Annotated in this window: 34 protein-coding genes and 2 pseudogenes (1 of these 36 running past the window's edge); 22 read left to right on the top strand and 14 right to left on the bottom strand. The window is 71.1% G+C overall.

The window, feature by feature from the left end; all coding sequences use genetic code 11:
* Nucleotides 1–803, bottom strand: the 5' portion of a protein-coding gene (locus tag AC5Y43_RS06200; RefSeq protein ID WP_499970326.1) for a TIGR01777 family oxidoreductase. It extends 553 nt beyond the left edge of the window; the window shows 803 of its 1,356 coding nt (coding positions 1–803); its start codon is at nucleotides 801–803; the stop codon falls past the left edge of the window.
* Between the two features lie 77 nt (nucleotides 804–880).
* Here AC5Y43_RS06200 and AC5Y43_RS06205 point away from each other — a divergent pair, with 77 nt between their 5' ends.
* Complete coding sequence (locus tag AC5Y43_RS06205; protein ID WP_499970328.1) at nucleotides 881–2,203, top strand: PE family protein; 1,323 nt, start codon at nucleotides 881–883, stop codon at nucleotides 2,201–2,203.
* On the opposite strand, the gene AC5Y43_RS06210 is transcribed toward AC5Y43_RS06205, so the two are convergent.
* The 3 genes from AC5Y43_RS06210 to AC5Y43_RS06220 form a co-directional block, all read right to left on the bottom strand.
* Nucleotides 2,204–3,427: a glycosyltransferase family 4 protein gene (locus AC5Y43_RS06210; RefSeq protein ID WP_499970500.1), complete on the bottom strand. Its 1,224-nt coding sequence runs from the start codon at nucleotides 3,425–3,427 to the stop codon at nucleotides 2,204–2,206.
* A gap of 97 nt (nucleotides 3,428–3,524) precedes the next feature.
* The gene (locus AC5Y43_RS06215; protein WP_499970502.1) at nucleotides 3,525–5,114 is read right to left on the bottom strand and encodes a 1,4-alpha-glucan branching protein domain-containing protein; all 1,590 of its coding nucleotides are present in this window, start codon (nucleotides 5,112–5,114) and stop codon (nucleotides 3,525–3,527) included.
* A gap of 8 nt (nucleotides 5,115–5,122) precedes the next feature.
* Nucleotides 5,123–5,914, bottom strand: a complete 792-nt coding sequence (locus AC5Y43_RS06220; protein WP_499970329.1) for a class I SAM-dependent methyltransferase — start codon at nucleotides 5,912–5,914, stop codon at nucleotides 5,123–5,125.
* 227 nt (nucleotides 5,915–6,141) lie between these two features.
* On the opposite strand from AC5Y43_RS06220, the gene AC5Y43_RS06225 reads away from it, so the two are divergent.
* From AC5Y43_RS06225 to AC5Y43_RS06245, 5 genes are all read left to right on the top strand, one after another.
* Nucleotides 6,142–6,942, top strand: coding sequence for an electron transfer flavoprotein subunit beta/FixA family protein (locus tag AC5Y43_RS06225; RefSeq protein WP_499970331.1), 801 nt, complete (start codon nucleotides 6,142–6,144; stop codon nucleotides 6,940–6,942).
* Nucleotides 6,943–6,979: 37 nt separating this feature from the next.
* Nucleotides 6,980–7,936: an electron transfer flavoprotein subunit alpha/FixB family protein gene (locus AC5Y43_RS06230; protein ID WP_499970332.1), complete on the top strand. Its 957-nt coding sequence runs from the start codon at nucleotides 6,980–6,982 to the stop codon at nucleotides 7,934–7,936.
* A gap of 303 nt (nucleotides 7,937–8,239) precedes the next feature.
* A complete protein-coding gene (locus AC5Y43_RS06235) occupies nucleotides 8,240–9,442 on the top strand; it encodes a cysteine desulfurase family protein (RefSeq protein ID WP_499970333.1) in 1,203 nt (400 codons plus the stop codon).
* Entirely contained in the window at nucleotides 9,443–10,519 is a 1,077-nt protein-coding gene (mnmA, locus tag AC5Y43_RS06240) for a tRNA 2-thiouridine(34) synthase MnmA (RefSeq protein ID WP_499970335.1), read from the top strand.
* Nucleotides 10,520–10,573: 54 nt separating this feature from the next.
* Entirely contained in the window at nucleotides 10,574–10,858 is a 285-nt protein-coding gene (locus tag AC5Y43_RS06245) for a hypothetical protein (RefSeq protein ID WP_499970337.1), read from the top strand.
* Between the two features lie 4 nt (nucleotides 10,859–10,862).
* Here AC5Y43_RS06245 and AC5Y43_RS06250 read toward each other — a convergent pair whose 3' ends face one another.
* Nucleotides 10,863–11,507 carry a sensor domain-containing protein gene (locus AC5Y43_RS06250; protein WP_499970339.1) on the bottom strand — a complete coding sequence of 215 codons (645 nt, stop codon included), beginning with the start codon at nucleotides 11,505–11,507 and terminating at the stop codon, nucleotides 10,863–10,865.
* 96 nt (nucleotides 11,508–11,603) lie between these two features.
* Here AC5Y43_RS06250 and AC5Y43_RS06255 point away from each other — a divergent pair, with 96 nt between their 5' ends.
* Nucleotides 11,604–12,617: a uroporphyrinogen decarboxylase/cobalamine-independent methonine synthase family protein gene (locus AC5Y43_RS06255; RefSeq protein ID WP_499970341.1), complete on the top strand. Its 1,014-nt coding sequence runs from the start codon at nucleotides 11,604–11,606 to the stop codon at nucleotides 12,615–12,617.
* A gap of 50 nt (nucleotides 12,618–12,667) precedes the next feature.
* A complete protein-coding gene (gene ligA / locus AC5Y43_RS06260; protein WP_499970343.1) occupies nucleotides 12,668–14,746 on the top strand; it encodes an NAD-dependent DNA ligase LigA in 2,079 nt (692 codons plus the stop codon).
* Nucleotides 14,747–14,757: 11 nt separating this feature from the next.
* Here the strand turns inward: ligA and AC5Y43_RS06265 are convergent, their stop codons facing one another.
* A complete protein-coding gene (locus AC5Y43_RS06265) occupies nucleotides 14,758–15,411 on the bottom strand; it encodes an ACT domain-containing protein (protein WP_499970345.1) in 654 nt (217 codons plus the stop codon).
* 90 nt (nucleotides 15,412–15,501) lie between these two features.
* Between AC5Y43_RS06265 and gatC the strand changes: the two genes are divergently transcribed.
* Both gatC and gatA read left to right on the top strand, forming a co-directional pair.
* Nucleotides 15,502–15,801: an Asp-tRNA(Asn)/Glu-tRNA(Gln) amidotransferase subunit GatC gene (gene gatC / locus AC5Y43_RS06270; RefSeq protein WP_499970347.1), complete on the top strand. Its 300-nt coding sequence runs from the start codon at nucleotides 15,502–15,504 to the stop codon at nucleotides 15,799–15,801.
* A complete protein-coding gene (gene gatA, locus AC5Y43_RS06275; RefSeq protein WP_499970349.1) occupies nucleotides 15,798–17,279 on the top strand; it encodes an Asp-tRNA(Asn)/Glu-tRNA(Gln) amidotransferase subunit GatA in 1,482 nt (493 codons plus the stop codon). The genes gatC and gatA overlap by 4 nt, the downstream gene beginning before the upstream one ends.
* A 12-nt stretch (nucleotides 17,280–17,291) precedes the next feature.
* On the opposite strand, the gene AC5Y43_RS06280 is transcribed toward gatA, so the two are convergent.
* Nucleotides 17,292–18,854 carry an alkaline phosphatase family protein gene (locus AC5Y43_RS06280; RefSeq protein ID WP_499970504.1) on the bottom strand — a complete coding sequence of 521 codons (1,563 nt, stop codon included), beginning with the start codon at nucleotides 18,852–18,854 and terminating at the stop codon, nucleotides 17,292–17,294.
* A 9-nt stretch (nucleotides 18,855–18,863) separates the two neighbouring features.
* Nucleotides 18,864–21,431, bottom strand: a pseudogene (locus tag AC5Y43_RS06285) (PE family protein); the annotation flags it as partial.
* 121 nt (nucleotides 21,432–21,552) lie between these two features.
* On the opposite strand from AC5Y43_RS06285, the gene AC5Y43_RS06290 reads away from it, so the two are divergent.
* The 4 genes from AC5Y43_RS06290 (at nucleotide 21,553) to AC5Y43_RS06305 (ending at nucleotide 25,962) form a co-directional block, all read left to right on the top strand.
* On the top strand, nucleotides 21,553–22,584 hold the full coding sequence (locus tag AC5Y43_RS06290) for an ATP-dependent 6-phosphofructokinase (protein ID WP_499970351.1): 1,032 nt from the start codon (nucleotides 21,553–21,555) through the stop codon (nucleotides 22,582–22,584).
* 304 nt (nucleotides 22,585–22,888) lie between these two features.
* The gene (locus AC5Y43_RS06295; RefSeq protein ID WP_499970506.1) at nucleotides 22,889–23,818 is read left to right on the top strand and encodes a MinD/ParA family ATP-binding protein; all 930 of its coding nucleotides are present in this window, start codon (nucleotides 22,889–22,891) and stop codon (nucleotides 23,816–23,818) included.
* A 10-nt stretch (nucleotides 23,819–23,828) separates the two neighbouring features.
* Nucleotides 23,829–25,340, top strand: coding sequence for an Asp-tRNA(Asn)/Glu-tRNA(Gln) amidotransferase subunit GatB (gene gatB, locus AC5Y43_RS06300; protein ID WP_499970353.1), 1,512 nt, complete (start codon nucleotides 23,829–23,831; stop codon nucleotides 25,338–25,340).
* A gap of 34 nt (nucleotides 25,341–25,374) precedes the next feature.
* Nucleotides 25,375–25,962, top strand: coding sequence for a flavin reductase family protein (locus tag AC5Y43_RS06305; protein WP_499970508.1), 588 nt, complete (start codon nucleotides 25,375–25,377; stop codon nucleotides 25,960–25,962).
* Here the strand turns inward: AC5Y43_RS06305 and AC5Y43_RS06310 are convergent, their stop codons facing one another.
* A complete protein-coding gene (locus tag AC5Y43_RS06310; protein ID WP_499970355.1) occupies nucleotides 25,963–27,084 on the bottom strand; it encodes a PQQ-dependent sugar dehydrogenase in 1,122 nt (373 codons plus the stop codon).
* Between the two features lie 160 nt (nucleotides 27,085–27,244).
* Between AC5Y43_RS06310 and AC5Y43_RS06315 the strand changes: the two genes are divergently transcribed.
* The 3 genes from AC5Y43_RS06315 (at nucleotide 27,245) to AC5Y43_RS06325 (ending at nucleotide 32,759) form a co-directional block, all read left to right on the top strand.
* Nucleotides 27,245–28,933, top strand: a complete 1,689-nt coding sequence (locus AC5Y43_RS06315) for a PE family protein (protein ID WP_499970357.1) — start codon at nucleotides 27,245–27,247, stop codon at nucleotides 28,931–28,933.
* Between the two features lie 76 nt (nucleotides 28,934–29,009).
* Entirely contained in the window at nucleotides 29,010–31,610 is a 2,601-nt protein-coding gene (locus tag AC5Y43_RS06320) for a helix-turn-helix transcriptional regulator (RefSeq protein ID WP_499970359.1), read from the top strand.
* A 297-nt stretch (nucleotides 31,611–31,907) separates the two neighbouring features.
* Nucleotides 31,908–32,759: a DoxX family protein gene (locus AC5Y43_RS06325; protein ID WP_499970361.1), complete on the top strand. Its 852-nt coding sequence runs from the start codon at nucleotides 31,908–31,910 to the stop codon at nucleotides 32,757–32,759.
* On the opposite strand, the gene AC5Y43_RS06330 is transcribed toward AC5Y43_RS06325, so the two are convergent.
* Nucleotides 32,760–33,137, bottom strand: a complete 378-nt coding sequence (locus AC5Y43_RS06330; RefSeq protein WP_499970363.1) for a PH domain-containing protein — start codon at nucleotides 33,135–33,137, stop codon at nucleotides 32,760–32,762. It lies immediately after the preceding gene.
* Between the two features lie 262 nt (nucleotides 33,138–33,399).
* Between AC5Y43_RS06330 and AC5Y43_RS06335 the strand changes: the two genes are divergently transcribed.
* From AC5Y43_RS06335 to ilvC, 3 genes are read left to right on the top strand one after another with little or no spacing between them, the layout of a single operon-like run.
* Nucleotides 33,400–35,253 (top strand): acetolactate synthase large subunit, encoded by a 1,854-nt coding sequence (locus AC5Y43_RS06335; RefSeq protein ID WP_499970365.1) that lies wholly within the window; start codon nucleotides 33,400–33,402, stop codon nucleotides 35,251–35,253.
* A complete protein-coding gene (gene ilvN, locus AC5Y43_RS06340) occupies nucleotides 35,253–35,759 on the top strand; it encodes an acetolactate synthase small subunit (RefSeq protein ID WP_499970367.1) in 507 nt (168 codons plus the stop codon). The genes AC5Y43_RS06335 and ilvN overlap by 1 nt, the downstream gene beginning before the upstream one ends.
* 29 nt (nucleotides 35,760–35,788) lie before the next feature.
* On the top strand, nucleotides 35,789–36,790 hold the full coding sequence (ilvC, locus tag AC5Y43_RS06345; RefSeq protein ID WP_499970510.1) for a ketol-acid reductoisomerase: 1,002 nt from the start codon (nucleotides 35,789–35,791) through the stop codon (nucleotides 36,788–36,790).
* 70 nt (nucleotides 36,791–36,860) lie between these two features.
* Here ilvC and wrbA read toward each other — a convergent pair whose 3' ends face one another.
* Nucleotides 36,861–37,460 carry an NAD(P)H:quinone oxidoreductase gene (gene wrbA, locus AC5Y43_RS06350; RefSeq protein WP_499970369.1) on the bottom strand — a complete coding sequence of 200 codons (600 nt, stop codon included), beginning with the start codon at nucleotides 37,458–37,460 and terminating at the stop codon, nucleotides 36,861–36,863.
* Nucleotides 37,457–38,887 (bottom strand): phytoene desaturase family protein, encoded by a 1,431-nt coding sequence (locus tag AC5Y43_RS06355; RefSeq protein WP_499970371.1) that lies wholly within the window; start codon nucleotides 38,885–38,887, stop codon nucleotides 37,457–37,459. The genes wrbA and AC5Y43_RS06355 overlap by 4 nt, the downstream gene beginning before the upstream one ends.
* A 29-nt stretch (nucleotides 38,888–38,916) precedes the next feature.
* Here AC5Y43_RS06355 and serA point away from each other — a divergent pair, with 29 nt between their 5' ends.
* Together serA and AC5Y43_RS06365 are read left to right on the top strand one after the other, a co-directional pair.
* Complete coding sequence (gene serA / locus AC5Y43_RS06360) at nucleotides 38,917–40,503, top strand: phosphoglycerate dehydrogenase (RefSeq protein WP_499970374.1); 1,587 nt, start codon at nucleotides 38,917–38,919, stop codon at nucleotides 40,501–40,503.
* The gene (locus AC5Y43_RS06365; RefSeq protein ID WP_499970376.1) at nucleotides 40,500–41,510 is read left to right on the top strand and encodes a 3-isopropylmalate dehydrogenase; all 1,011 of its coding nucleotides are present in this window, start codon (nucleotides 40,500–40,502) and stop codon (nucleotides 41,508–41,510) included. The genes serA and AC5Y43_RS06365 overlap by 4 nt, the downstream gene beginning before the upstream one ends.
* Before the next feature lie 133 nt (nucleotides 41,511–41,643).
* Here AC5Y43_RS06365 and AC5Y43_RS06370 read toward each other — a convergent pair.
* Nucleotides 41,644–42,729, bottom strand: a pseudogene (locus AC5Y43_RS06370) (MFS transporter); the annotation flags it as partial.
* Between the two features lie 47 nt (nucleotides 42,730–42,776).
* The gene (locus AC5Y43_RS06375) at nucleotides 42,777–44,033 is read right to left on the bottom strand and encodes an MFS transporter (protein ID WP_499970378.1); all 1,257 of its coding nucleotides are present in this window, start codon (nucleotides 44,031–44,033) and stop codon (nucleotides 42,777–42,779) included.
* Between the last annotated feature and the right edge of the window lie 117 nt (nucleotides 44,034–44,150).

A 44,150-nucleotide genomic window follows, 5' to 3' on the forward strand; every position in this document is an offset into this window, starting at 1 on the left:
TCGTAGCCGTAGTAGCCGATTGCCGACGCCGCAACGAACACCGAGGGTCTGGGATCGGTGCGGCCCAGCAGCTCGGCCAGTCGGCGAGTCGGCTCAATCCTGCTGTCGCGAACCGCGTCTCGGTGTGCGTCGGTGAACCGGCCCGCGATCGAGGCGCCGGCCAGATGGATCACCGCGTCGACTCCCGCGAGCAGCCCCGGGTCGGGGTCGTCGGGATTCCAGTACCGTTCGTCGGCGCCGTCGGCGAAGCGCCGTACGAGCCGGATGACGCGGTGACCGCCGGTGCGCAAGAACGCCGTCAACGCCGAACCGACCAGTCCCGACGATCCCGTCACCGCGATGGTCACGGGGCCCAGGCCGCGTTCGGCGGCCAGCCGGTGGGCGGCCAGGTCGTCGGCCAGCTGACGGTGACGGTAGGCGAACATGGGGCGCAGCAACGACCCGGGAACCGGGGTGTCGACCCGGTCGACGACCCGGGTCCGGGTGCCGCCGACATCCTCGAACTCGTGGGTGTGCCGCCAGCGCACCGCAATTCGTGCCGGCAGTGCGGCCGGCCCGCCGCCACCGATCGTATCGACGAAACGCCTCGGCGGATCGTAGGAATCCGCTTGGTGCTGGGCGACCCAGCGCAAACCACCCGGGAGCGCGAGGACTGCGCGCCCGTCCTCCAGCGAGCCGGCCTCGCTGACCAGCCGCATGGGTTGCCACGGCGGCGACAGCCGGTCGAACGCTCCCGGCCTGGCATGCCAGGCGAAGACGTCGGCGCGCGGCGCGTCGACCACGCTCGAATATTCCAGCCCCACGTCCCCGACATTAGCCCGCACCAAACAACGCGGCTGGCTACCATCTGTAGCTGTCCCTGAGGCCGTGGGAGTCGCCGATGCCGTCGTATGTGATCGCCGTGTCCGAGTCCATCGCCACCGCGTCGCAGGACGCGACCGGGATCGGCGAGGAACTCAAGGGGGCGCTCGCGGTGGCGGCGCCGTCGACGACCCGGATCGTCGTGGCGGCCGAAGACCAGGTGTCGGCGGCGATCGCGAGCGTGTTCGGCGGTGTTGCCCGGGAGTTTCAGGCGCTGAGCGCGCAGGCGGCGGCGTTTCATGCCGAGTTCGTGGCGACGTTGCGCGCGGCCGGGACGGCGTATTTGACGGCCGAGGCGAGGAATGTGTCGTCGCTGGAGCTGCTCGTCGAGCAGCTGACCGGGATTCCGCTGTTCGACAACGTGACCGTCGCGGTGGCGAGCCCGACCGCCAACGGGGTGACCGGTGTCAGGGAGGGTTTTTCCATCCTGAGCATCCCGGTCGGCCCGTTTTCGATCCTGGGACATCAGATCGGTCCGTTCGGCTTCCCCGCTTTTGCGCGGTGGTACTTCCCGACGCAGGCCGACGGTTCCGTGCACGCCAACGGCGTGGTCTATCTGCAGCACGGCTTCGGCGTGACGGCGTGGTTTTACGATCCGCTGGCCCTGCAGCTGGCGCAGCAGACCGACAGCGTCGTGGTCGCCCCCACCCTGCCGTTCATTCCATTGCCGTTCGGCCTCTGGCTCGGCGGCGCGGCGATGCAGCAGGGCGTGGCGTCGCTGTTCCTCGGCAGCGAGCCGGCGCTGAACCTCAGCGCGCAGCATGCCGGCTTCCAGGGCACGCTGCCGCTGAATTTCCTCCTGACTGGACACTCCGCCGGCGGCGGCCTGGCCACCATCGCCGCCGGCGATTACATCGCGGACCTCGGCGGGCACACCGCGGACAACCACCTGCTGGGCGTGGTGATGTTCGACGGGGTGGCGTCGGATTCCTCGGCCTTCGCGACGTCGATCGCCAACCTGAAGTCGTTGAACATTCCCGACTATGTGGTGGCCGCGGCGCCGCAGATGTGGAACGCCTTCGGCGCCACCACGAATCAGCTTGCCAGCCTGTATCCGGGGCAATTCGTCGGGGTGCAGCTCGCGGGCGGCTCACACGTCGACTCGATGCTGGGCAGAAACCCCGTCACCGACTTCGTCCTGCAATTGGTGACCCAGTTCTCCCCGCCGGGCAACACCGCGGCGGTGTACACCCTGTCCACGGGCTGGATCAACGACATCTACGCCGGGGCGGGCCCTACCGACCCGATCTACGGCATTTACGGGCCGACCGGCGGCTATGTGCCGCCCGGCGGGCAGCAGATCGCGCTGGGGCCGGCCACCGGAATCGTGCTACCGGTGTAGTTAGCGGTCCGGCAGCGCGTGCTCGACGATCGGTAGCCGGGGCCGCGGCTGGCGCTCGCCGCGCTTGGCCGCGAGATAGACCTGCGCGGTCTCGGCGGCCACGGTGTGCCAATCGAAGGCGGAGGTGAGCCGCTCGCGCGCGGCGTTGGCGCGCCGCTGCGCGGCGCCCGGGTCGTCGAGCACGCCGCGCACCGCCGACGCCAGCGCCGCCACGTCGCGCGGCGGGCACGAGACGCCGGTCTGCCCGTCGATCACCGCCTCGCCCAGCCCGCCGATGTTCGAGGTCACCAGCGGCGTACCCGCCGCGGCGGCCTCCAGGGCAGCGAGCCCGAACGGCTCGTAGTGACTGGGCAGCACCGCCGCGTCGGCGCGGTGCAACACCTCGAGTAGGCCGTCGTGGCCGAGATGCCCGACGAACCGAATTGCCTTGAGCACCCGGTGTTTACGGGCCTGTCTAATGAGCCAGTCGGTCTGGGTGCCCTCCCCGGCGATGGTCAGGGTGGTGCCAGGGTGGGTGCGCCGGATGCGGGGCAGCGCGGCGATGACGTCGTGCACACCCTTTTCGTATTCGAGGCGTCCGAGGTAGAGCAGCTCGGCGGGCCCGGTGCGCGGGCGGCGGGCCGCGAACGGCCAGCGCGCGGCGTCGATGCCGTTGCGGATCACGGTGGTCTCGGCCAGGCCGGGGCCGAACAGCTCGGTGACCTCGTCGGCCATCGACGCCGAACACGTGATCAGCGAATCGGATTCGCGCACCAGCCACGACTCCACGGCGTGCACCTGACGGCTGACCGCGCCGCTGACCCAGCCGGAATGCCGGCCGGCCTCGGTCGCGTGGATCGTGGAAATCATTGGCACGTCGTAGAACTGGGCCAGCGCGATGGCCGGGTGGGCCACCAGCCAGTCGTGCGCGTGCACGACGTCGGGGGTGAAATCCAGCGACAGCCCGGCGCGGACCATCGCGTGCCCCATCGCCAGCGTCCAGGCCATCATGTCGTTGCTGAAGGTGAATTCGTGCGGATCCTGCGCGGCCGCGATCACCCGGACGCCCTCGCTGACCTCGTCGGACGACGGGTGCGTGCTGGGATCGGTGCCCGTCGGCCGGCGCGACAGGACGACGACCTCGTGGCCCTCGGCGGCCAAAGCCGTCGACAGGTGGTGCACGTGGCGTCCCAGCCCGCCGATGACCACCGGCGGGTATTCCCACGACACCATCAGGATTTTCACGCGCTCGCCCGCCGTCGCGAGGGTCCCCAAAATGCCGGCCGCAGCGGCGTGTCGCCGTACAGACACGCGCGCTCGCGGGAAAAGGGAGGGGCGGAACTCACCGGGGCAGCCTACGCGCATCCAGGGCGCCGAACAGATCGTCGGCCCGATTCCAGCCGTCGGCCAGCCGCTGCGCGGCGTCGCGCCGGCCCGACGCGAGCGCCCCGGCGATCTCGCGGGTGGCGTGCGCGTGCAGATGGGCGCGGTAGCGGGCGTAGTCGGCGGCGGAGTCCTTGCTCACCATGAACGGCCAGTCGCTGGAGACGGTGAGCAGCGTCTCGCGCAGGATCTGGTCGGCGACGTGATCGCGGGGGACCGGCCCGTCCAGCGACGCGTTCTGCGACAGCGCCTTGTCGACCGTGCCGAGCGCGGTGTCGACCACCTCGGTGTTGAGCTGGACCAGGTCGGCCACCTGCTCGCCGGCCCACACCTGCCAGTCCTTGCCCGACCCCCACGAGCTGGGCGGCAGCGCGACGGCGTCGCCGACGAAGCCGGCGTCGATCGCGTCGCGCAGCGTGCCCACCCGCACCCCGGCGGCGGGCAGCGCGCGCAGCACCCGCGCCAGCCACGTCGGACCCTCGTACCACCAGTGGCCGAACAGCTCGGTGTCGAAGGCCGCGACGACGTGGGCGGGCCGCCCGATGCGCTCGGACTCGCTGGTCAGCCGGTCGCGGACGACGTCGACGAAGTCGGCGACGTGGGCGTCGACGGCGCGGTCGGCGCGCTCGGGATCGTAGGGCGCCTTGGCTTCCGAGGGCACGTTGCGGCCGGTGACGCGGGCGGGCTTGAGGCCGGTGAGGTGGTCGTAGGTGTGGAAGTCGCGGTAGGCGGCGTGGCCGGGGTAGCCGGATTTCGGCGACCACACCCGGTAGCTGACCTGCAGGTCGCGCCCGAACGCGACCACGCCGGTGTCGCCGACCGGTCGGCCCAGGGCGGTGTCGCCGTGCAGCGAGGGGCCGTCGACCATGAAGTGGGAAATGCCGGCAGCCGTGTACTCGGTTTCCAAGCCAGGGGCGTAAGCGCACTCGGGCGCCCAGATCCCCGTCGGGCGGTGTGCGAGGCGCTGGTGAGCGTCGGCCAGGCCCTCGCGCAGCGCGAAGTCGCGCAGCCGCGGATTCAACAGGGGCTGGAACGGGTGGGCCAGCGGCCCGCCGAGCAACTCCACCGTCCCGGCGTCGACCAGGGTGCGCAGCAGCGGGCTGCCGCCGTGCCGCCACAGCGTGCCGAAGTCCTCGAGCGCGCCCTCTGCTTCGGCTTCCTCGCGAATCCCGAAGGCCCGCAACGCTTCCGACGTACAGGACTGGTAGTCGGCCGACTTCGAGCGGGGCGCCGAGCGCACGCTGGCGGCCGCAGAGGCTTCCGTCGCGCGCAGCCGCCAGTTGGCCAGCCAGTGGTGCATGCCGTCGAGGCAGTACGGGTCGTCGAGCTGGGCGTTGACCACCGGGGTGACGCCGAGCGTCAGCAGGCTGTGCCGGTCCTCGCCGGCCAGCGTGCGCAGCACCCGCAGCAGCGGCAGGTAGGCCGCCGCCCAGGATTGATAGAGCCATTCCTCGCCGACCGGCCAGCGGCCGTGGTGGGCCAGCCACGGCAGGTGGGTGTGCAGCACGAGCGTGAACAGGCCGGGCACTCGGGCGGGGGAACCCCGCAACGACGTCCTCACGGCCGCACCGCGATTGCGATGAGGTCCAGGCTCGCGTCGATGTCACCGGCGTCGGTCATGTCGAAGTCGTCGCACGTGATGGCGGCGACGTCGGCCGCCAGTTGCGGCGGCCACGGCGTGCCGGCCACCGCGTGGGCGATCTGCGCGTCGATGATGGATCCGTCGTGGCGGGCGTCCAGCTCGCGCAGCCGCGGGCCGTGAAACAGCCCGTACATCGCCACCTCGGCGAAGCCCGCGCCGACCAGCAGCTCGGTGAGCTCACCGGCGTTCAGCTCGCGGGTGTGGAACGGGTTGACGGGGGTGTCGCGGCCAGGGGAGAAGGTGATCCGGTTGGGGGTGGACACCATCAGCAGCCCCGACGGGCGCAGCACCCGGGCGCACTCGGCGACGAACTGTGGCTGATCCCACAGATGCTCGATGACCTGGAAGTTCACCACAACGTCCACCGCGGCGTCGGGCAGCGGTAGCTCCGCCAGGTTGGCCTGCGTGACCTCGACGCGGGGGTAGCGGACGCGGACGTGGGCCACCGCGGTGGCGTCGTAGTCCACGGCGACGACCCGGCGCGCGACGCCGGCGATGAGGTCGGCGCCGTACCCCTCGCCGCAGCCGGCCTCGAGCACGTCGCGGCCCACGCAGCGCGGGGCAAGGCGCTGGTAGACGACCTGATGGCGGCGAAACCAGTAGTTCTCGATGTCCAGATCCGGGATGGTGCGCTCGCCCGTCAGCGTCAGCGCCGCCGCGGCCTCGGGGGCGGCGTGCGGGGGGACGTCGGGCAGGGATGCGCTCATGGCATAGGCAGGCTAACGCGAAGTGTCCGATTCGCGAACCGGGAAGCGGGCACCCCTGCCGGGAGGGCCGGACAGGGCGAAAGAACCTGCACTACTACCCGCTATGGTGTGAGAGCAGACCGCACAAAGTTACCCGTCAGTAACACGGGTGTGCAGTTTAAGAAGTGCGTGACCGAGGTCCGCAGTCGACCGCTGTGGGACCCCTTCGAGGAGGACGAACCAGACTCATGACGAACATCGTGGTCCTGATCAAGCAGGTCCCAGACACCTGGTCGGAGCGCAAGCTCACCGACGGCGATTACACGCTGGACCGCGAGGCCGCCGACGCGGTGCTGGACGAGATCAACGAGCGCGCCGTCGAAGAGGCGCTGCAGATTCGGGAGAAGGAAGCCGCCGACGGCGTCGAGGGGTCGGTGACGGTCCTGACCGCCGGTCCCGAGCGGGCCACCGAGGCGATCCGCAAGGCCCTGTCGATGGGCGCCGACAAGGCCGTCCACCTCAAGGACGACGGCATGCACGGATCCGACGTCATCCAGACCGGCTGGGCGCTGGCCCGCGCGCTGGGCACCATCGAGGGCACCGAGCTGGTCATCGCCGGCAACGAGGCCACCGACGGCGTCGGCGGCGCGGTGCCGGCCATCATCGCCGAGTACCTGGGCCTGCCGCAGCTGACGCACCTGCGCAAGCTGTCGGTCGAGGGCGGCAAAATCACCGGCGAGCGCGAGACCGACGACGGCGTCTTCACCCTCGAGGCCAGCCTGCCCGCGGTGGTGAGCGTGACCGAGAAGATCAACGAGCCGCGCTTCCCGTCGTTCAAGGGCATCATGGCCGCCAAGAAGAAAGAGGTCACGGTGCTGACCCTGGGCGAGATCGGGGTCGAGGCCGACGAGGTCGGGCTGGGCAATGCCGGGTCGTCCGTGCTGTCGTCGACGCCCAAGCCGCCCAAGACCGCGGGCGAGAAGGTCACCGACGAAGGCGAGGGCGGCAACCAGGTCGCCCAGTACCTGGTCGCCCAGAAAATCATCTAGCCCCCAGACCCTCAGACACGAGAAGAGCGAATAACCCATGGCTGAAGTTTTGGTGCTCGTCGAGCACGCCGACGGCGCGTTGAAGAAGGTCACCGCCGAACTGATCACCGCCGCCCGCGCCCTGGGCGAGCCGGCCGCCGTCGTGGTCGGCGCGCCCGGCACCGCCGGGCCGCTGGCCGACGGACTCAAGGAGGCCGGCGCCGCCAAGATCTACGTCGCCGAGTCCGACGACGTCGACAAGTACCTCATCACCCCGGTGGTCGACGTGCTGGCGTCGCTGGCCGAATCCGCTTCTCCGGCAGCGGTTTTGCTGGCCGCCAGCGCCGACGGCAAGGAGATCGCGGGCCGGCTGGCGGCCCGGATCGGGTCCGGCCTGCTGGTCGACGTGGTGGAAGTCAAGGAGGGTGCCAAGGGAGTGCACTCCATCTTCGGTGGCGCGTTCACCGTCGAGGCGCAGGCCACCGGCGACACCCCGGTGATCACGGTGCGCGCCGGTGCGGTCGACGCCGAGCCGCAGGCCGGCGCGGGCGAGCAGGTCACCGTGGAGGTGCCCGCCCCCGCCGAGAACGCGACCAAGGTCACCGCTCGCGAGCCCGCGGTGGCCGGTGACCGCCCGGAGCTGACCGAGGCCAGCATCGTGGTCTCCGGTGGCCGCGGTGTGGGAAGTGCGGAGAACTTCTCCGTGGTCGAGGCGCTGGCCGATTCGCTGGGTGCCGCCGTCGGCGCCTCGCGTGCCGCGGTCGACTCCGGCTACTACCCGGGCCAGTTCCAGGTCGGCCAGACGGGCAAGACCGTGTCGCCGCAGCTCTACATCGCGCTGGGTATCTCCGGGGCGATCCAGCACCGTGCGGGCATGCAGACCTCCAAGACGATCGTCGCGGTCAACAAGGACGAAGAGGCGCCGATCTTCGAGATCGCCGACTACGGCGTGGTGGGCGACCTGTTCAAGGTCGCCCCGCAGCTGACCGACGCGATCAAGGCCCGCAAGGGTTAGACGTCGACGGGAAGCCCCCTTGGCCATTCGGCCAGGGGGGCTTCTTGCGTCACGCATGCCGCGTGATTCACAGCGGGGGAGGCGACCGGGGATGTGCCCGCGTGCTCGCCTCGCAGCGACAACTGCTGTGCGACACGACTTGTCGCTGTGAGGCGGGCAAATGCCCCACCCCGGCCTTCCGGTGGCCGGAGTGACAGTTGGGACGCCGAGAGCAAGCTGCGGCGCTGATGCACCCTGGTGGTGAGAGAACGCATACCGGCGCGATCGGGCCCTGCCCGGCCCACAGGTATCGTGGGGCGGGTCATGGCCTACCTGGATCACGCCGCCACCACCCCGATGCACCCCGCCGCCGTCGAGGCGATGACGGCCGCGCTCGGCACCGTGGGCAACGCGTCGTCGCTGCACACCAGCGGGCGCGCGGCGCGGCGGCGGATCGAGGAATCCCGGGAGGTGATCGCGGAGCAGCTGGGTGCGCGCCCGTCCGAGGTGATCTTCACCGCCGGCGGCACCGAGAGCGACAACCTGGCAATCAAGGGGATCTACTGGGCCCGCCACGACACCGAGCCGCGCCACCGCCGCATCATCACCAGCGCCGTCGAACATCACGCGGTGCTGGATTCGGTGAACTGGCTCGTCGAACACGAAGGCGCCCAGGTGACCTGGCTGCCCACCACCGCCGACGGTTCGGTGTCGGCGGCCGCGCTGCGCGAGGCGCTGCAAAGCCATGACGATGTCGCGCTGGTGTCGGTGATGTGGGCCAACAACGAGGTCGGCACGATCATGCCGGTCGCCGAACTCGCCGCCGTTGCCGCCGAATTCGGCGTCCCGATGCACAGCGACGCCATCCAGGCGGTGGGACAGTTGCCGGTCGACTTCGCGGCCAGCGGGCTGTCGGCGATGAGCGTGGCCGCGCACAAGTTCGGCGGGCCGCCGGCGGTGGGCGCCCTGTTGCTGCGCCGCGACGTGTCCTGCGTGCCGCTGTCGCACGGTGGCGGGCAGGAGCGCGACATCCGTTCGGGCACACCGGATGTCGCAGGCGCGGTCGGGATGGCGGCGGCGGCCCGCATCGCGGTCGAGGGACTCGAACCCAACGCCGCGCGGCTGCGGGCGCTGCGCGATCGGCTGATCGAGGGCGTGCTGGCCGGCATCGACGACGTCAGCCTCAACGGCGCCCGCGACCCGTCCCCCGCAAGCGGGAGGTACCCCCAGCGGCTACCGGGCAACGCTCACTTCACGTTCCGCGGCTGCGAAGGCGACGCGCTGCTGATGCTGTTGGACGCCAACGGGATCGAGTGTTCGACCGGATCGGCCTGCACCGCCGGCGTCGCGCAGCCGTCGCACGTGCTGATCGCGATGGGGGTGGACGCGGCCAGCGCCCGCGGCTCGTTGCGACTCTCGTTGGGGCACACCAGCGTCGACGCCGACGTCGACGCCGTGCTGCGGGTGCTGCCCGGGTCGGTGGATCGCGCCCGACGGGCCGCGCTGGCCGCCGCGGGGGCGCCGTAAGTGAAGGTCCTCGCCGCGATGAGCGGCGGCGTCGACTCGTCGGTCGCCGCCGCCCGCATGGTCGACGCCGGGCACGACGTGGTCGGGGTGCACCTGGCGCTGTCGACGGCGCCGGGCACGTTGCGCACCGGGTCGCGCGGCTGCTGCTCCAAGGAAGACGCCTCCGATGCGCGCCGCGTCGCCGATGTGCTCGGAATCCCGTTCTACGTCTGGGATTTCGCGGAGCGGTTCGAAGCGGACGTCATCGACGATTTCGTCTCGTCCTATGCCCGCGGGGAGACGCCGAACCCCTGTGTGCGATGCAACCAGCGGATCAAGTTCTCGGCGCTGGCCGCCAAAGCCCTTGCGCTGGGCTTCGATTCGGTGGCCACCGGCCACTACGCCCGGTTGTCCGGGGGGCGGCTGCGCCGCGCCGTCGACCGGGACAAGGATCAGTCCTACGTGCTGGCCGTGTTGACCGCCGAACAGCTGCGGCATTCGGTGTTCCCGATCGGCGACACCCCCAAGCCGGCGATCCGCGCCGAGGCGGCCCGCCGCGGCCTGGCCGTCGCCGACAAACCGGACAGCCACGACATCTGCTTCATCCCGTCCGGCAACACCCGGGCCTTCCTCGGCGAGCGGATCGGGGTTCGCCGCGGCAACGTCGTCACCACCGACGGCGCCGTGCTGGCCACCCATGACGGGGTGCACGGCTTCACCGTCGGGCAGCGCAAGGGCCTTGGCATCGCCGGGCCGGGACCCGAAGGGCGCCCACGCTACGTGACGTCCATCGACGCCGAGACCGGCACGGTCCGGGTGGGCGGGGCGGCCGACCTCGACGTGCGCGGGCTGACCGGGCGGTCCCCGGTGTTCACCGCGGGGGTCGCGCCGGCGGCTCCGGTCGAGTGCGCGGTCCAGGTGCGCGCGCACGGCGAAACGGTGGGCGCGGTGGCCGAAGCGGTCGGCGACGAGCTCGTCGTGCGGTTGCGGGCCCCGCTGCGCGGGGTGGCGCGCGGCCAGACGCTGGTGTTGTACCGCCCGGACCCCGACGGCGACGAGGTGCTCGGCAGCGCCACCATCGCCGACACCTCGCGCTGACGTTCCAAGCATTTCTGGAGAATCCATCAAGCGCGCTCGCCGAACCTTTCGGTCATGAGCAGCAACCCCGTCGTTACCCGGGCGGCACCGCCCGCCCAGACCAACGCCCTGGTCGTCGCGGCCTTCGTGCTGAGCCTGATGGGCATGTACGCCAGCCCCGTCCTGAGCGCCGCCCTCGCCCTCCTCGGGCTGCGCCAGGCCGCGCGCCGCGAGGAGCGGGGCGCCGGCCTGGCGATCGCCGCCCTGGCGGTCTCCGCGGCCGTCACTGCCCTGCACGTCGCCGTGTGGATCCACTGCGGCCGGCCCAACTTCGAGCTGATGACCACCGCGCACTGGTGAACGGCTACCGCGGGATGTTGGCGGCGATGTTCGTCATCACGATGTCGGACACCGACTGCGGAAAGCCGCAGAACGTGACCTCCAGCAGGGCCACCGACAGCACCCGGTAGTCGCGGCCGCAGCCGCCGGGTCCCAGATGCAGCGAGTCGGGTCTGGCGGTCCAGTCGCCGACCAGCAGCCGGCCATCCGAGCCGCTCGCGCAGGTGCCGACGGTGTTCACCAGTGCGCCGAAGGCGCGCCGCGCGGTGTCGGTGTCGGGATAGGCGGCGGCGCCCTCGGAGATCAGGGCGCCGTCGGGCGGGTCCTGGAACGTGGTCTTGTGGAACTCCGCGACGTCGGGCCCGAACGTGGCCGTCACCGCGTAGAGGAACCGGCATTCGGCCGGTGTGCTCTCGGCGAGGGCGTCGATGTCCACCGGGCGGCTGCCGTCCATCGACGGGATGATCGTCAGGTGCTCGCCGGCGCCGGTGATCGCGCGCATCCGCGGCTGGTCCAGCAGGATGGCGTCGACGTTGACGCCCTGGACGGCCCTGGTGGCGGGGGCGAATCCCGCGACCGCGGTGCCGCCCACCACCCGGGTGCACGCCGCCGTCAGCAGCACCGCGCCGCACGCCCACAACAGCAGCGGCCGCCCCGTCTGTCGCGCCATGTGCCCCACCGTTTTCGCACCCTTCCCGGTTGAACCTACTCGCGTCCCACACCCCTGGCGACCGGCGTGCGGGGCTTCGTCGAATACGGTTGCCCGATGAGTGTTTTCGCCACCGCGAGCGGCGTCGGATCCTGGCCCGGCACGACCGCGCGGTCGGCCGCCGAGGTCGTCGTCGGCGAGCTCGGCGGCGCGCTGGCCCACCTCGTCGAGCTGCCCGCCCGCGGGGTGGGCGCCGACCTGCTCGGGCGGGCCGGCGCGCTGCTGGTCGACGTGGCCATCGACACGGTGCCGCGCGGCTACCGCATCGCCGCCCGGCCCGGCGCGGTGACACGGCGGGCCGTCAGCCTCCTCGACGAGGACATGGACGCGCTGGAGGAGGCCTGGGAGACGGCGGGGTTGCGCGGCGGCGGGCGGGCGGTCAAGGTGCAGGCGCCCGGCCCGATCACGCTGGCCGCCGGGCTGGAGCTGGCCAACGGGCACCGCGCCATCACCGACGCGGGAGCCGTGCGCGACTTGGCGGCGTCGCTGGCCGAAGGCGTCGCCGCCCATCGCGCGGCGCTGGCGCGCCGCCTCGACGCACCGGTCGTCGTGCAGTTCGACGAGCCGTCGCTGCCGGTGGCGCTGGGCGGGCAGCTGGTCGGCGTGACGGCGCTGACGCCGGTTGCCGCGCTCGACGAGGCGGTGGCCGGCGCGCTGCTCGACACCTGCGCCGAGGCCGTGGACGGGGATGCGGTGTTGCATTGCTGCGCCGCTGGTCTTCCGTGGGATCTGTTGCAGCGCAGTATGATTGGGGCCGTATCTGTGGACGCGGGCACGCTGCGGGCCGCCGACCTGGACGGCATCGCCGCGTTCGTGGAATCGGGTCGCGCCGTCATGCTCGGCGTGGTCGACGCGGGTGCACCGCCGCGGCGCCCGTCGGCCGAAGAGGTGGCCGCCGCGGTGGTCGCGGTGACCGACCGGCTCGGCTTCGCCCGCTCGGCGCTGGTCGATCGCATCGGGGTCACCCCGCGGTGCGGCCTGGCGGGGGCGACGCCGGAGTGGGCCCGCGCCGCGATCGGCCTCGCGCGCACGGCCGCCGAGGCGTTCGCGGAGGACCCGGACGCGATCTAGCGCATGATCGCGACACTGAACTCGTCGGCGTCCTTCGATAGCCTGCGGAGGTGACTTCACCGGAAGCCGACCCCGTTCCGCCCGAGGTGCGGCGGCAATGGCGGGAACTCGCCGACGAGGTCCGCGAACACCAGTTCCGCTACTACGTGCGCGACGCGCCGATCATCTCCGACGCGGAGTTCGACCGACTGCTGCGCAACCTCGACGCGCTCGAGCAGGAGCATCCCGAGCTGCGCACCCCCGATTCGCCCACCCAACTCGTCGGCGGCGCAGGCTTCGCCACCGACTTCACCGAGGCCGAGCACCTCGAGCGGATGCTGTCGCTCGACAACGTGTTCAGCGCCGAGGAATTCGAGCTGTGGGCCGCACGGGTGCGCGCCGAGGTCGGTGCCGAGGTGCCCTATCTGTGTGAGCTCAAGATCGACGGCGTCGCGCTGTCGCTGGTGTATCGCGGCGGCCGGCTGGTGCGGGCCGCGACCCGCGGCGACGGCCGCACCGGCGAGGACGTCACGCTGAATGCCCGCACCATCGACGACGTCCCCGAGCGGCTGACGGCCGGCGGCGACTACCCCATTCCCGACGTCCTCGAGGTGCGCGGCGAGGTGTTCTTCCGGCTCGCCGACTTCGAAGCGCTCAACGCGGCACTCGTGGAGGACGGCAAGAACCCGTTCGCCAACCCGCGCAACAGCGCCGCGGGATCGCTGCGGCAGAAGGATCCCGCGGTCACCGCGCGGCGCAAGCTGCGGATGATCTGCCACGGCATCGGACGCGCCGAGGGCTTTCGGCCGCCCACCCTGCACGACGCCTACCTGGCGCTGGGAGCGTGGGGCCTGCCCGTCTCCGAACACACCACCCGGGTGGAGAACGTGGCGGGCGCGCTCGAGCGCATTACCTACTGGGGCGAGCACCGCCACGACGTCGATCACGAAATCGACGGCGTGGTAGTCAAAGTCGACGATGTCGCGTTGCAGCGCCGGCTGGGATCCACCTCGCGGGCGCCGCGCTGGGCGATCGCCTACAAGTACCCGCCCCAGGAGGTGCAGACCAAGCTCCTCGACATCCGCGTCAACGTCGGCCGCACCGGGCGCGTCACCCCGTTCGCGTTCATGACCCCCGTCAAGGTCGCCGGGTCGACGGTGGGTTTGGCCACCCTGCACAACGCCGCCGAGGTCAAGCGCAAGGGCGTGCTGATCGGCGACACCGTGGTGATCCGCAAGGCCGGCGACGTCATTCCCGAGGTGCTGGGCCCGATCGTCGACCTGCGCGACGGCTCGGAGCGCGAATTCGTCATGCCCACAACGTGTCCCGAATGCGGCACCAAGCTCGCCCCCGCCAAGGAGGGCGACGCCGACATCCGGTGCCCCAACGCCCGCTCGTGCCCGGCGCAGTTGCGGGAGCGGGTGTTCCACGTCGCCGGCCGCGGCGCGCTGGACATCGAGGGGCTGGGCTACGAGGCCGGCATCGCCCTGCTGCAGGCCGGGGTGATCGCCGACGAGGGCGACCTGTTCACCCTCACCGAGGACGACCTGCTGCGCACCGAGCTGTTCACGACGAAGGCCGGCACGCTGTCGGCCAACGGCAACCGGCTGCTGGCCAATCTCGGTGCGGCCAAGGCGAAGCCGCTGTGGCGGGTGCTGGTGGCGTTGTCGATCCGGCACGTCGGCCCGACCGCGGCCCGGGCGCTGGCCACCGCGTTCGGCGACCTACGGGCGATCGAGGACGCCTCCACCGAGCAGCTCGCCGCGGTCGAGGGCGTCGGCCCGACGATCGCCGCCGCGGTCACCGAATGGTTCACCGTGGACTGGCACCGCGCGATCGTCGAGAAGTGGCGCGTGGCCGGGGTGCGCATGGCCGACGAACGCGACGCCAGCGTGGCGCGCACGCTGGAGGGCCTGACCATCGTGGTCACCGGCTCGCTGGCCGGCTTTTCGCGCGACGACGCCAAGGAGGCGATCGTGTCGCGCGGCGGCAAGGCGTCGGGCTCGGTGTCGAAGAAGACCGATTACGTCGTCGCCGGCGACGCGCCGGGCTCCAAATACGACAAGGCCGTCGAGCTGGGGGTGCCGATCCTCGACGAGGACGGGTTCCGAAAGTTGTTGGCCGACGGGCCTTCTGAAGCTGCGGAGTAAAGGCCGGGCGCTCAACGCAGCATGGTGGCCACGATGCCGGCCAGGTAGCCCAGGCGGGCCACCTCCGAGGGCCGGAACTCCGGGCCCGGACGGCCGAGCACCACGGCCGTGTGCGGGTCGCCCAGCGGCGCCGCGACCATCGTGGTGTCCATGTCGCGCCACGCCGGGGGAACCCACTCGGCCGTGCTGTCCAGCGTCGCCGGCCGTTCGATCGGCAGCCAGGGGGCGTCCGCCATGGTTTCCGGCGCGCCCCGGCTCGCGGCGAGGCGCTCCAGCTTGCCGTTCGAGTCGCGCAGCACCGTGCACCAGCTGACCCGCAGCACCTTGGGCGCCTCGTTGGCCAGGACCTGCAACTTGGCCGTGTTGCCGGAGGCCGCCGCGACGTGGTCGAGCAGCTCCAGCTCGCGGTGGGCCTCCAGCAGCCCGGTGTGCGGGCGCACGCTGTCCACGCGGACGCCGGGCAGCGACTCGGCCGCGGTGATCAGCCGGTCCGGCATCGCCCCCGGCGGCAGCTCGATGACCAGGTCGTCGATCGCGGAGCCCGAGCTGCGTTCCACGACGTCGAGCGACAGTATGTCGGCGCCCACCGAACCGAGCGCCACCGCCAGCGAGCCCAGGCTGCCCGGGCGGTCGGCGAGCTCGATGCGCAACAGATACGACGGCACGGCCAACACTGTTGCACAACCAGGTATCCGCGGCATTTCGCCGAGGCTGCGTTCGGGGCGCCCCCGGGCGCCCCACTAGGCTTTCTTGTCGTGTCTCAGATCTCCCGCGACGACGTGGCGCACCTGGCCCGGCTGGCCCGGCTGGCGCTGACCGAGGCCGAGCTGGACAGCTACGCCGGCCAGCTCGACGCCATCCTGACCCACGTCGGCCAGATCCAGGCCGTCGACGTCACCGGCGTCGAAGCCACCGACAACCCGCTGAAGGACGTCAACGTCACCCGCGCCGACGAGACGACGCCGTGCCTGACGCAGGCCGACGCGCTGGCGCAGGCACCCGAGGCCGTCGACGGCCGCTTCGCCGTGCCCCAGATCCTGGGGGACAGCCAGTGAACGAGATCGTCCGGTCCGACGCCGCGACGCTGGCCGCCCGGGTCGCCGCGGGGGAACTGTCGTCGACGGAGATCACCCGGGCCTGCCTGGACCAGATCGAGGCGACCGACGACCGCTACCACGCGTTTTTGCACGTGGCCGCCGACGAGGCGCTGGCGGCCGCGGGCGCCGTCGACAAGGCCGTCGCCGCCGGCGAGGTGCTGCCGTCGGGGCTGGCCGGGGTCCCGCTGGCGCTCAAGGACGTCTTCACCACGGTCGACATGCCCACCACCTGCGGGTCGAAGATCCTCGAGGGCTGGCGGTCGCCGTACGACGCGACCGTCACCGCGCGGCTGCGCGCCGCCGGCATCCCGATCCTGGGCAAGACCAACATGGACGAGTTCGCGATGGGCTCGTCGACGGAGAACTCGGCCTACGGCCCGACCCGCAACCCGTGGGACGTGGAGCGGGTGCCCGGCGGTTCCGGCGGCGGCAGCGCGGCGGCGCTGGCCGCGTTCCAGGCGCCGCTGGCCATCGGCACCGACACCGGTGGTTCCATCCGCCAGCCGGCCGCGCTGACCGCGACCGTCGGCGTCAAGCCCACCTACGGCACGGTGTCCCGCTACGGGCTGGTGGCCTGCGCGTCATCGCTGGACCAGGGCGGCCCCTGCGCGCGCACGGTGCTGGACACCGCCCTGCTGCACCAGGTGATCGCCGGGCACGACGGCCGCGACTCGACATCGGTGGACGCCGGGGTGCCCGACGTCGTCGGCGCCGCACGCGCCGGGGCGGCCGGCGACCTGAAAGGCGTGCGCGTCGGGGTGGTGCGCCAGCTTCGCGGCGAGGGCTACCAGCCCGGCGTGCTCGCGTCCTTCCAGGGCGCCGTCGAGCAGCTGACGGCGCTCGGCGCCGAGGTCAGCGAAGTCGACTGCCCCCACTTCGATCACGCGCTGGCCGCCTACTACCTGATCCTGCCGTCGGAGGTGTCGAGCAACCTGGCCCGCTTCGACGCCATGCGCTACGGGCTGCGCGTCGGCGACGACGGCAGCCACAGCGCCGAGGAGGTCATGGCGCTGACCCGCGCCGCCGGATTCGGCCCGGAAGTCAAGCGGCGCATCATGATTGGCACCTATGCGCTGTCAGCCGGTTATTACGACGCCTACTACAACCAGGCCCAGAAGGTGCGCACACTGATCGCCCGCGACCTCGACGAGGCCTACCAGTCGGTCGACGTGCTGGTGTCGCCGGCGACCCCGACCACCGCGTTCCGGCTGGGGGAGAAGGTCGACGATCCGCTGGCCATGTACCTGTTCGACCTGTGCACGCTGCCGCTGAACCTGGCCGGCCACTGCGGCATGTCGGTGCCGTCGGGGCTGTCGCCGGACGACAACCTGCCGGTGGGCCTGCAGATCATGGCGCCGGCGCTGGCCGACGATCGGCTCTACCGGGTGGGCGCGGCCTACGAGGCGGCCCGCGGGGAACTGCCGAGCGCGATCTGACTCGCGCGGTCGCTACGTCCAGAAATCGTTGAGCGGTGAGGCGTACATGTCGTTATCGGTGAGCGGAGGCAGCGCGAGCGGGTTCGGGCGCAAGGCGTCTTCGATGGTGGCCGTCAGGCTGTACTCGTTGTAGTACGAGTCGGTGACGAAGTGGCCGGATTGCATCCCGCCCGTCACGGCACCCTGGTTCGGGATGACGATCATCGGAACGTTGTTGCCCTGGTTGCCGAAGCCCAGTGACAAATTGTTGTTGTCCTCGTCCCACGTGATGATGATCGCGTCCTTCTGCGTCGGATCGGTCCACGTCGGCGAGTTCTGAATCGTCGATATCTGTTGCTGCAGAAATTGGTCGCCGGCCGCGACGTTGTACTGGTGGTTGGTGATCTGGGTGGCGAAGAACTTGGCGTAGTCGAGAGGCGAGCTGACGGGGCCTTCCATGTTGTTGTCTTCGTTGGCGGCGATCCACGTGAAATTCGCGAAACTGTTGGGGTGCTGCAGATCCGCGCTCAACTGCGTCAGCGGAAGCAGGTGTGCCTGCAGGTAGGCCGGGCTGTTGTTGTAGACGTAGCCGAACTGGGCGAACGGCAACTCGTCGACGGCGTAGTCACCCGACGACACGATGGCCCCAGGATAGGGCATGCTCTGCGCGTAGCCGGCCCACGTCACCCCTGAGGCATCCATTTCCTGCATCAGGCTGTTGGCGTTGATCGAGTTCGACACGGGGTTGTAGTCGATGCCGAAGTCCGATCCGCCCACCACCCGGATGTAATTGGGGTCGCTGGGATGGCCCAGCGCGAAGTAGTTGTTCGCGGACCCGTACGTGTTGATCAGCGCGTTGATGTAGGGCGCGTTGGGGCTGCCGACGATGTCGCCGAAGCCCTTGTTCTCCATGTAGATCAGGAATACGTGGTCCAGATGGCCGACGTTCGACACCGGCGGGGTGAGCGGCGCCGGTGTGAGGCCGGGATCGCCGACGGTGAACGACAGGTTGTCGGCGAAGGCGTTGTTGTAGTTGCCGAGGACCGGGTTGTGGTCGGCGAACGTCGCGGTCACCACGGCGGACCTGGTGCCCGCCGGGATCGTCCCGGAGACGTCTCGAGCCTGAAAACCGGTGATTCCCAGGCGATCCAGCGCCGTGACCGGCCCGATCGAGCCGGTCCCCAAAGCGACCCCGTTGCCGTTGAGGAAGGTGACGTTCACCGAGGCCGACGACGGGTCGATGAGATAACCGCCGAGCAGGCCACTCAGCGTGTACGGGACGGTGCCGGTGTCGATTCTCCCGGACGCGGTGGCGAGGTTGACGGTTTGGCTGAGCGTCGACGTGCCCACGGGTCCGCCGCCGGCGAAATTCTGCCCGCCGCCCGCGGATGTGCTGCCGGGGAAGCCCAAGCCAAGGACGTTCGGCAGCCTCGGGAGCTGAAGCGCGAACGGGAAGGGGTAGCCCCGCGCGGTGTTGTAGGAGATCACGGTCGGCGTGCCGGAGACCGTCCAGCCCGGAACGGTGACCGAGCTGTACCCCGAACCCGACGGGTCGGCCACTTCGAAGCCGGGGTTGACCAACAGGTTTTGGCTCATGGGCAACCCGGGGATGCCGGTTCGGCCCAGCAGGAGTCCGCCGGTCCCGACGGTACCGGGACCGCCCATCAGCCCGGGGGTCGCGGCGTTGCCGCCGTTGGCGCCGTTGCCGCCGTTGCCGATCAGGCCGGCGTTGCCGCCGCTCCCGGCGGTTCCGCCGGTGTAGGTCGAGGTTGCATCGGCGCCCGCCCCGCCGGGACCGCCGTTGCCCACCAGCGATCCGCCGCCGCCACCCTGGCCGCCCGGCCCGCCGGGGCCGGCTTGGGCGAATCCGCCGGGCCCGCCGGCCCCGCCGCCGCCGATGAAGACCGCGCTGCCGCCGGCCCCGCCCGGGCCGCCGGGGACCGGCCCCGCGGTTGTTGCCGCGCTGCCGCCGGGACCACCGGCTCCGCCGGAGCCCACCCACCCGGCGGCGCCCCCGATGCCGCCGGCGCCGCCACCGCCACCGGTGGCGCCCAGAACCGAGCCGCCGGCTCCACCGTTTCCGCCCGTGCCCTCGACCGCGCCGCCGACACCGCCGGGGCCGCCGGGGCCGCCGAAGCCGGAATAGCCGGACCCGCCGTCGCCGCCGGCCCCGGCCTGACCGAACAGCGGGCCGCCGCTGCCGCCGGCTCCGCCAGCACCTCCGGTCCCCCCGGTAGCTGCGGCTCCGCCGACCCCGCCGGTGCCGCCGCCGGCGCCGACCAGCCCGCTGAAAGGCCCGCCGGCGCCGCCGGTTCCGCCGGCGCCGGGGCGCAACCCGGCGACCGCCTGGCCGGGCAACCCCCCGGGCCCGCCCACCCCGCCGGAGCCGAATAACCCGCCGGCCCCGCCGGACCCGCCGCTACCGCCGGCGCCGTCGGGTCCCGCGGAGGTGCCGGAGCCGACCCCGCCGGCCCCGCCGGGGCCGCCACTGCCGAACACCGAGCCGCCGGCCCCGCCCATGCCGCCGGCCCTGCCGGGACCGGTCGCCCCGAACCCGCCGGCACCGCCGGCCCCGCCGGTGCCCAACAGCCCGGCGGCGCCGCCGGCCCCGCCGGGCACGCCGTTCGCGCCGGAACCCCCGGCCCCGCCGTCGCCGAGCAGCCACCCGCCGGGCGTCCCGGCGGCGCCGCTGCCCGCGGCGCCGGCGACGCCGTTGCCGATCAGCGGCCGCCCGGTCAGCGCGACGCTGGGCGTGTTGACCACGTCGAGCAGCGAAGCCGGCAACAACCCCCCGTTGACGCCGCTGGTGCCGGTGCCGCCGGCCGGCGCACCGAGACCGCCGATACCGCCGTTGCCCCCGATGCCGAGCAGCACGGCCCGGCCGCCGGCGCCGCCGGCGCCGCCGGCGAAGCCGGGAGCCCCCTGCGCGCCCGACCCGCCGGCCCCGCCGTCACCCGCCAGCAGGCCGCCGCTGCCGCCGGCCGCGCCGGCCCCGCCGGCCCCGGCCGCCGCGAACCCGCCGGCGCCCCCGACGCCGCCGAAACCGATCAGGAAAGCGTCGCCGCCGGCGCCACCCTGGCCGCCGGGGTTGATGCCGAAGGTGTCGCCGCCGGCTCCGCCGGCCCCGCCGGAGCCCAGGACGCCCGCGTGGCCGCCGGCCCCGCCGGGCCCGCCGGTCCCGAAAAAGCTGCTGCCGCCGGTGCCGCCGGTGCCGCCGTTACCGAGCAGCGCGCCGGCGGCGCCGCCGACTCCGCCGTGACCACCGCCGCCGGTGTAGCCTGCGCCGCCGGTGCCACCGGCCCCACCCGCCCCGGCCAGCGGGCCGCCGGCGCCGCCGGTTCCGCCCGCGCCGCCGGTGTTTCCGGCGCCGCCTGCCCCGCCGGTGCCACCACCGGCGCCGACCAGCCCGCCGAACAAGCCACCCGTCCCGCCGGTGCCGCCTGCCCCGCCGGTGCCGGTCGCCGAGATTCCGCCGGCGCCGCCGACCCCGCCGGCACCCAACAACCCGCCGTCGCCGCCGGCCCCACCGGCCCCGCCGGTTCCGGACGCGGCCCCCCCGCCGGGCCCGCCGGCCCCGCCGGTGCCCAGGAGCAATCCGCCGTGGCCGCCCGCACCGCCGACCGCGCCGGTTCCGCCGGACCCGCCGGCTCCGCCGGTGCCGATCAGTCCCGCCGGGCCGCCGGCTCCGCCGGGCATGCCCGCGGCGCCGGACCCGCCGGACCCGCCGTCACCGAGCAGCCAGCCGCCGGCCGTGCCCGGCGCCCCGGTGCCGGGGGCCCCGTTGGCGCCGTTGCCGATTAACGGGCGCCCGGTCGACGCCAGCACGGGACCGTTGATCGCGCCCAGCACGTCCTGTTCCCACAGCTGCAGCTGTTGCAGCAGCGGTACGTTCGCGGTCTCGGCGGACACGTACGCGGCCGCACTTCCGCTCAGCGCTTGGACGAACTGTTCGTGAAACAGCGACGCCTGGCCACTCAACGCCTGGAAAGCCTGCCCCTGGCTGCCGAACAACTGCGTGATCGCCGCCGATACCTCGTCGGCGGCCGGCGACGCGATGCTCGTGGTGGCCGGTCCCGCCGACGCCATGGCGGCTTTGATCGCCACTTCGATCCCGCTGAGGTCCGCCGACGCTGCGGCCAGAGCGTCAGGTGCTGCGATCAGGGCATTCGACATCCTCGACCCCCGACAAGTTCACGGCGGAAAGGTTCGGACCGGCTAACCATATTCCACTGGCCGCGAAAACGGTGCGCGATCCGTGGGTTGAAGACGGCGTTCCGCCCGGCAAGATAGAGCCATGCGGATCGGAGTTCTCACGGGAGGTGGCGACTGCCCCGGGCTCAACGCCGTCATCCGCGCGGTCGTGCGCACCTGCGACGCGCGGTACGGCTCCTCGGTGGTCGGGTTCCAGGACGGCTGGCGCGGGTTGCTGGAGAACCGACGCATCCAGCTGCACAACGACGACCGCAACGACCGCCTGCTGGCCAAGGGCGGAACGATGCTGGGCACCGCGCGCGTGCACCCCGACAAGCTGCGGGCCGGGCTGAACCAGATCATGCAGACCCTCGACGACAACGGCATCGACGTGCTGATCCCGATCGGCGGCGAGGGCACGCTGACGGCAGCACACTGGCTGTCCGAGGAAAACGTCCCCGTGGTCGGCGTGCCGAAGACCATTGACAACGACATCGATTGCACCGACGTCACTTTCGGCCACGACACTGCGCTGACGGTGGCCACCGACGCCATCGACCGGCTGCACAGCACGGCCGAATCCCACCAGCGGGTGATGCTCGTGGAGGTGATGGGCCGGCACGCGGGGTGGATCGCGCTGAACGCCGGGCTGGCGTCCGGCGCGCACATGACGCTGATCCCCGAACAGCCCTTCGACGTCGAGGAGGTGTGCCGGCTGGTCAAAAGGCGCTTCCAGCGCGGAGATTCGCATTTCATCTGCGTGGTCGCCGAGGGGGCGAAGCCCGTCGCCGGTTCAATCACGTTGCGCGAGGGCGGAATTGACGAGTTCGGGCACGAGCGGTTCACCGGCGTTGCCGCGCAGCTGGGCGCCGATGTCGAAAAGCGGATCAACAAGGAGGTCCGGGTGACCGTGCTGGGCCACGTCCAGCGGGGTGGCACCCCGACGGCCTACGACCGGGTGCTGGCCACCCGGTTCGGCGTCAACGCGGCCGACGCGGCGCACGCGGGGGAGTACGGCCAGATGGTGTCGCTGCGCGGCCAGGACATCGGCCGGGTGCCGCTGGCGGACGCGACGCGCCAACTCAAGCTGGTGCCAGAAAGCCGCTACGACGACGCGGCCGCCTTCTTCGGCTGAGCCGGCCGAGTCGGCCGAGTGGGCGAACGGCCGGTAGCGCCGACGTGACGATTGCCTGAACGCCGCCATTTTCGTGGTTTTCTGCCAGTTCGCAGCGGTTATACCGGAAGGCATGAGCCACCGCGGTTCGCCTCGCGGAATCGTTCAGCAGCCGACCGAACCGGCGGCCCCAGCGGGCCCGCCGGGCCGGCGACGGCCCCCGTATCCACGCCCGGCCGACTGGGACTCCGCCACGGTGCCGCAGCCGTCGCGCACCGCGCCGGCGCCCGCGCGGCAGGTCCCGCCCGCGGTTCGCCGCGAGCTGATGGTGGGCGGGACGGCTCTCGACGGCCTCGACGAGAACGACGCCCCCGAGTCCGGTGGCTTCAGCTGGCGGAGCCTGGTGCGCCGCCTCACCGGAATCGACGTCGGCCCCGGCAAGGGCTCGGCGTACGAGCAGGAGCTGCGCGAACGCATCCGCACGCCGGTCGGTGGTGCGTTTCCCATCGCCGTCCTCAACCTCAAGGGCGGGGTGGGCAAGACGGTGGTGGTCGAGGCGCTCGGCTCGACGTTCGCCGCCGTGCGCGACGACCGGGTGATCGCCGTGGACATCGACGCCGGGGACCTCGCGGAGCGGCACGGCCGCCGCAACCCGCTGAACATGGCCGACCTCCTGCTCAACAACGCGGTCACGCAGTACTCGGAGGTCCGGGCGCACACGCATATGAACAGCTTCGGGCTGGAGGTGCTCGGGCTGCCCGACTACGCGTGCACCGACTGGCGGCTGGAGCGCCACGACATCGTCAGGGCGTTTTCGGTTCTGCGCAAGCATTATTCGGTGGTGCTGGTGGACTGCGTCAAGGCGGTGAATTCGGCCGTGATGGATGCGGTGCTGCCGGAGGCGCGGGCCCTGGTGGTGGTCACCAGCACCTCGATCGACGCGATCCGCAAGACCCGCACCACCCTGGAGTTGTTGCGCAACAACGGTTATCAGCGGTTGCTGAAGTCGGCGGTGCTGGCCATCAACCACGTCGAGCCGGGCAGGGTTGGCGTGGTGGCCGCCAAGGAACTCGATCAATTGTCCGCCCGCGTCGCGGCCACCGTGGTGCTGCCGTTCGATCGTCATGTGCATGACGGCAAAGAGATTGGGCTGGATCGCCTGAGCCGGGACAGCAGGCGGAGCTATCTGGAGATGGCCGCGGTGCTGGCCGGCATGTTCGGAGGCAGGGGCGGGGAGCGCTCGGTGCGTCGTTAGGATCGACCGCATGAGTGTTGCTGCCGGGGCCGACCTGCTGGACTTCGACGAGGTCATCGAGCGGTTTGACCCCGTGCTCGGTCTCGAGGTGCACGTCGAGCTGTCCACGGTGACCAAGATGTTCTGCGGCTGCGCCACCGCGTTCGGTGCCGAACCCAACACCCAGGTCTGCCCGGTGTGCCTCGGGCTGCCCGGGTCGCTGCCGGTGCTCAACCAGGCCGCGGTCGAGTCGGCGATCCGGATCGGGCTGGCCCTCAATTGCGAGATCGTGCCGTGGTGCCGCTTCGCGCGGAAGAACTACTTCTACCCGGACATGCCGAAGAACTACCAGATTTCGCAGTACGACGAGCCCATCGCCGTCAACGGCTACCTGGATGCGCCGTTGGAGGACGGCACCACCTGGCGGGTGGACATCGAGCGCGCCCACATGGAGGAGGACACGGGCAAGCTCACCCACCTGGGCAGCGAGACCGGCCGCATCCACGGCGCCACCACGTCGCTGATCGACTACAACCGGGCCGGTGTGCCCCTGATCGAGATCGTCACCAAGCCGATTGTGGGGGCCGGCGCCCGGGCCCCCCAGATCGCCCGCGCCTACGTCACCGCGCTGCGAGACCTGTTGCGCGCCTTGGGTGTATCCGATGTCCGAATGGATCAGGGCTCGATGCGCTGCGACGCCAACGTGTCGCTCAAGCCCGCCGGCGCCGCCGAGTTCGGCACCCGCACCGAGACCAAGAACGTCAACTCGCTGCGCAGCGTCGAGGTCGCCGTGCGCTACGAGATGCAGCGCCAGGCCGCCGTCCTCGTGTCGGGTGGCCGGATCACCCAGGAGACCCGGCACTTCCACGAGTCCGGGTACACCAGCCCGGGGCGCACCAAGGAGACCGCCGAGGACTACCGCTATTTCCCCGAGCCCGATCTCGAGCCCGTCGCGCCCGACCGCGACTGGGTCGAGCAACTGCGCCTGACCATTCCCGAGCTCCCGTGGTTGAGCCGCAAGCGGATTCAGGACGAGTGGGGCGTGTCCGACGAGGTGATGCGGGACCTCGTCAACGCCGGCGCCGTCGAGTTGGTCATCGAGACGGTCAAGCACGGCGCCTCGAGCGAGCCCGCCCGCGCCTGGTGGGGCAACTTCCTGGTGCAAAAGGCCAACGAGGCCGGCATCGAACTGGACGAGCTGGCCATCACCCCGGCCCAGGTCGCCGGGGTCATCGCGCTGGTGGAGGACGGCAAGCTGTCCAACAAGCTGGCCCGCCAGGTGGTCGAGGGCGTGCTGGCCGGCGAAGGCGAGCCCGAACAGGTGATGACCGCCCGCGGTCTGGCGCTGGTGCGCGACGATTCGGTGACGCAGGCCGCGGTCGACGAGGCCCTGGCCGCCAATCCCGATGTCGCCGAGAAGATCCGCGGCGGCAAGGTCGCCGCGGCCGGCGCGATCGTCGGCGCGGTGATGAAGGCCACGCGGGGGCAGGCCGACGCAGCGCGGGTGCGTGAGCTCGTGCTGGCCGCCTGCGGTCAGGGCTGAGGCGGATTCACAGCCGACTGGTCGCTTCCGAAGGATTCCGGAAGTCGGTTCGCGCGGTCATGATGGTCATGTGGTCGACGAGTCATTCGAAGATTTCATGGCGATGCTCGACGGCCCGGTGTTCGTGGCGACGACGCAGTGCGACGGTCAACCGTCGGGTTGCCTGGTCACTTTCGCCACCCAGACCAGCGTGCGGCCACCGAGTTTCCTGGTGGTCGTGCCCCGTGACGACGACACCCACGAGGCGGTGACCCGATCCGGGCACGTGGCGGTGCACGCCCTGGCGCAAAGCCAGGTCGGCCTCGCAGAACTGTTCGACGGCGAGGCCGACAAATTCGATCGCTGCTCGTGGCGCGCCGGCCCGCAGGGCATGCCGATCCTCGACGAGGCGATCGCGTGGTTCGTCGGGCGGACCGCGCACTGGATCGAGATCGGGGACCACGTCGCCCACGTGCTCGAGCCCGTCGCGACGTGGGCCCCCGAGATCGACGACGAACTGCTCTACCTGTCCGATCTGGACGAGGCGGAGCCGGGCCACGAGGCGCCGCACCGATTGTTCGAGCGCGCCCCGAAGGACACCTCGCGCCGCTACGGGTTGAGGTTCACCCTCGACGGCTTCTGACTAGGTCTTGTCGTCGTTGTTGCGGGGGAAGCCGCCGCCCTGCGGGAACAGCGGGAACACCACGTCGTCGAGCTTTTCGGCGTCCCCGGCCGTCTTGTTAACCGTTGCGCCCCAGACGTTTCCGTCCGGTGACATCCGCAGCGCCCAGGCGTGGGCGTGGGTGTCCTTGCGGACGACGTCGGGTTCGCCGGTGACCGCGCCCGTCGCCGGCGCGAGGCGCACCGCCACCGTCAGCTTGGTGTTGATCAGGTTGACCAGCACGGTCCCGTCCATCGCCGCGCACCCGGCCACGCCGGGCTTGTCCGGCCACGTCCACACCGTGGAGACCTCCGAGGTCTTGGTGATGCGCTGCAGGCGGTCGGCGGTGGGTGTGCGGTCGGCGACGTAGAGCGAACCGTCGACGGGGTCGGTGCACAGGCCGCCGCCGGCGCCGACGCCGGACAGCGCGGTCGTGGGTGGCGCCTGCCCGATGGTGGTCGGCTGCTCGATGCGCAGCACCTTGCCGGCCAGGGATCTGGGGTCGGCGGCCATCGCCGGGTTGCCCGCATCGCCGGTCATCACGACCAGCGTGGTGGGGCTGGTGAAGATCAACGCCCCGGTGTTGCCGGTGGCGCCCTTGGGGATCCCGGTCAGGATGTCCTTGGGGATGTCGCCGTCGGCCACCCGGATGACCCGGTTGTCGCTGGGCGTGCTGATGTAGGCGTACATCAGGCGGTCCTGCTGGTAGGTGGGCGACAGCACGATGTCCATCAGGCCGCCGTCACCGGACGGATCGACCGGGATGACCATCTTGACCTTCGGCTCGGCGCTCACCGAGATGTCCTTGACGGCGCCGGTGGTGCGTTCGGCGACCAGCGCGGTTTTGCTGTCGGGGCCCATGATCAGGCCGCTGGTGCTCTCCAGGCAGCCCTGCATGACGCCCGGGGCCGGGCAGGCCTTCGGGAAGGGCGTGGGCGGCAGCGGCGGGGGTGGGGGCGGCGTCGAGCTCGGCGGGGGCTTGAGTTCGGGGTTGGTGGTGAACGGCTGCGACTGAGCGTCGTTGAACCGCGCGCACCCGCTCGCCACCAGCACCAGAGCGGACAACGCGGCCAGCCCGCACCGCACCGAGCGCCGTATCCGCATGACCGACAGGCTACGGACTGCGCGGGCGGGGCCGCCACACGCGTGCCGGTGCGCGCGGGATTGAAGTCATCAACCGCGGCGGAAAACAGGCGATTTGTACGAAATGTCCGGTTTCTCAGGGATTTCAGGAATACGCTTCCGGGGTCGATCGGAGGCCGCCATGTCGGTTGTGTTCGCAAGCCCGGAAGCGATGGCGGCCGCCGCAACGGACTTGACCGGTCTCCGGTCGGCGATCGGCGCCGCAAGCGCGGCGGCCCTGGCCCCGACGACGCAGCTGCAGGCGGCCGCCGCCGACGAGGTGTCGGCGGCGATCTCGGCCCTGTTCGGCGAATACGGCCAGGCATACCAGGCGATCAGCGCGCAGGCGGCGTCGTTTCACGACCAGTTTGCGCAGGCGCTGAACGGCGCCGGCTTCTCGTATGCCGCCGCCGAGGCCGCGAACGCGGGGCCTTTAGGGCCCCTGCAGACCCTCCAGCAGGATCTCCTCGGCGCGGTCAATACCCCGACCCAGTTGTTGTTGGGGCGCCCGCTGATCGGCAACGGCGCCGACGGAACCGCGGCCAGCCCCAATGGCGGCGCCGGTGGAATTCTCTACGGCAACGGCGGCAACGGCTACTCCGAACCGGCCGGTTCCGGCCTGGCCGGGGGCAACGGCGGGGTGGCCGGGTTGATCGGCAACGGCGGGGCGGGCGGCGCGGGTGGGGCGGCGTCGGCCGCCGGTGCGTCGGGCGGGGCCGGCGGGGCCGGCGGTAGCGCCGGCCTGGTCGGCAACGGCGGGTCCGGCGGTCATGGCGGGGATGGCGTGGCGGGCACCCCGGGCGCCTCTCCGACGACGCCCGGTGCGCCCGGCGTCGCCGGCCAAGACGGCGGCAGCGGCGGGAACGGTGGCAGCGGCGGAGCCGGCGGGCTGCTGTCGGGCAACGGCGGCAACGGCGGGATCGGCGGTGCCGGCGCCGACGGAGGCAGCGGCGGCAGCGGGGCCACCGGGTCCGACGCCACCGTGGCCGGGGCCGGCGGCAACGGCGGCGGCAACGGCGCCAATGGCGGGGTGGGCGGCAAGGGCGGCGACGGCGGGTCCGGCGGCGCCGCGGCGCACGGTGGCCAGGGCGTCGGCGGGGCCGGCGGAAACGGCGGTGGCGGCGGAACACCCGGCAATGGCGGCAACGGGGGAGCCGGCGCCACGGGGGCCGACGCCGGACAGTCCGGGCAGTCCGGCCAGGCCGGCGGGAACGGTGGGGCCGGCGGCAACGGCGGAAACCCGGGAGCGGGCGGCGCCGGCGGGACCGGCGGCAGCGGCGCCCTCCCGGGCGCGAACGGCACGGCCGGCAGCGCACCCACCAGCGGCGGCGACGGTGGCATGGGCGGCGGCGGTGGCAGCGGCGGTACCGCGGGGACCGGCAGCACGTTCCTGGGTGCGGTCACCCTGGCCGGCACTGGCGGCGCCGGCGGGAGCGGCGGCGCCGGCGGCAGCGGCGGGGCGGTGGGCACCGGTGGCCTCGGTGGCGACGGCGGTACCGGCGGTACTGGCGGCAAGGGCATCTTGGCGCCCGGCACCGATGCCCAGAATGGCGGCCCCGGCGGAGCCGGCGGCGGCGGCGGCCATGGGGGCACCGGTGTGAGCGGCGGCGCCGGCGGCGAGGGTGGTGGCGGTGGTGACGGCGGCCGCGGCAATGGCTCCCTCACCCTCGGCGGATTCGGTGGCGGCGGCGGTACCGGCGGGGGTGGCGGCACGGGCCAGGCCGGCGCCGGCCAGGGTGGCAGCGCGGGGGCCGCCGGCGGTCCCGCCTTCGACTTCATCGGCGGCGCCGGCGGCGCCGGCGGCGATGGCGGTGCCGGCGGGCCCAGCTAGGTCGATGCCGGGTTCAGACAAACAGCCGCAGCCGATTTCGCGGCGGAGATCAAAGCGCCTGGCTAACATTTCCCGTGTGCCCGACCAGTGGCCCATGATCGGCCGAGATCACGAGATCGACGAGCTCATGCGCTCATTCGCCGATGAAGCGGTGCGCGGAGTTGCGTTGGCGGGCAAGGCCGGAGTCGGCAAGTCGCGCTTGGCTCGTGAGACCGTGCTGGCGGCCGCGGCAGCGGGGTGGACCGTCCGAAGCGTCGCCGCGACCGCGACGAGCAGTCCCATCCCGCTCGGCGCGTTCTCGCAGTGGACCGACGATGTGGAAAGCGCGCCGTTTGCGCTGGCGCGCAGGGTCATCGAAAAATTGACCGACGGCACGCAGCCGGACCGCCTGGTGGTCTTCGTCGACGACGCCCATCTCCTGGACGATCTGTCGGCGCTCGTCGTGCACCAACTGGTGCACTCGCAGGCGGCCGCCGTGCTGCTCACGATCCGTACCGGCGAGGCGGCCCCGGCCGCGGTCACGGCGCTGTGGAAGGACGGCCTGCTGCGCCGGCGCGAGCTGGAACCGTTGACCCGCAGCGAGATTGACGACCTGCTGGCGGCGACCTTGGGGGCCGTCCCGGATCGGCAGTGCGCCGACAAACTGTGGCATCTCACGCGCGGCAACGTGTTGTTCCTTCGTCAGCTCGTCGAGCAGGAGCGCCGGGCGGAACGGATGGTCGCCGAGCAGGGCGTCGTGCGCTGGCCCGGCAACGCCCCGATCTCGGGGTCGCTTGCCGAGTTGGTGGACGCGCAGATCGGCGCCATCCCCGCCGACGTGCGCGACGTCGTCGATCTGGTGGCGATATCCGAACCCGTTGACTGGCATTGCTTGCGGTTGATCGCCGACCAGAGCGCCATCGAAGATGCCGAACAGCGCGACCTGATCCGGACGTCCGGCGGCGAGGTGTACGTCGGTCACCCGCTGTATGCCGAGGTGCGCCTGAATCGTTGCGGCGCTTCGCGGTTGCGCCGCCTTCGTGGCCAAATCGCCGCCGCGATGAAGGACGGCGGCGGCGCCGCCAGGGTCGTCAAGCGGGGGCTGCTGTGGCTGGAATCCGATCTGCCGCCCGAGCCGGAGGTGTTGCTGGCGGCGGCGACGGCGGCCAGCTCGTTGCTGGACTTCGAAACGGCCGAGCGGCTTTTCAGCGCCGCCGCCGCCACCGGGATCGGCGCGCAGGCACGCATTCCCCTGGCCTACTCGCTGTTCATGATGGAAAAGGGCGAGCTCGCGCTGGAGGTCCTCGACGGCGTTGAGGTCGACGAAGAGACGGAAACCGCATTCATCAACGACGTGGTGATGCGCGCGTCAAACCTGTTGTGGGGCATGCGATCGCCCGAGCGGTCCTGGCGGCTCATCGACGATGCGCTCAAGACCGCGCGCGGACCGCGCCGCCAGCAGCTGCTGGTGTTCCGCGCCAACCAGCTCGCGCTGGCGGCCAGGCCGGTCGAGGTCCTGGCGACCATGGCCGATGTCAATTACGAGGACCTCGACCAGTACGGCGCGACGATGGCTTACGGCGCCGAGAGCATGGCCCTCGGCGAGCTCGGTCAGCCCGATGACGCAGCGGCAAAGGCCATGTCGGCCGACGAGGCGCTCATGCTGAGCGACCAGGGCAAATTCCTGCGTCAGACGTTCACGGAATTTCACACCTTCGCCCTGGTGGTGGCGGGATGCATCCCCGAAGCCCTCGAGGTTGCCGAACACAACCTCCGCGCCCAGCGCGAAGAACCGGCGGCCGCACGAGCGCAGGCCGCGCAGATCCTCGGCATGGTGGCGTTGGCCGCCGGTGACCTCGATGCCGCGGCACGCCACCTGCTCGCTGAATTGGATGCCGAGATGGCCAACAGCTTCCATGTGGCGAACAGCTTTCACCGGTTCCAGTTGCTGCGTGCACAGGCGCTGGCCCGGCGCGGCGATATCGGCGCGGCCGATCGTGCGCTGGACGCCGCCAGGGCCCATCGCCACCCGGCCTACGTGTACATCACCTCGACCGAGCTGCTGACCGAAGCGTGGCTGGCCGCGGCCCGCTCGCGGCCCAGCGAGGCCCGCCGGCTGGCCCGCCGGGCGGCGCAGTTCGCGCGCGATCACGATCAACAAGCCCGCGAGGTGTGGTGCCTGCAGACCGCGGTGCAATTCGACGACACCGACGCGGCCGAGCGGCTGGCGGAGTTGACGACCCGCGTGAGAGGGCCGCGCGCCGCGCTCGCGGCGCGCTACGCCGCCGCACTGAGGGCCGACGATGCCGGCGAACTCGACCGGGCCTCAACCGATTTCGAGGCCATGGGTGACTTGTTGGCCGCCGCCGACGCCGCCGGGCAGGCCGCGACGTCCCACCGGCGGGCCGGCCGGTCAGGGAGCGCGATGACCGCGGCGGCGCGCGCGCACCGGCTGGCCACCGACTGCGGGGGCGCGACCAGCCCGGCGATCGACGCGGCGTCGTTCGCGCTCCCGTTCACCAACCGGGAACGCGAGATCGCGGTGCTGGTGGCCCAGGGGCTGACGAACCGGGAGATCGCCGAGGCCGTCTCGCTGTCGGTGCGCACCGTCGAAAGCCACATCTACCGCGCCAGCAGCAAAGCCGGGGTCAGCGGCCGCTCCGTGCTCGCAGAGATGATGCGCAGCGTCGGTAACTGAGGCCGCGCCGGGCCGCAGCGGCCGTGAATCCTGCGATCTGAGTGTGAATTCAGGGCGCGGGTTGAGCCCCGCACGGCACCCCACGTTCACCACCGGAGCCATGGGCTCACACTCGACGCCATCAGCGCACATCCGACGCGTCGATAGGAATAAAGGCCACGGATTCCCCCCTTTCGGGCGTCCCGGACGGACGGAAAAGGCGATTTTGGGCCGATCCGGCCCGTTTTGGCGGACTAACTGCGCGAAAGCGCCGCTCAAATCCCCGCTTCGGGCGGATTTGCCCTTACCCTGACACCCGTGACCAGTCAATCGAATGACGCACATTGGAGCCGGCCCGACGAACCGGCCGAGCCGGCGCCGGGGCGCCCCGCCTCGGCGCGCCTGGTCGACCCCGAAGATGACCTGACCCCGGTCGGGTACCCGGGTGACTTCGGCACCACCACCGTCATCCCGTACCAGGATCCCGGCCCCGGCGGCCCCGGGTCCGGGGGATATCACCTGCTCGACCAGCAGGAGCCCCTGCCGTACGTGCAGCCGCAGTCGGTGGCGGCGGCGCCGATCTCCGCCACGGAACCGGCCCAGATCGACGCGGATGCGGACAGAGATCGCGACCACGCCGTCGGCCGGCGCGGCACCCAGCACCTGGGTCTGCTGGTGATGCGGGTCGGCCTGGGCGTGGTGCTCGGCGCCCATGGCCTGCAGAAGCTGTTCGGCTGGTGGGGCGGCTCGGGGGTGACCAGTTTCCGGAACTCACTGTCGGACGTCGGCTACCAGCACGCCGACATCCTGGCCTATGTCAGCGCCGGCGGCGAGATCGTGTCCGCCGTGCTGCTGGTGCTCGGATTGTTCACACCGATCGCCGCCGCGGGGGCGCTGGCCTTCCTGATCAATGGCCTGCTGGCCACCGTCTCGGCGCGCCCGCACACGCACACGTTCTCCTACTTCCTGCCCGACGGGCACGAATACCAGATCACCCTGATCGCGCTGGCCGTCGCGGTGATCCTGTGCGGGCCGGGCCGCTACGGCCTCGACGCCGGCCGGGGCTGGGCCCACCGCCCGTTCATCGGATCGTTCGTGGCCCTGCTGGCCGGCGTCGCCGCCGGCGTCGCGGTGTGGGTGCTGCTCAACGGCGTCAACCCGATCGCCTGATCACTGGTAGGGGTTGGGCACCCGCCCCGAGCTGGCCTCGGTCAGCTGCGGCAGCGTCGCGAAGGTCACCGCGGGCAGCCGCAGCTCGCCGCCGCCCTTGAGGCGGGCACGCGCCCACGAGCCGCGGTGAAAGCGCAGCCCGTCGATGTCGTCCCAGCCCACCGTCCGGCTCCCGAACAGGTTCCGGACCGTCACGCCCCGCGCGTCGGCGACTGTGCGCAGCCGGATGATCAACGCCGACAACACCACCGGGATTATCAGCAGCGGCACGGACGGCGGCCAGGCCAGCACCGGAATCAGCAGGCCCAGCGCCAGGAACCCGACGGCGAGATGCGCCATCGGCGACACTTTGATCACCACGCGGGAGTCGGCTGCCATCCGAACATCATTTCACCGTCGCGCCCGGGCCCCGGATTTGACTCCTGAGCTGTGCGAAGGCTACCGTCGGACGCTATGGATACCGGAAAGCCCGGAATGCTCGTAGTACTTAGTCAGCGCGTTGGTGGCTGACTAGTCCTTCGGCATTTGAAGCGATCCAGCACCAACGCGCAACCCTCGTCCAGCAGCTGAGCTGACGGGGGTTTTTTCTTGCGCGGCAACGAGACCGACCCAGGCGAATGAGGATGAAGAGGCGAGGACAGTGAGTGCACCCACAAAGCCACAGCCGCCCGACGCGGCCGCCGTCGCCACGGACGCGGTGAAGCCCGCCGCGAAAACCCCTGCGGCCCAACCGAAGCGCGTCGCCCCCGAGCAGCTGACCGGCGCCCAGTCGGTGATCCGGTCGCTGGAGGAGCTCGACGTCGAGGTCATCTTCGGCATCCCCGGCGGTGCCGTGCTGCCGGTCTACGACCCGCTGTTCGACTCGAAGAAGCTGCGCCACGTGCTGGTTCGCCATGAGCAGGGCGCCGGTCACGCCGCCAGCGGCTACGCGCACGCCACGGGCAAGGTCGGGGTGTGCATGGCGACGTCGGGTCCCGGCGCCACCAACCTGGTCACCCCGCTGGCCGACGCACAGATGGACTCGATTCCCGTCGTCGCCATCACCGGGCAGGTCGGGCGCGGGCTGATCGGCACCGACGCCTTCCAGGAGGCCGACATCTCGGGCATCACGATGCCGATCACGAAGCACAACTTCCTGGTCCGCTCCGGCGACGACATCCCCCGGGTGATGGCCGAGGCGTTCCACATCGCCGCCTCGGGACGCCCGGGCGCAGTGCTCGTCGACATCCCCAAGGACGTGCTGCAGGGCCAGTGCACCTTCAGCTGGCCGCCGCGGATGGACCTGCCCGGCTACAAGCCGAACACCAAGCCGCACAACCGCCAGATCCGCGAGGCCGCCAAGCTGATCGCCGCCGCGCGCAAGCCGGTGCTGTACGTGGGCGGCGGGGTGATCCGCGGCGAGGCGACCGAGCAGCTGCGCGAGCTGGCCGACCTGACCGGCATCCCGGTGGTCACCACGCTGATGGCGCGCGGCGCCTTCCCGGACAGCCATCCGCAGAACCTCGGCATGCCCGGCATGCACGGCACCGTCGCCGCGGTGGCCGGGCTGCAGCGCAGCGACCTGCTGATCGCGCTGGGCACCCGGTTCGACGACCGGGTGACCGGCCAGCTCGACTCCTTCGCGCCGGAGGCCAAGGTCGTCCACGCCGACATCGACCCGGCCGAGATCGGCAAGAACCGTCACGCCGACGTGCCGATCGTCGGCGACGTCAAGGCCGTCATCACCGACCTCATCGCGATGCTCAAACACCACGGCATCGACCCCGAGCTCACCGACTGGTGGGAGTATCTGCGCGGGGTCCGGGCCACCTACCCGCTGAGCTATGGCCCGCAGAGCGACGGCAGCCTGAGCCCGGAGTACGTGATCGAGAAGCTGGGTGAGATCGCCGGCCCGGACGCGGTATACGTGGCCGGCGTCGGGCAGCACCAGATGTGGGCGGCGCAGTTCATCTCCTACGAAAACCCACGCACCTGGCTGAATTCCGGCGGGCTGGGCACCATGGGCTTCGCGATTCCGGCGGCCATGGGCGCCAAGATGGCCCGCCCGGACGCCGAGGTGTGGGCGATCGACGGCGACGGCTGTTTCCAGATGACCAACCAGGAGCTGGCCACCTGCGCGATCGAGGGTGCGCCGATCAAGGTGGCGCTGATCAACAACGGCAACCTGGGCATGGTGCGCCAGTGGCAGACGCTGTTCTACGAGGAGCGCTACTCGCAGACCGACCTGGCCACGCACTCACACCGCATCCCCGACTTCGTCAAGCTCGCCGAGGCGCTGGGCTGCGTCGGATTGCGTTGCGAGCGCGCCGAAGACGTCGTCGACGTCATCAACCAGGCGCGCGCGATCAACGACCGGCCGGTGGTGATCGACTTCATCGTCGGCGCCGACGCGCAGGTCTGGCCGATGGTCGCCGCCGGCACCAGCAACGACGAGATCCAGGCCGCGCGCGGCATCCGCCCGCTGTTCGACGACGAAACCGAGGGGCACGCCTGATGCACACGAAAACGCACACGCTCTCGGTGCTGGTCGAGGACAAACCCGGCGTGCTCGCGCGGGTGGCGGCGCTGTTCTCCCGTCGCGGCTTCAACATCGAGTCGCTGGCGGTCGGCGCGACCGAGCAGAAAGACATGTCGCGGATGACGATCGTGGTCTCCGCCGAGGAGACGCCGCTCGAGCAGATCACCAAGCAGCTGAACAAGCTGATCAACGTCATCAAGATCATCGAGCAGGACGACGACGAGTCGGTGTCGCGCGAGCTGTCGCTGATCAAGGTGCGTGCCGACGCAGGCACCCGCAGCCAGGTGATCGAGGCGGTAAACCTGTTCCGCGCCAAGGTGATCGACGTGTCCCCGGAATCGCTGACCATCGAGGCCACCGGTGACCGCGGCAAGATCGAGGCCTTCCTGCGCGTGCTGGAGCCGTTCGGCATCCGCGAAATCGCCCAATCCGGAATGGTGTCGCTGTCGCGCGGTCCGCGCGCCATCGGTACCGCCAAATAACAAGGAGAAACGCAGAAGTGGCATTGGAAATGTTCTACGACGACGACGCGGACCTGACGATCATCCAGGGCCGCAAGGTCGGTGTGATCGGGTACGGAAGCCAGGGGCACGCGCACTCGCTGAGCCTGCGCGACTCCGGTGTGCAGGTGCGCGTCGGCCTGAAGGAGGGTTCGAAGTCCCGGCCCAAGGTCGAGGAGCAGGGCCTGGACGTCGACACCCCCGCCGAGGTGGCCAAGTGGGCCGACGTGATCATGCTGCTCGCCCCCGACACCGCGCAGGCCGACATCTTCGCCAACGACATCGAGCCCAACCTGAACGCCGGCGACGCCTTGTTTTTCGGGCACGGGCTCAACATCCACTTCGACCTGATCAAGCCGCCCGCCGACGTCACCGTCGCGATGGTCGCCCCCAAGGGGCCCGGGCATCTGGTGCGCCGCCAGTTCGTCGACGGCAAGGGCGTGCCGTGTCTGATCGCCGTCGACCAGGACCCGACCGGCAGGGGCGAGGCGCTGGCGCTGTCGTACGCCAAGGCCATCGGCGGCACCCGGGCCGGGGTCATCAAGACGACCTTCAAGGACGAGACCGAGACCGACCTGTTCGGGGAGCAGGCCGTGTTGTGTGGCGGCACAGAGGAATTGGTGAAGACCGGTTTCGACGTGATGGTCGAGGCGGGCTACCCGCCGGAGATGGCGTACTTCGAGGTGCTGCACGAGCTCAAGCTGATCGTGGACCTGATGTACGAGGGCGGCATCGCCCGGATGAACTACTCGGTCTCCGACACCGCGGAGTTCGGTGGTTACCTGTCGGGCCCGCGCGTCATCGACGCCGACACCAAGCAGCGGATGCGCGACATTCTGCGCGACATCCAGAACGGCGACTTCACCAAGAAGCTGGTGGCCAACGTCGAGGGCGGCAACAAGCAGCTCGAGGCGCTGCGCAAGGAGAACGCCGAGCACCCCATCGAGGTCACCGGCAAGAAGCTGCGCGACCTGATGAGCTGGGTGGACCGCCCGATCACCGAGACGGCGTAGCCACCTTCGCCGAGCAGACGCAAATGTCCCGTTTTCCTCGGCGTGTCGGGGGCTTTTGCGTCTGCTCGCGCTAAGAGGTGAGGCGCCCGGCGACCTCGACGACCCGACGGGCCAGGTGGTGCAACGCGTCGACGGTGGGCTCGTCGAACTCGTGGATGTTGTCGTGGGTGGACACCAGGCTCACCCCGTACGGATTGCCGTCGACGAACTTGACCGGATCGGTGTAACCCGGCGGCACGATGATGCCGCCGAAGTGCATCAGCGTGATGTACAGCGACAGCAGGGTGGTCTCCTGGCCGCCGTGCACCGTGTTGGACGACGTGAACGCCGCGTACACCTTGTCCGCGAGCTTGCCTTGCGCCCACAGCCCGCCAAGCGAGTCCAGAAACGAACGCAGTTGCGCTGCGGGCGAACCGAACCGGGTCGGCGAGCCGAAGATCACCGCGTCGGCCCACACGATGTCGTCGCCGGTGGCCGCGGGCAGGTCATTGGTGGCTTCGTAGTTCGCGGTCCACGCCGGGTTGTGCGCGAACGATTGCGGGTCGTGGGTTTCGGCGACGTGGCGCAGGCGCACCTCGGCGCCGGCTGACTCGGCCGTCGCCGCGACGCGCTGCGCCATCGCGGTGCCGTGCCCGGTGGCCGAGTAGTAGATGATCGCGAGTTTGGTCACGGGGCCAGCTTAGGCATCTCCGCGATCCCGAATTCGCGGCGCAACAGCGTGCGCGCGGCAAAGTAACCCGACATGCCGTGCACGCCGCCGCCGGGCGGGGTCGCCGCCGAGCACAGGTACGCCTTGGGAACCGGTGTGCTCCAAGGGTTTACCCGCGGCACGGGCCCCGCGATCGCGCGCCAGGCGTTGTTGCCACCCATCCCGATATCGCCGCCGACGTAGTTGGCGTTGTGGTCGGCCATCCGCGCGGCGGGCACGGCCCGGGCGGCCACCACGATGTCGCGGAAGCCGGGGGCGAACCCCTCGACGACCCCGGTGACGGCCTCGGTCGCGTCGAGGGCGGAACCCGCCGGCACATGGGCGTACGTCCAGAACGGCCGGCGGCCCACGATGTCGATGCGGCCGGGGTCGGCGATGTGCGGCGAGGCGGCCAACACCATCGGCCACTGCGCGTGCCGCCCGGCGGCGATGTCGGCCTCGGCCCGCGCCATCTGCTCGCGGGTGCCGCCCAGATGCAGCGTCGGAGCCCGCGCCAGCCGCGGGTCCGACCACGGGATGTCCTCGCTGAGCACGAAATCGACCTTGGCGACGCCGGGACCAAACGTGTAGCGGCGCAACGCCTTCGCATAGCCGGACGGAAGGGCGTCACCGTAGATCCGCAGCAGCGCGGTCGGGGCCGTATCGAAAGCGACGACTCCGCTTGGCGGGGAAGTGACTTCGGTGCCGGCCGTGAGTTCGCCGCCGTGCGCGCGCAGGTCGGCGATCAGGGCGTCGGTGATCGCCTGGCTGCCCCCCACCGGGATCGGCCAGCCGACCGAATGCGCGAGGGTGGCAAGCATCAACCCCGCACCGGCCGCCGTCAGCGACGGCATCCGCGAAATCACGTGGGCCGCAACGCCGGTGAACAGGGCGCGGGCGTCGTCTCCGGCCAGTAACCCCCACGCGGGTGTCCCCTGCGCCAGCATGCGCAAGCCCAGGTGCAGCGCCGCCGGCAACGATCCGGGCACCGAGCGCTTGTCGCCCAGTAGCAGCCCCACCACGTCCTCGGAATGCTCGACCAGCGGCCCCAGCAGGCGCCGCCACGACGCGCCGCGCTCCAGTTCGGCGCAGGTGCGGTCGAGGTCGCGGTAGGCGATCACCGCCGGGCGGCCGGGCAGCGGGTTGGCGTAGGAAATCTCCGGGACCGCCAGCCGCACGCCGCGCGCGGGCAGGTCGAACTCGGCGAAAAACGGCGACGCCAGCGCCAACGGGTGCACCGCCGAACAGATGTCGTGCGAGACGCCGACGGAGTCCGGGTCGGCCGCGGTACGCGCGCCGCCGCCAAACGTCGGCTGGGCCTCGATGACCTGCACTTTCAGGCCGGCACGGGCGCAGATGACGGCCGCGGTCAGCCCGTTCGGCCCGCTGCCGATGATGGTGACGTCCACGCCTTTATTACAGCCGATAGTCTGGCCGGGTGAATCTGCCAGTAGTACTTATTGCCGACAAACTCGCCGAATCCACCGTCGCCGCCCTGGGAGACCAGGTCGAGGTGCGCTGGGTGGACGGCCCCGACCGGGAGAAGCTGCTGGCCGCCGTGCCCGAGGCCGATGCGCTGCTGGTGCGGTCGGCCACCACCGTCGACGCCGAGGTGCTGGCCGCCGCCACCAAGCTGAAGATCGTCGCGCGCGCGGGCGTCGGCCTGGACAACGTCGACGTGGATGCCGCGACCGCGCGCGGGGTGCTGGTGGTCAACGCCCCCACGTCGAACATTCACAGCGCCGCCGAGCACGCGATCGCGCTGCTGCTGGCCACGGCCCGCCAGATCACCGTGGCCGATGCCTCACTGCATGCCCACGAATGGAAGCGGTCGTCGTTCTCCGGCACGGAGATCTTCGGGCACACCGTCGGGGTGGTGGGTCTGGGCCGGATCGGGCAGCTGGTCGCCCAGCGGCTGGCCGCCTTCGGCGCCCACATCGTGGCCTACGACCCGTACGTGGCGCCGCCGCGGGCCGCTCAGTTGGGTATCGAGCTGCTGAGCCTCGACGAGCTGCTGGGCCGCGCCGATTTCATCTCAGTGCATCTGCCCAAGACGCCCGAGACGGCGGGTCTGATCGGCAAGGAGGCGCTGGCCAAAACCAAACCGGGCGTCATCATCGTCAACGCCGCCCGCGGCGGGCTGGTGGACGAGGCGGCGCTGGCCGAGGCGATCGTCAGCGGCCACGTGCGGGGCGCCGGCATCGACGTGTTCGCCAGTGAGCCGTGCACCGACAGCCCGTTGTTCGACCTTCCGCAAGTGGTGGTCACCCCGCACCTCGGCGCGTCCACCGATGAGGCCCAGGACAGGGCCGGCACCGACGTGGCGGCCAGTGTGAAGCTGGCGCTGGCGGGGGAGTTCGTCCCCGACGCCGTCAACGTCGGCGGGGGCGTGGTCAGCGAGGAGGTGGCGCCCTGGCTCGACCTGGTGCGCAAGCTCGGGGTGCTGGCCGCCGCGCTGTCGGGCGAGCTGCCGGTGTCGCTGTCGGTCCAGGTGCGCGGCGAACTGGCCGCCGAAGAGGTTGAGGTGCTGAAGCTTTCGGCGCTGCGCGGACTGTTTTCGGCGGTCATCGAGGACGCGGTCACGTTCGTCAACGCGCCGGCGCTGGCCGCCGAGCGCGGCGTCACCGCCGAGATCACCAAGGCCACCGAGAGCCCCAACCACCGCAGCGTGGTCGACGTGCGTGCCGTCGGCGCGGACGGCTCGTGCGTGAACGTCGCGGGCACGCTGTCCGGCCCGCAGCTGGTGGAAAAGATCGTGCAGATCAACGGGCGCAACTTCGATTTGCGCGCGACGGGAACGAACCTGGTGATCAACTACGCCGACCAGCCGGGCGCGCTGGGCAAGATCGGCACGCTGTTGGGTGGCGCCGGGGTGAACATCCAGGCCGCGCAGCTGTCCGAGGATGCCGAGGGCCCGAGCGCGACGATCCTGCTGCGGCTCGACCAGGAGGTGCCCGACGACGTGCGTTCGGCGATCGCGGCGGCGGTGGGTGCCAATGTGCTTGAGGTGGTTGATCTTTCGTGAAGCTGGCGGTGATTGCCGGGGACGGCATCGGTCCCGAGGTGACGGCCGAGGCGGTCAAGGTCCTCGACGCGGTGCTGCCCGGCGTGCACAAGACCGACTACGACCTGGGCGCGCGGCGCTTTCATGCCACCGGTGAGGTGCTACCCGAGTCGGTGGTTCCCGAGCTGCGCGAGCACGACGCGATTCTGCTGGGGGCGATCGGCGACCCGTCGGTGCCCAGCGGCGTGCTGGAGCGGGGCTTGTTGCTACGGCTGCGATTCGAGCTGGATCACCACGTCAACCTGCGCCCGGGCCGGCTCTACCCGGGCGTGCAAAGCCCGCTGGCGGGTAACCCGGACATCGACTTCGTGGTGGTGCGCGAGGGCACCGAGGGGCCGTACACCGGAAACGGCGGCGCCATCCGCGTCGGCACGGAGAACGAGGTGGCCACCGAGGTCAGCGTCAACACCGCGTTCGGCGTGCGGCGGGTGGTGCGCTACGCCTTCGAGCGCGCGATGCAGCGCCGCAAGCACCTGACGCTGGTGCACAAGAACAACGTGCTCGCGTTCGCCGGGGCGTTGTGGTCGCGCACCGTGCAGGGGATCGCGCGCGACTATCCCGATGTCGAGGTGGCCTACCAACACGTCGACGCCGCCACCATCCACCTGGTCACCGACCCGGCCCGCTTCGACGTGATCGTCACCGACAACCTGTTCGGCGACATCATCACCGATTTGGCCGCGGCGGTGTGCGGCGGAATTGGCTTGGCGGCCAGTGGGAATATCGACGCCACCGGGGCAAATCCATCGATGTTCGAACCGGTGCACGGCAGCGCGCCCGACATTGCCGGGCAGGGCATCGCGGACCCGACCGCGGCGATCATGTCGGTGGCGCTGCTGCTTGCCCATCTCGGTGAGGACGACGCCGCGGCGCGGGTGGACCGCGCCGTCGAGAGCCATCTGGCGACCCGTGGGATCGAACGGCTCGCCACCACCGAAGTCGGCGCACGGATCGCCGCCGCGCTCTAGTCTCCAGGCCGGGCGGCAGCAACCGGACCGGCACGAACGGTATCGCCAGTAACGGAAACACCCCGCACAACGCCCACGCCGTCGGGTATTTGGCGGCCGAGATCAACGCACCGAACAATGGCGGGCCGCCGGCGGCCATCAACCGCTGGGTGGTGTTCTGGATGCCGAGCGCGCGCCCGCTCCAGAACGGTCCGGCGAATTCGGTGATGGCCGTCGCCTCCAATCCGTTGTCCAGCACCGCGATCACCGCGATCGCGACCATCAGGGGCACGTCGTACGGCGAGCCGTCGATGCTGTCGGAGAGGGACAGCAGGAACAGGGTCAGCGCGGCGGCGACGGCGATCACCGCGACCGGTTGCATGCGCGAGCCGATGCGATCTGACCAGCGGCCGACCGCGACGCGGCCCACCGCGCCCAGCAACTGCGACAGGGTGACCAGGCCGCCGGCCGCGGCGATCGACCAGTGATGGTGGTTGATCAGCCACACCAGCATGAACGTCACGGTCACCGTCTGCGGCATCATCAGCAGGCCGGCCACCGCGTGGATGCGCCACAGCATCGACGAACCGTGGTAGGGACTGGCCAGTTCCTCCAGGGTGGCCGTCTTGCGCGATTTGCGCGCCGGGTCGACGACCCCGATGACGCTGGCCACCGCCGCCACCGTGCAAACCACCGCGAGAAACATCAGCCCACGGTGCGGTCCGTGTTCGGCCAGTTCGGGTATCACCAACGCGCCCACCGCGATTCCCAGCGGTTGGGCGGTCTGGCGAATGCCCATCGCCAGGCCGCGCTGCTGCGGCGGGAACCAGCCGGACACCAGCCGGCCCCCGGCGGCGTTGCAACTCGCGGCGGCCATTCCCCCGAGGAACAGGAACAGTCCGATCAGCACCATCGCGTGCACGGACGCCGCGGCGTAGGCCGCGGCCGCCGTCAGCGCCGAGCCCGCGGTCAGCACGATCCGCTCGCCGACGCGGTCGAGCACGTAGCCCCACAGGACCAGCGTGGCAACCATGCCCCAGCTGGGCATCGACGACAACAGGCTGGCCTCGGTCAGTCGCACGCCGCGCTGATCCTCAAGCGAGGGGATCAGGAAGGCGATGCCGTTGATGAAGAGGAAGGAACTCGCCGTCACGAACAGCGAAACGACCATGACCGCCCAGCGCCCGCCCGTGCTGATCCCCGTGGGACGGCCCGAGGACATCGGCGGCGTCGGCGACATCAATCCATGTTTCCACAGGGGCGGCTGACCCAAGAGCGATCGTGCGGCTACTCGCGGGGACGAACGTCGGTCTTTCGCCGCAACCGACGGGCGGTGTGCTGGCGGGCCCGGTCCTCCAATCCCGGTGGGAGCAAGCCGATCGGCACAATCGGCACCGCCGCGAGCGGGATTAGTGCGCACAGCGCGAACGTCGGCGGATATCCGATCGCCGGGACCAGCACACCGAACACCGGCGGTCCGGCCAGCGTCATCAGACGCTGCGCGGTGTTCTGGATCCCCAGCGCGCGCCCGCTCCAGAATTCGCCCGCGAATTCCGTGATCGCGGTGGCCTCCAATCCGTTGTCCATCACCGCGACGACCGACACGGCAACCATCGATGGCACGGCCAGCGATGAACTCAGGTGATCGGTGGCGGCCAAGATCAACATGGTCGCGCTGGTGCCGAGCGCGATCAGCCGGACGGGTCGCATCCGGGAGCCGACGCGGTCCGACCACCTGCCGGCAGCCAAACGGCTCGCCGCGCCGAGCAACTGAGTGGTGACGACCAGCGCGCCGGCGGCGTCGTCCGACCAGCCTTGGTGCGTGTCCAACCACACGAACATGAACGTCACGGTCACCGACTGTGGCACCACCATCAGCCCGGAAATCGCGTGGATTCGCCACAGCACGGCGCTATGGCGGTACGGGCTGGCCAGCTCGCTGTGACTAGCGCGCTCTCGCGGCTTGTGCGGTGGGTCATGCGCGACGAGGGTGCCGACCGCCGCCGACGCCGCGCACGCCAATGCCGGAAACAGCAAGCCGACGGACGGCGGACCGTGTCGTGCGACCGGGGGAATCACCAAGGCGCCCATAACGATCCCCAGCGGTTGTGCGGTCTGGCGGACGCTCATCGCCAAACCGCGCTGCTCCGGCGGAAACCAGCCGGCTACCAGCCGGCCGGCGGCGGGATTGCAGCCGGCCGCGGCCATTCCGCCCAGAAACAGGAAGGCCCCCATGGTCATCAAGGAGTCGGTTGACGCCGCGGCAAACGCCGCGACCGCGGTCAGCGCCGAGCCCATCGCGAGCACGATTCGCTCCCCGACGCGATCCGCCATGTAACCCCATGCGACGAGCGTGACCACCATGCCGACGCTGGGCATCGCCGCCAGCAGGCCGGCCTGGGTCAGCGGGGTTCCGCGCGCCGAGTCCAGTGCGGGAATCAGGAAGGGGACGGCATTGATGAACGAGAACGCGCTCGAGCTCACCAGCACCGCGACACCCACCATCGACCAGCGCGTCGCCGCGCTGGCCGCGTCCGTCGACATCACGTCATGCTGTCATACGCGTCTCACAATCCAGCTGAAATGCGGTCCCTCGGCCAACGGCCCCAAGCCCGTCACCAGGTCGGATGGTGACGGCCCGCAGCGCCCGGCTTCGCCGCG

It is taken from the genome of Mycobacterium sp. NGS57, from assembly GCF_059812405.1.

Coding starts and splice junctions, on each gene's coding strand:
- AC5Y43_RS06205 (WP_499970328.1), top strand. CDS start 881: ATGCCGTCGTATGTGATCGCCGTGTCCGAGTCCATCGCCACCGCGTCG.
- AC5Y43_RS06220 (WP_499970329.1), bottom strand. CDS start 5,914: ATGAGCGCATCCCTGCCCGACGTCCCCCCGCACGCCGCCCCCGAGGCC.
- AC5Y43_RS06225 (WP_499970331.1), top strand. CDS start 6,142: ATGACGAACATCGTGGTCCTGATCAAGCAGGTCCCAGACACCTGGTCG.
- AC5Y43_RS06230 (WP_499970332.1), top strand. CDS start 6,980: ATGGCTGAAGTTTTGGTGCTCGTCGAGCACGCCGACGGCGCGTTGAAG.
- AC5Y43_RS06235 (WP_499970333.1), top strand. CDS start 8,240: ATGGCCTACCTGGATCACGCCGCCACCACCCCGATGCACCCCGCCGCC.
- AC5Y43_RS06245 (WP_499970337.1), top strand. CDS start 10,574: ATGAGCAGCAACCCCGTCGTTACCCGGGCGGCACCGCCCGCCCAGACC.
- AC5Y43_RS06250 (WP_499970339.1), bottom strand. CDS start 11,507: ATGGCGCGACAGACGGGGCGGCCGCTGCTGTTGTGGGCGTGCGGCGCG.
- AC5Y43_RS06255 (WP_499970341.1), top strand. CDS start 11,604: ATGAGTGTTTTCGCCACCGCGAGCGGCGTCGGATCCTGGCCCGGCACG.
- AC5Y43_RS06280 (WP_499970504.1), bottom strand. CDS start 18,854: ATGAGCCAAAACCTGTTGGTCAACCCCGGCTTCGAAGTGGCCGACCCG.
- AC5Y43_RS06290 (WP_499970351.1), top strand. CDS start 21,553: ATGCGGATCGGAGTTCTCACGGGAGGTGGCGACTGCCCCGGGCTCAAC.
- AC5Y43_RS06295 (WP_499970506.1), top strand. CDS start 22,889: ATGGTGGGCGGGACGGCTCTCGACGGCCTCGACGAGAACGACGCCCCC.
- gatB (WP_499970353.1), top strand. CDS start 23,829: ATGAGTGTTGCTGCCGGGGCCGACCTGCTGGACTTCGACGAGGTCATC.
- AC5Y43_RS06310 (WP_499970355.1), bottom strand. CDS start 27,084: ATGCGGATACGGCGCTCGGTGCGGTGCGGGCTGGCCGCGTTGTCCGCT.
- AC5Y43_RS06315 (WP_499970357.1), top strand. CDS start 27,245: ATGTCGGTTGTGTTCGCAAGCCCGGAAGCGATGGCGGCCGCCGCAACG.
- AC5Y43_RS06330 (WP_499970363.1), bottom strand. CDS start 33,137: ATGGCAGCCGACTCCCGCGTGGTGATCAAAGTGTCGCCGATGGCGCAT.
- ilvN (WP_499970367.1), top strand. CDS start 35,253: ATGCACACGAAAACGCACACGCTCTCGGTGCTGGTCGAGGACAAACCC.
- ilvC (WP_499970510.1), top strand. CDS start 35,789: ATGTTCTACGACGACGACGCGGACCTGACGATCATCCAGGGCCGCAAG.
- AC5Y43_RS06375 (WP_499970378.1), bottom strand. CDS start 44,033: ATGTCGACGGACGCGGCCAGCGCGGCGACGCGCTGGTCGATGGTGGGT.